Here is a 57,671-nt window from a genome sequence, read left to right on the forward strand (position 1 = left end):
GCGCAGTGTGGCTGAAGCGCAAAGCCGCTGGTTTACCGGGGCAGAGCAGAAAGAATATCGTTTTGAGCATGCTGCACTGCCTAAACTGTGGCAACAACAAGCTGAGCTAATTGCCAGCTGCGCCCAAAAAGCATTAAATGTACTGGAAAAAATTAGTAGCGCGATAGCTGAAGTGGCATTTACTAAGGCCAAGCGCAAAAGCCAAAGCAAACTACTGCAAGACCTTAGCCATCAAGCACAAAAACTAGAGCAACAACAGGCGTTATGGCAGCTTTTTGCTAAGCCTCAGGCAGAGCCTGCGTTTCAGGCACGCTGGCTGGTACGCGATGAACAACAGCAATTAACGGCCCATGCCTGCCCGTTAAGTGTCGCAAATACACTGGAGCATTTACTGTTTGCCCAAGCCTACGCCTGTATTTTATGCTCTGCCACGCTAACAGTATTAAATTCGTTTGAGCATATTAAATATGAGTTAGGGTTAACCGAGCATCCAGGGCTGCGAACACTGAGGGTAGACTCGCCTTTTGCCTATCAGCAAAATGGAGTGATTATTCTACCTAAAATGCAACATGAACCCACATCTAGTGGTTACACTGACGAGTTAATAAGCCTGTTGCCACGTTATTTACCCGAGCAACAAGGTAGCCTGGTGCTATTTGCCTCTTACTGGCAAATGCAGCAAGTGGCTGAGGCGTTAAGAAAAAAAGGCTTTTCTTTATTGGTGCAAGGTGAAGCCTCGCGCCAATCATTACTTAGCCTGCATCAGCAGCAGTGTCAGCACAACCGCACCAGTATTTTATTTGGCACCCAGAGCTTTTCTGAGGGCTTAGATTTACCGGGTAAGTTATTAACTAATCTGGTTATCACTAAACTGCCTTTTGCGGTGCCTACTTCGCCACTTGAGGCCGCGATGAGCGAGGCTATTACCAAAAAAGGTGGTAACCCGTTCGTGCAATTGGCCATACCAGCTACCGCGAAGAAACTGGTACAAGCTTGTGGTAGACTGCTGCGCCAAGAACAGGATCAGGGCAGAATTGTTATTCTGGATCGACGGCTGGTTACCAAGCCCTATGGCAAAGCCATGCTGGACACCCTGCCACCGTTTCGCCGCAAAATTGAATACTAACAGGATATAAAAACGTGTTTAATGAACTAATAGTGACGCACGAGTTGCTACTGGTACTGTGCGCCGTAGCCTTTATAGCCGGCTACATAGACGCTATTGCTGGCGGCGGCGGCTTATTAACGGTACCCGCCTTACTTACGGCTGGGCTGCCGCCACATGTGGTGTTAGGCACCAATAAGCTGGCAGCCACCTTTGGCTCGTTCACCGCATCGCTAACCTATTATCGAAAACATTTATTTAACCCCCGCTACTGGCAGCGCAGCTTAATATACACCGCCATTGGTGCATTACTGGGCACCTTGGTAGTAGACCAACTAAGTACCGCCTTGCTGGAAAAACTATTGCCGGTGCTAATATTAATGGCCGCCATTTACACACTGTTTAACCGCATACAACCCGATGACCGGCTGCAACTTCCCGAGCAAAATAGTCGGTTATATTGGCAGCAACGGCTACAGGGACTAACACTGGGTTTTTATGATGGCGTTGCCGGGCCAGGTGCTGGCGCATTTTGGATGGTGTCGAGCATGGCGCTATACAAAATCAACCTGCTGCTAACCAGCGGCGTAGCACGCACCATGAATTTTATCAGCAATGGCTTTTCATTAATCGCTTTTATGGCGTTAGGTCATGTTAACTATACCTTGGGTATTGCCATGGGCCTGTGCCTGATGTTAGGCGCGTTTCTTGGTGCCCATTCCGCCATTCGCTTTGGCAGCAAGTTTATCCGGCCGGTTTTTATTACTGTGGTTATTGCTATTGCCCTGCGCTTAGCGTGGCAAGCCTGGAGTGGCGCATGAATGCGCTGCAACTGCTGGCAAGCCAATTAACAGAGCTATATCAACGAGCCAGTGTTATTGACAGCCAACGCAAGCCCGGCAAACCACAAGATTGGTTTGAAAGCGGTTTATTTAGTTACCATTCGCCTGATTTAACCGATTATGTAGCCGATGCTCAGCGTAACCTGCAACGGCTTAGTGCCGTGCAATCTGGCTTGTCTGCGGCCAGTCGTCAACGTTTGGCCGAGCATCTGGCCGCGCAAGTTAATGCGCTAACTCAGGCCTTTAGTAATCAACATATTCGCAGCAAATTTCAACAAAGCACCAGAATACGCCGCGAGCAACCAGCGCCCGTTGCTGCCAGCCAGCCCAGTGCCGTTAGCCTTTACCAACAACTTACCGATTATCAGCAGTTCGAGCGTCGCTTGCTCGACATGATTGAACAAACAGAGCGTTATGGTGGCGCTGACAATGCTGGGCGGTTACTGGCATTACATGCCAGGCTGGGACGCTGCCGAAAAGCCATAAACGAGGTTGAACAAACCATTTTACAACGTGAACGGCAGGTTCCGTAATGGCGGCTTATTTTCCTGGTCTGGTTTATCATCCCTGCTACAGCGCGCTTAGCCTACCAGAGCGACATCGCTACCCCATTACTAAGTATCACGCCTTGTATCAAGCTTTACTGGCGCAAGGCCTGTGCAGCACGGCTTTTAGTACGCCCGACGCCATTAATGCCAGGGAGCTTAGCAACGTTCACCGCCCCGATTACATAGCCAGCATGTGCAGCGGCAGCATTAGCCCACAAGCCATGCGCCGCATTGGCTTTCCCTGGTCAGATACGCTGGTTAAACGCTCATTAGTGTCGGTGGCCGGCACCCGGCTGTGTGCAGAGCTGGCGCTTAGCCGCGGTATAGCCGTGCACTTAAGTGGAGGCTATCACCATGCGCGCGCGGCAGAAGGCGCGGGGTTTTGTGTGTTTAACGATTTAGCCTTTGCTGCCAAAAGCATGCTGCAACGCGGGCTTAGCAAGGTACTTATTTTTGATTTAGACGTACATCAGGGTGACGGTACGGCCGGTATTTTTAGCGATGAACCGGCCATTATTACCGCGTCAATTCACTGTGAAAAAAACTTCCCGGCGCGAAAAATTCGCTCTGACTGGGATATTGGCCTGGCTAAACACTGTGGTGATGCTGATTATTTAGAAGCCGTTCATCAAAGCCTGGAAACACTGCTGAACTGGCATCAGCCCGAGCTGGTGCTATTTGATGCTGGCGTGGATATTCATCAGCAAGATGAGCTCGGGCTGCTGAATATTAGCACCGCAGCGCTTTATCAACGCGATCTGATGGTACTGAACGCTTGCCGCAGCCGAAATATTCCGGTGGCAGCGGTTATTGGCGGCGGATATCAGCGCGATGTTGCCGCCTTAACTGAACTGCATATGCAGCTATTTAAGGCCGCTTTTGCGGTCAGCGGTTTAACGCTCGGGGCCGAAATAAAAACCTAACTTACGCTTAACCTGCGGCGGTAGTACCGGTAAATCAGATTTAGGCAGTAAAAACGTCGCCATATTAAATAAGTCGGTAAATATCCGGTTTTTCTCGGTGGTACGCTTTAAATAATCGTGGCCGGAAGAGCCACCAGTGCCAATTTTTGTGCCAAGCATCCGCTGCACCATCATGGCATGTTTGTAACGCCAAATCGTTAGGTTTTCATCTATCTCCGTTAAGCAGGTTAGCAATTGAAACGGTAAATTAAACACTGGTTCTTCCTGATATAAACTAATAAACAACGCCGCCAGCATCGCCTGCTGGCTAAGCCTGAATGTGCCGTCTTCCTGCAACGCCTGATACTTTTCTGTATCTAGCAAGGCTGCAAATTTGGCTCGGGTTTTCGCTATCTCAGCCAGTTGTAGTTGCCGCTCTGGCTCGGCTATCTGCACAATGGCCGTTACCGTAGTGGCGTCATGGTCTAGCATTTGTTTGGTAGCATTGTGGTACATTTGCCAGAAGCTAAAATCGTCTAATTGCAAAAACGGCATCCGCTCCAGCCATTTTTCAATGCGTTCAAACAAACTCGGCTCGGTTTCAAGTGCTTGCAAAAAGTCCCGGTCTTTTTCATTTAAACGGCTGTAAAACGAGTTTTTATCGAAATCAATCCGATATTCGCTTTTCAGACCAAGCCCAATTTCCAGCATTTTAAACTGCACACTCTGAAAGCCCGATGCCGGCACCAGATAATCACGAAACGACATAAAATCTTGCGGGGTCATGGTTTCAATTACCGCAATTTGCTGGTTAAGTAATTGCTGAATAGTGATCACGCGCTTCAATTTATGCACAATACCCGTAAGTTGCTGATCTTTTACTTCCGCCTCAGCAAACACCGCCATTACCGCTTTTAATTCGTGCAAAATTTGTTTAAACCATAACTCATACACCTGATGCACCACAATAAATAGGGTTTCATCATGTGCTTCATTAGCATATTTCGCACTTTCCGGAGCCTGCGCGGTCAGTATTTTATCCAGCTGCAGGTAGTCACCGTAGTAACATGGGGTGGTATTTTTTTGCATTGCCGTTATCCGCTAATCTTAACTAAGGCATTGTAGCAGCCAACGTGCTTAACTCAATCTTTGTCTAGCGTTTTGCCATTAAGCTGATTATGCTAAATGGCAGCTAACTATAACTTGATGAGGCAATAATGAAGCTGGATGATGATATTCATAACTATTACGAAAAATTACTGCTAGACCATATTGTTGAACTTGAACTCGACAGCAGTAGAAATAGCGAATACCTGGCAGACTTATGCTGTATTTCGTTAAATTTACTGCCACCACGTTACATTCGGTACGAGGTTGATATGTCGTTTTACTTACCACAAAGTGAACGTTTTGAAATGCAGATGAAAGTAAAAGAAGCGGTAAGCCGCGCCCAGCAGTTTCTGGATAGCAATAAGTGAGCACAGCAGCCACCGCTACTAGCGATGCGGCAACCGGGTTAGCGAAAGCTCCGGTACATGTTAAGCTGGCGGTGGAACTTATTATGTTACTAGAGCAACAACAACTAGCCGATACTGATATTATGGCCGCGCTGGAAATTGTGGTAACTGATTATCGGCGCAAATGTAATATGACGCAAAAATTGACATAATTTTGAACACTACGCGTAAATTTATTTTTTGATTAACTGCTATCAGCGAAAAGCAGCCGTTAAAGTCCGTCAATTTTTAAAAAAGCGAAGGTCTACTTTGCCTTATGAGTTCAATTGACTTTAGCTGCATTGATGCAAAAGCAAGTTTTAATTAACCATTGGATCTGCCCCCGAGATTAAATCCATCTTTTTCTGGTTTTGATAGTTATTAATTAATTGATTTTGTTTTTAATCGTAGTGCATTGGTAATTACAGAAACAGAGCTAAAGCTCATAGCAAGTGCTGCAATCATAGGCGATAATAATATGCCGAAAAATGGGTATAATAAACCTGCTGCTATAGGAATACCGAGTGCATTGTAAATTAAAGCAAAAAACAGATTCTGTTTAATGTTACGCATCACGGCGTGACTTAAATTCTTCGCTTTTACAATGCCGTTTAAATCTCCTTTAACCAGTGTAATCATTGCGCTCTCAATGGCTACGTCAGTTCCCGTTCCCATAGCAATACCAACATCACTTTTTGCTAGTGCTGGTGCGTCATTTATACCGTCACCAGCCATTGCGACAACTTTGCCTTGTTGCTGTAATTTTATGACTTCTTTGAGTTTGTCTTCTGGCAACATCCCCGCTTTAAAATCGGCAAGATTAAGCTCGCTGGCCACTGCTTGGGCGGTGTCGTGATTATCGCCGGTGAGCATTATCACAGCAATGCCTTTATCTTGTAGCGCCTTAATAGCCTTAGCACTGGTTGCTTTAACTTTATCACCAATAACGACATACCCAGCTACTTCACCATTTATGGCTAAATAAGAAACGGTTTTGCCTTGTTTTTGAAAAGATTGTGCTTCGGCTTCCATTTCTGCAGAAATAGTCGCGTTTGCATACTCCATCATTTTGGCATTTCCTAAATCGAGCTTTTTGCCATCAACGGTTCCTTCCACGCCTTTTCCGGTTACTGCACTAAAGTTTTCAGTTTTTGAAATGTCGATTCTCTGTTGCTTGCCATACTTTACAGTCGCTACGGCAAGTGGATGTTCGCTGGCACTATTGAGCGATGCAATAAAATGTAGTATTTGGCTGTCGCTGAAATTTGAAGCAAATACGCCTATTTTCTCAACGGTTGGTTTTCCTTCGGTAATAGTGCCTGTTTTATCGACAATAAGCGTGTCTACCTTGTCTAACTTTTCAAGCGCTTCGGCATTTTTAATCAACACGCCATTTTGAGCACCTTTACCAACACCAACCATTACCGACATAGGTGTTGCTAAGCCCAATGCGCAAGGACAGGCAATAATCAATACCGCTATAGCATTTACCAAGGCAAACACGTACGCGGGTTCTGGCCCCCAAATTGCCCAAACGGCAAACGTGATTAAAGAAATTATCACCACCACTGGCACGAAATATCCTGACACGGTATCGGCTAATTTTTGAATAGGCGCGCGGCTGCGACTAGCATCGTTTACCATCTGTATAATTTGCGAAAGTAAGGTCTCGCTGCCCACTTTTTCGGCTTTCATCAAAAAAGACTGATTACCATTTATAGTGCCACTGCTGACCTTATCGTCTTGCATTTTATCGACGGGAATAGGTTCGCCTGAAATCATAGATTCATCAACGGTGCTTTGGCCTTCGGTAATTACCCCGTCTACAGGAATTTTTTCACCTGGTTTAACCCGTAAAATATCGCCTTTTTCAATTTTATCAATGGCAACCTCTTCTTCAGTGCCATCTACCACACGCACGGCTTTGTTGGGTGCAATTTTCAGTAATTCTTTTACAGCGGAATTCGTTTTGCTGTGTGCTCTTGCTTCTAAAACCTGCCCCATTAACACTAACGTGAGAATTACCGTGGCCGCTTCAAAATAAACGTGTACGGCGCCAGAATCGGTTTTAAATTGGACAGGGAAGAAGTCTGGGAACAATATTCCGAAAACACTAAATAACCACGCCACGCTGGCGCCAATGCCAATGAGGGTAAACATGTTGAGGTTCCACGTTTTTATGCTTTTATAGGCGCGCTCAAAGAACATCCACGTGGCATAAAACACAACGGGAATTGACAGTGCAAACTGAACCCAATTCCACCACTTTTGTTCCATCACATCGTAAAGTGGATTATTAGGGATCATTTCGCTCATCGCGATAAAGAAAATCGGTAAAGTAAACCCTATTGCTATCCAAAATTTCTTTAAGAGTTTTTTGTAAGTATTCTCTTCAGAAGAAGCATCTGCCTGTAAAGGCACTAAATCCATACCGCATACGGGGCAATCGCTTGGTTTGTCATAGGTTTTATCGCCCTCACAGTGCATAGGACAATAAAATGTTCCCGTTCCAGTTCGTTTTCTTTTAGCTTTTTCCTTTTTGACTTCTGGTGTTTTAGGCTGTTCTCCAAGTTTATGAATACTATACGCGCCGCCGTCCTCTTCCATCGCTTTTTGAAAGGTTTCAATAGCAATGTGAGATGCCATCTCGATAGTTGCCTGTGCATTTTCTAAATCGACTGACGCATTGACCACACCTTGCACTTTAGAAAGTGTTTGCGCTACGTGATTACGACAACCCTTGCAGGTCATTCCGTGTACATGGTAGGTGTGTTTCATTTTTGTTCCTTTTTTAACAGGATATATGAGGTGGCTACTACTTTTTCTGCAGTAGTGCTCCCTCAAAAATTGCTATGGAGTATAGGAAAGATATTACACATACCTATTCTATTCAACAGGTGCCAATTTTACTGGTCTCAAGGCTTTCGAACTGTTTGGTGGTACAAGTTGGTAGTAAGTCAAAATGGATGATATATGAAGGGTAATTAAACCACTGATCGGTTAGATGAAAAGTAGTAATGAAGCTAATCTTATCTGAGGTAAATCTGATTTACCTAAAGCAGTGTGTTTTTTTTAGCGTATGAATGTCTGCGTTCGACGTTATTAATGTCGACATTACATTATAAAAAATGGTGGGTGGCAACTCCACCAGCCACATCCCGGCACCTGCATCATAAGCTGTGGCTGCTTCCTTCCGGACCTGACCAAGTTAACCTACTAGCATTGCGAGAGGACCAATGGAGTTACCATTGATTGCCAAGGCGGTTGACTACATTTACGGTCTAACCTTGGCAGGTGCGCATTATGCGCAATGCCCTGCCAGGTTTCAAGTAATTTAGCCGTGGCAAGGTGTTGTTGCGCAAAGTTTAAGCAGTGCTTAATCTGTGCTCTGCAGCGCCGCCTGATATTTCAGGGCAATCGCTCTTAAACGCTGATGGTTAGCCGGCCCCAATCTGATTATTTGTTTTTCCAGTGCACTGCGGCCCTCTACCGTTGGATCGGCATAGGTGTAGGCCACTGAACGACGTAACAGAGTAGTATCAACCGTTGGGCTCTCAATCGCCAAAAACTGATTAATAGCCTGTGCTAAACGTTGTTTAAAGCTCATTTCAGGATAGCCCAACTCGGCAAACGCCTGCTCAAACCACGGCTGATATTGCTGCAACAGCTGCACTAGTTGCTCAGGTTCAACACTTTCTAATAACTGCAAATAAGGCTGATAACGCTGATAACCGGCCGAGTCTATTTGATAGGTCTTGCCATCTTTTTGAATAAGAGCTTTAAAGGGTTCATCTAATGGCGCTACTACCGGATGTTTAGCAACCAGTTGCTGCTGCGCCAGATTGTCGATGGTTACCACCAGGTTACGGACCATTTGCTTGGTATTGATTAAGCCGGCCAGCCCAGGTTGCCAGTTTTGTTCTAACAGTTTGGCGGTTAGTAGTGGATCTGATTGCTCTAATTTAGGCAGCGGCTGTGGCGCTACCACCGGCTCTGACGGCGTAACCTCTGCCCCTACCTCTGTTTCAGCTGCAAATAGAGGGTCAGATCCAACTTTAGGTTCAATAATAAGCTCTGGCGAGGGTTGCAACAACTCAGGCTCAGTGCTCACTGGCGGTAACACACTAATCTCGGTACCGGATTCGGTAGCTGGCTTAAATAACAGCCACAATGCCAGCAAAATGACGATTATTACCGCGGCAATTCCTGCGTAATACAGTTGTTGTCCGCTACCCGATGGTTTCGCTGTCATGGCTAACTCCTTGTTAATTGTTTTGGTTAGATTTATTAGTAAGGTATTTTGTCTTTATAGCGAAAATTTCTGTTTATCGAAGCAAGGATATACTGCAATATAGCAACAAAGAGCACAGGCCAGCAGAAAAGTTCAATATCATTATGGTACGACAACGACCGTTAAACGGAAAAAAAACCGCATTATTACTGACCGGCGGTGGCGCCCGGGCGGCTTACCAGGTTGGCGTATTAAAAGCGATAGCCCAACATTATCCCAGAAGTAGTCCTGCACCCTTTGATATTATCAGTGGTACCTCTGCCGGCGCAATAAATGGTGCCGGAATTGCCTGTTATGCCTCTTGTTTTCATCTGGGGGTTAAAAAAATCGAATCAGTCTGGCGGCAGTTTCATACCGACCAAGTGTATTACTCTGACTACCCGCGGGTGATCCGACATTTAATCCAAAACGTGTTTGGCGCCTTTCAGGCTGATTATGCCAACAAAAAACCGGTTAGTGTGTTCGACAATAAACCGCTAAAACAATTGCTGGGGCGTATTCTTGATTTACAACGAATTGACCGGAATATCATGGGCGGTTATTTATCCAGTTTTTCGGTAACCGCCTCTTGTTACAGTAATGGTGATTCGATTACTTTTTTTCAGTCCGATCAGGCTGAAGAATGGCGCCGGGCTAAACGCTGTGGTCAACGCACCTTACTCGGTGTGCATCATTTGATGGCCTCGGCCGCTATTCCAATTGTGTTTCCCTCTGTCAGGATCCATCAGCAATACTTTGGTGATGGTTCAGTAAATCAATTGGCACCATTAAGTGCCCCTATTCATCTGGGTGCTGACAAAATTTTAATAATTGGGGTAGAAGATCCAAGAAAACAAGAGGTTAGCCAACGTAACCTGCATCATCCTGATCTGGCCACCGTAGCAGGCCATTTACTGGATACTATTTTTACTGATACGCTTAATTCTGATTTAGAACGCATGCAACGGGTTAATAAAACCGTGCAAACGCTGCACGATAATAATATTGATACTGAACTAAAACCGATACAAAGCTTGATCATTAACCCCAGCCAAAATTTTAATCAGCTGGCCAGTGAATACTATTTATGTCTACCGCTAGCGGTACGGACGTTGCTGCGTGGCATGGGTATTCGTCAACATTCTGAATCTAGTTTGGCCAGTTATTTATTATTTGAGAAAAAGTACACCAGCCGGTTAATTGAACTGGGGTTTGAAGACGGTTGTAAGCACATAGACAGCATTGTGCAGTTTCTTGCCGCAGACGGTGAATAACCTAGCGTCAAATACTTGACCTGACTTACCAGGCTATACCTAACTACTTGAAATAAAAATAGTTAATTTTATATTTATTTTTGGCCTACATTTTGCTTATACCAGTCAGAAACATTTTTATAAGGACTGGTGATGGACTATATGATGACTCGGGAGCTGGCACTCGATGTGGCTCCAAGCTATGCGGCATTAAACCGGTGCCAACAAACCGATAATTTGCCAGACTGCACTGAACAAACCCTTACCAGTCAGCTGCAAACCAGCCTTGATATTCAGCAGCAGTTGGACATTTTTTCTATGTACGTTGGCCGCTTAATCAGTATTAAAGGTATTCGCCTTAATACCGCTTTTGGCGAGCATAACGCTGCAGGCTCTGCTAATGCAGCGCATGATTATAAAAGCCTACTGGTGCTAAACCAACAATGTCTGGCCGAAGTGCATTACCACAGTGATCAGCCCTTTAGCCCGATGCAACAGCGCGAACTACTCCTACTAGAAAGTGAGTGGTTGTTTGCCTTACGAAACGCGCTGGTGGTAGCCAGATTACAACAAATGGCCTTAAAAGATCCGTTGACGGCGCTAGGTAACCGTCGTTTTTTTGACGATAGTTTTAGCAAAGCCATTCAGCTGTCACGTCGCCGGCAGCAGCCGTGCGCTTTGCTATTATTAGATTTGGATAATTTTAAGAAGCTAAATGATAACTATGGCCATGCTATGGGTGACGAACTGTTAATTGTTATTGCCGACTGTATGCGCGATGCTTTGCGGATAACCGACAGTTTGTTTCGGTTCGGTGGTGATGAATTTGCAGTAATTCTGACAGAGGACGACGCTGACAGTGCCGATTTAGTAGCGCGTCGCTTAATTAAAGCCATTAATCAACATCATAAATGTACACAATATGGCATTACAGCTAGTGCCGGTTTGGCCTATTTACAACCCTTACAAACCGTCCAGCAACTTTTTGCTGCAGCCGATTTAGCGCTATATGAGGCTAAAGCAGCTGGTAAAGCCAATTTACGCCAAGTTGGCAATGCTTTAACTAGCAAAGGCGCCGGCGTAGTTAATTTTGCCACCAGTCAAGCCAGCAGTCCGCCTGTATCGTGCTAATTGCCGAGGCATAACCGGCAACAGCTACCAACTTATTTCCCTGCAGCAGCAGTGGCACCCGGCCTCGCTGCCAGGGAGGTACTTGCCACAGCTTAAACCATTGCTTTAACGGCTTATGCTGGCTTTGCAATGCCGGTTTAAACGCCAGACTTAACTGCCCAAACAGCACCGTTGTTGTTGTTGTCGCTAGCAGCGGCAAACTGTTTTCCCCCGGTGAGGTCTGTATTTGCAACTGCCCTAACCCAACCGGTAACACTAAGGCACTTTGCATCAGCCATTCTATGCGGCAAGATATTGCCGGCAGTGCGGTTGGCCGCTCCAAGTACAAGGTATGGTTATAACGCCTAAGCTGGTAATCCGCTAATACCAGCAGTGGCATAGCATCATGCCGAGCCGCGATAACCTCGGTTTTCAGTGTCTGCAACCATTGGCTGGAAGGGTTAAGTTGAAACTGAGCCAGCCAGCGGCGCAACACTTCATCTTGCTGCAATGGCAATTGTTGTTGCAATGCTTGTAAATCCAGTTGTTGTCCTCTGGCACACTGCGTCAATGCTTGCTCGGTATAATGGTCTACTAGCTGTTGCTGCTGCGCCAGGTGCTGCATGCTGCGCCCGGTAGTGGCACTTAGCGCAGGCCAGCGGGCCGTTAAAAGCGGCGTAATACAATTTCGGATAAAGTTTCGGTCAAAGCGGTTATCCTGGTTACTTTCATCTTCAACCCAGTGCAGCTTGTGTTGCTGGGCAAAAGCCAGAATAGCTTGCCGGCTACAGTGTAGCAGCGGGCGTAATAAATGGCCGTTGGCAAAAGGTCGCTGGCGGGCCATACCACTTAATCCCGCTGCTCCGGCACCGCGTTTTAAGGCCAGCAACAAGGTTTCCAGCTGATCATCGGCATGATGGCCGGTTAACAACACACTACTGGCGCTATCAATAAACGGCGCCAGTGCCTGGTAACGAGCATCGCGGGCGGCAGCTTCAATGTTAGTCGTGTGTTCAAGTACAATGGTCAGGCTACTAAAGGCAATTTCGCGTTTAGCACACGCTTTGGCACAGTGTTCACCCCAGGCCTGTGCCTGCGGGCTTAAGCCATGATTAACATACACCGCTAACAGCTGAAAGGAATACTGTTGTTTCGCTTGAAATAACAACTCAAGTAACGCCATTGAATCGAGGCCGCCACTTAATGCCAGCACTACCTTAGTGGCACTAATGGCTTCAAGTTGCAATGCAAGTTCAGTATTCGTTATCATCGCCATGATGTTTACTCAGCCTGGCTTGGGGTTGATAAAAAAACCAGCGACAGGCGCTGGTTTTTCGACACTGATAACCAACTTAGCAATAACCAAATGACATAAGTCGTTTATACCGGTTTGCCAATAAGGTGTTGGTATCAAGCTGCTGTAATTTTTCTAAATCTTTTAACAACACTTTTTTCAAGGTTTGGGCCATTTGCTCTGGTGCACGATGCGCACCACCTAAAGGCTCAGGAATAACGCTGTCAATCAAATCCAGCTCTTTTAATCGTTCAGCAGTTATGCCCATCGCATCGGCTGCCAATGGCGCTTTTTCAGCACTTTTCCACAGGATAGAAGCACAACCCTCTGGAGAAATAACCGAATAAGTACTGAATTGCAGCATATTTACTCTGTCGCCAACGCCGATGGCTAAAGCACCACCAGAACCACCCTCACCAATAACGGTACATATTACCGGTACTTTTAAGCCGGCCATTACCTTCAGGTTACGAGCAATCGCTTCTGACTGGCCGCGCTCTTCTGCACCTATGCCAGGATAAGCACCCGGCGTATCGATAAAGGTAATGATCGGCATATTAAAGCGTTCGGCCGTTTCCATCAGGCGCAATGCTTTACGATAGCCTTCAGGGCGTGGCATGCCAAAGTTTCGACGAATTTTCTCACGGGTATCCCGGCCTTTTTGATGGCCAATAACCATTACCGCCTGATCGCCTAAGCGGGCAGTACCGGCAACAATAGCATGATCATCAGCGTAGGTACGGTCACCGGCCAGTTCATCAAAATCTGTAAAAATATGCTGTAAATAATCCAACGTATACGGCCGGCGAGGATGGCGAGCCATCTGAGCAACCTGCCAGGCACCTAGCTCAGAAAATATCTTCTTGGTTAAACCGAGACTTTTTTCTTTTAGTTTGTTGATCTCTTCTTCTAAACCAAGATCATAGTCGCCATTACGACTTACGTTACGCAATTCGTCTATTTTTGCTTCAAGTTCAGCAATGGGTTGCTCAAACTCTAAATAATTCAGCATCATCGACTATCACTACCTAATTAATTAAATTCCAGTTCTATTGTTGCTAATTGTTTTAATTGATGCAACAAAGCGTCAGCGGGCGTCACCCACCAGGCTGTCCCTAACTGCAGTGTTATCTGCCCTTCCTGTCGTTGATACCGTATAGTAACCGGTACCGTTCCTGCTTTAAATTCATCTAATATCTGTTGCAATCTTTGCAGGTAATTGTGGTCTATTTGCTGCGATTGTACAGTGATATTCAAAGATTTCAGCGATTTTTCCCGCACAGCGGTTATTTCACTGACATCACGGCCGGACATTGTAAGGCCACCATTAAAATCATCAAAGCTGACCTGTCCGCTTATTACCAAAATCCGGTCTTTTTGCAGCAGTTCCTCAAAGGTTTCCAGCTGTTCCGGGAAAAACCGCACATCTAAACGTGCAGATTTATCGTCCAGCGTGACAATAGCCCAGCGCCGCCCTTTTTTGTTAAGCATTACCCGTACCGATACCACTAGACCAGCAACCTGCACACTCTGATCTTTTTTAGTCGGTTGCAGTTCTACCAGGCGACATGACACATAATGACCAATTTCGTCGGCATAACGGTTAATCGGGTGTCCGGTTAAATACAAACCCAGCGTTTCCCGCTCGCCCTCTAACCAGATTTCATCCGGCCAACGTGGCACATTTTTAAAAGCCGTTGCCGCCTGCTCCGGTTCCGGGCTAAGCAAGCCAAACAAATCATCCTGACCAACAGCCTGCGCTTTAGCATGTTGCTCAGCCGCTTTCATCGCCTCTTCCAGACTGGCCATCAAGGCAGCTCGATGCGGCCCCAATTTATCCATTGCTCCGGCTAGGATCAGTTTTTCCATCACCCGCCGGTTTAAACGCTTTAAATCGACTTTGGCACAAAAATCAAATAAGTCACTAAAGCGTCCATGCTTAGTGCGCGCTTCAATAATGGCATCGATTGGGCTTGCGCCAACCCCTTTTATGGCGCCAATGCCATACACAATATGGCCTTGCTCGTTCACGGTAAATTTGTACTGGCCGGTATTAACATCAGGCGGAATTAAATTCAGTTTCATCCGCTCACATTCGTCAACCAAGGTGACGATTTTATCGGTGTTATCCATGTCCGCCGACATAACCGCCGCCATAAACTCGGCCGGAAAATGTGTTTTCATCCACAATGTTTGATACGACACCAGTGCATAAGCCGCAGAGTGCGACTTATTGAAGCCGTAACCGGCAAACTTCTCTACCAGATCAAAAATTTTAATCGCCAGCTCAGGATCAATGCCATTGTTAGCCGCACCTTCCTGAAAGGTGTCGCGTTGCTTGGCCATTTCTTCAGCATTTTTTTTACCCATCGCCCGACGCAGTAAATCTGCCCCACCCAAGGAATAGCCCGATAATACCTGGGCAATCTGCATTACCTGTTCCTGATATAGAATAATACCGTAGGTAGGTTCTAATATAGGTTTAAGCGAGTCATGCTGCCAGGTAGCATCGGGGTAAGATATGGCTTCGCGCCCGCGTTTTCGGTCAATAAAATTATCAACCATGCCAGACTGTAATGGTCCGGGCCGGAATAGCGCTACCAGGGCAATCATATCTTCAAAACAATCGGGTTGTAGCCGGCGGATTAAGTCTTTCATGCCGCGCGACTCTAACTGAAATACCGCCGTAGTATCGGCACGCTGTAGCAAGTCAAAACTGCGTTTATCGACCAAAGGTATGCTATTAATATCAACCGGTTTACGCCCTTCTTTTTGCAACCGGCTGTTGGCCATATTCACCGCCCACTGCAAAATGGTCAGGGTGCGCAATCCTAGGAAGTCAAACTTTACCAGCCCGGCATATTCCACATCATTTTTGTCGAACTGAGTAACCGGATTTTTGCCTTCATCATCACAATACAGCGGTGAAAAATCGGTAATTTTAGTTGGCGCAATCACCACCCCACCAGCATGCTTACCGGCATTGCGGGTCACACCTTCCAGTTGACGCGCCATATCAATTAAGTCTTTTACTTCTTGATCTTGCGCATAAAGCTCAGGCAAACGCGGTTCTTCTTTAAAGGCTTGCTCCAGTGTCATACCGGGTGTTAGTGGGATCAGTTTTGAAATACGGTCAACAAAACCATAAGGGTGTCCCAATACCCGGCCAACGTCACGAATAACGGCTTTGGCCGCCATAGTACCAAAGGTAATAATTTGCGATACCGCTTCGCGACCATACATTTCGGCTACGTGATCAATTACTTCATCACGCCGATCCATACAAAAATCGACATCAAAATCGGGCATGGATACCCGCTCCGGATTCAAAAAACGTTCAAACAACAGGTCAAATTGCAACGGATCCAGATCAGTAATTTTTAAGGCGTACGCCACCAAAGAACCCGCACCTGACCCCCGACCCGGCCCAACCGGGATATCGTTATCTTTACTCCACTGAATAAATTCCATAACCACCAGGAAGTAGCCCGGGAACCCCATCTGATTAATCACGTCCAGCTCTATCTGCAAGCGTTCATCATAGGGAACACGTTTCGCAGCACGTGCAGCGTCATCAGGGAATAACTGCAATAAGCGCTGCTCCAGTCCCTGCTGTGACTTAACCACCAGAAAATCGCCATCGCTCATGCCACCGGTAGGAAATGCCGGTAAGAAGTATTCACCCAGGCGAATGGTGACATTGCAGCGGCGTGCAATTTCGACACTGTTTTGCAAGGCTTCGGGAATATCAGCAAATAATTGCAGCATTTCAGCTTCTGTTCGCAAATATTGTTGTTCGGAATAATGCTTGGGCCGGCGTTTGTCATCCAGCGTAAAACCATCCTGAATGGCCACCCTGATCTCATGCGCGGGGAAATCACTGGCGTGTAAAAACACCACTTCGTTGGTGGCCACAACCGGCAACTGATACTGTTCAGCCAGCGGTATTGCTTTTTGAATATAACGTTCTTCATCGGGCCGGTTAGTACGGATAAGCTCTATATAAAAACGATCGGGGAAATACTGCTGATAAAAACTGATTAATTCGGTAACTGACTGCAGATTCTCTTTTAATAATGCCTTACCCAGTGGTCCATCCTTACCACCTGACACGATAATTAACCCACTGTTGTATTCAGCCAACCACTGATGGTCAAGCTGCGGCCTGCCCACCACATGACCGCGTAAATAGGCTTTAGAAATGAGCAATGTTAGGTTCTGATAACCGATATTATCAGTCGCTAATAGCAATAAACGCGCACTTTCAGTGCCCAATAAAGGATGCTGAACCCAACAATCTACGCCAACTAAAGGTTTAATACCGGCGTCGTGAGCCGCGCTGTAAAACTTAACTAACCCACAAAAGTTCATCTGATCAGTCAGAGCCAGGGCAGGCATACGTGCCGCTGCAGCGGCTTTGACGATGGGTTTAACTTTAGCCACGCCATCAATTAATGAAAAGTCGCTATGCACCCTTAGATGAATAAAACCGGGTGTATTCATTCGCTCATTTGCTCAGCAATAACCCGCACCGGTTTAAAACTGCGGCGATGCTCGGCTAAAATGCCATACTGAGCAATAGCCGCCAGATGTTGAGCGGTGGGGTAGCCTTTATGAGCAGCAAAACCAAACTGCGGGTAGCGCGCGTCTAATGCCGTCATCTCGGCGTCACGGGCCACTTTGGCCAGAATAGAGGCCGCACTGATTTCCGCTACCAGGCTGTCACCTTTTACCACGGCAGTCGAGGGCATTGGCAGCTCGGGGCAGCGATTCCCATCAATCATTACCCACTGTGGTTGAATAGATAATGCCGCCACCGCCCGCTGCATGGCCAGCATAGTCGCATGTAAGATATTAAATTGATCTATTTCCGCTGGCTCTGCCCGGCCAAGTGCCCAGCATAATGCCTGCGCTTTAATTTGCTCCGCCAGTACTTCACGGCGCGCCGCACTGAGTTTTTTTGAATCGGTCAGGCCAATAATGGGTCGCGTGGCATCAAGAATAACGGCAGCGGTCACCACGGCACCCACTAACGGGCCCCGGCCTACTTCGTCAACACCACATAATAATTCTACATCGGGTCTATGCCATTGCATCTTGTTGTACTACCTCCAAAATTGCCTCAGCAGCACGGGCGCTGGCGTTACATTTAATCTGTTGATGAATAGCACAGTATTCAGCCAGCAAACTACTATTGTCCGCTTGCAGTAATGGCGCCATAGCCGCCACTAATGCCTCGGGCGTAACCTGATGTTGCAGCAACTCCGGCACCATAGCCCGCCCGGCCAGTAAGTTAGGTAAACTAAAATGCGCCAGTGTTACCATTCGCCTGCCAATCTGGTAGGTTAACCAGTTTGCCCGATACGCCACCACCATTAAACACTTTGCCAGCATCGCCTCAAGGGTAGCGGTACCCGAAGTAATAAAAGTGGCATCGGCGGCCAGTAATATCTGCCTTGCCTGGCCTATAAACACTGTCACCGGTAAATCTGGGGCAACCTGCTGCTTAATCACCGCAAATTGCGCCGCTTTTTGCTTGGTTACCATATTAGTAATCAGCTGCAAATACGGTTGTTGTTGCTGCAACTTTGCCGCTGCCAGCAAGAAATCAGGTGCTAACAAGGTAATTTCATTGTTGCGACTACCTGGCATAATGGCCAGTACCGGCTTAGCTGAGTCAAGCCCGAGCGCTTGCTTATGCGGCGCTTTATCAACGCTTAGTGGCATAGTATCGGCCATGGTATGACCCACAAAAGTACAGGGTACTTGGTAGTTATCATAAAATGCTTTTTCAAACGGCAGCAAGGATAGTACCAAATCAGTGGCCTTAGCAATTTTAAAAATCCGTTTATGCCGCCAGGCCCAAACCGAAGGGCTGACATAATGAACTGTTTTAATCCCGGCCTGCTTTAACGCAAGCTCTACCGGCAGGTTAAAGTCGGGGGCGTCAATACCAATAAACACGTCAGGCTTGTCTTTTAGTACTGCTGCAATAATGTCACGCTTTACTTTGAGCAGGCGCGGTAAACGGCCAAGTACTTCAATAATGCCCATTACTGCCAGCTCTTCCATATCAAACAGGGCCGTAAACCCCAACGCTTGCATACGGGGGCCTCCAATACCATAAAAGCGCGCATTAGGGTGGCGTTGACGCAGGGCTTCGATTAAATCGGCACCGAGAATATCGCCAGAGTGTTCGCCAGCAATAATGGCTATCGTAAGTTCTGTGGTCGAAGTATTCATTAGGTCGCTATGGCTTACTTATTATTGGTTGATTCTATCACAGCAGATATCGCTTAATTAAACCCTTTGCACTGTTCACATTGCTATGCGGGCTAATCGCTCTAACGTTCTGAAAAATTCATAAAAAAGGAGCCATGTGGCTCCGTTTTATAGGGTTAGTAAAACATGATCAACGAACAATGCCACGGCTGGCGCCGGCAATAAAATCAGTAAATACTTTTAATTCAGCATACTCGGCCGCTTTGGCTTCCAGCGCTGCTAAGGCTTCAGCCACAGTCTGGCCTTTACGGTACACTTCTTTGTAAGCTCGGCGTATTTCCAGTAAGGCATCACTGCTGTAACCACGACGTTTTAAACCTTCAACATTAATACCGGCCGGTACACAAGGCGCACCATGCACCATAACGTAGGGCGGCACATCTTTTAATACAATAGAGCCACCACCACAAAAACTATGCGCGCCAATATGCACAAATTGATGCACACCTGTCATGCCACCTAAAATAGCCCAATCACCAACCTGAACATGGCCTGCCGCCTGTGCACCACTGGCAAAAATAATATGATTACCAATAACACAATCGTGTGCAATGTGGGTGGTGTTCATAAACAGGTTGTGGTTGCCAATAATGGTTTTACCCTGATCCTGTACCGTACCACGATGTACCGAACAGCCTTCACGAAACACATTAAAGTCGCCAATAATCAGTTCGGTTGCTTCGCCCTGATATTTTTTATCCTGACAGGCTTCACCAATACTGGAGAACTGAAAGAAATGATTACCTTTGCCGATAGTGGCCGGGCCTTTAAGGACAACATGCGACTCAACGACGCAATCATCACCTAACACCACATTACTACCAATATAACTAAAAGGCCCTACGCTGACATTCTGGCCAAGTTTAGCGCCGTTTTCTATTACTGCTGAGGGATGGATCACGTTATAACTCTCTTCTGGCACACATTAATTCAGCTGAGCACACAATAACGCCATCCACCTTGGCTTCACCGTAAAATTTCCAGATATTACGGCGCTCTTTTAAAAACTTAACCTCTAATAACATGGTATCACCAGGTACTACCGGCTTTTTAAAACGGGCTTCATCGATACCAGCAAACAGATAAATCTCGTTTGCTGCTCGCTCCGTTACTGTTTTAAACCCTAAAATACCCGTGGCTTGCGCCAACGCTTCTAAAATAAGTACCCCAGGAAAAATAGGCATACCCGGAAAATGGCCGGTAAAAATAGGCTCATTAATCGTGACATTTTTTAGTGCGGTTAACGATTCACCGGCGGTATAGTCCAGCACCTTATCTATTAATAAAAATGGATAGCGATGTGGTAGTAACGCCATAATTTCCTGCACTTGCAGGCTATTAAGTTGATTAGCCAAAAATTAATCCTCTGTTGACGAGCTCTGTCCATTATCTTTTAACTGCGACAATTGTTGCTCCAGCTGTTTTACCCGCTGAAATAATGTTTCTATTTGCCGTAACCGCGCAGTATTTCGCCGCCATTCTGTATTTGTTGTTGCCGGAATACCAGATGAATAGACCCCTTTCTCTGTTATTGAGCGGGTTACCATCGACATACCGGTCATTTGTACACCATCGGCAATTTCGATATGGCCATTTACACCAACTCCGCCACCTAAAACACAGTACCGGCCTATCTTTGTGCTACCAGCAATACTGGCAGCACCGGCAATGGCAGTATGGTCACCAATTTGTACGTTGTGGGCAATTTGACACAAGTTATCAATAATAACGTTGTTACCAATAATGGTGTCGGCAATCGCGCCGCGATCAATAGTAGTATTGGCGCCAATTTCACAATCGTCACCAATAATAACCGAGCCTGTTTGTGGTATTTTCAGCCAGGTACCAGCTCTGTTAGCAAAACCAAAACCGTCTGAACCAATCACGGCACCGCTGTGGATCACACAACATTTGCCAATAACCACATTGTGGTAGACCGTTACATTAGCCCACAACTTACTGCTTTCGCCAATACGTGCTCCCCTGCCAATAACAGTTCCAGCAGCAAGCTGAACATGATCAGCCAACACGGCATCTGCACTAACAACCGCGTTAGCCCCAATAGCACAGCCGTTGCCAATAACGGCAGTAGCGTCAATTATAGCAGACGGATGAATGCCAGTGGCAAGCGGCGGCGAATTGTCCAGAAGTTGGGCGACAAGCGCGAAAGCCACATAGGGATCAGTAACCACTAGGGCATTAACACCCGGTGCCAAAAACGGCAGATCATCCGCTTTAATTAATACGGCACTGGCGTTGGTCTGACTTAAAAACTTACGATATTTGCTATTCGCCAAAAAACTAATGGCACCATCAGCTGCATGTTCCAGCGTAGCAACAGAAGAAACGCCGCAAGCGGCGTCTCCAATAACCTGAGCATTAAGGTGCTCGGCTAATTCAGATAATAATTTCACCCGATTATTTCGCTTTGCCAACCTGTGCCGCGACGGCGTCAGAGATATCGAACTCTGGCTTGGCATAAACGGCAGCGCCGGCGTTTAATACCACATCAAATTTTTCACGATCAGCAACCACATCAATAGCCGTTTTAATCATAGCTAAAATTTTATTGCGCTCTTCGTTCTGACGGGCACGAATTTGCTCATCAAGTGGCCTGGCGGTTGCTTCGTATTGCTCACGTTGCTGCTGCACCTTATCAGTCAACTCTTGTTTCTGCTTTTCGCTCATGGTCGGGCCATCGCGACGCAGTTTTTCAATATTAAAACCAATATCTTTTTCTAACTGGCCAATTTCAGCAATTTTAGCGGCAAATTCAGTACGAATATTTTCCTGAATAGTGGCCGACTGCGGAATTTGTGCCGCCACTGCCTGCACATCAACAAAGGCAATTTTCATTTCTTTTGCAGCCACATTGCCAGCCATAAACAAAGCGGCTACTAATACTAACGCGGTTTTCTTTACTGTATTGTTAAACATCATTTTCCCTATACCTTTATTAAAAAGTTGTTCCAATATTAAAACTAAAGTTTTCCTGCCTGTCACCCTCTTGTTTCTTGATGATCTTGGCAAGGCTGAACGTTAGTGGGCCCATTGGTGAAATCCATTGTAACGATACACCAGCTGACGCCCGAATTAAACTGGGGTCTGCATAATCAATTAAAAAGGGTTGAGAATTTTGCCCCCCAAAATTAGCTGTCCTGTTTTGTAGCAAAGTAGCATAGCGATTTATATCAAATTCAGTATCCCAAACATTACCGGCGTCAACAAAGAAACTGGTGCGAACTGAATTACGATAATCTTCACCTAAAAATGGTGTCGGCGTAATCAACTCAAGCGTTAATACGCCCATGGCATTGCCACCAATAGAACGGGGCGACACACTATAACTATCACTGCTTGGATCAGCTGGAAAGTTCTGCGAACCATTTATCGGATCTGGTAATCCAGGCACTACCGATGCCTGCCGGAAGATAGCGTGTGGCCCAATAATGCGGTTTTCAAAGCCGCGTAAATTAGAGCCTCCCGCATAAAAGTTTTCTGTAAACGGTAAGGTATAATCATAGCCATCTTTGTCGCCATAACCATTACCAAAACCTAACTCTAATTTGCTGCGAAACGACCAACTGTGATCGTTACTCAGCGGAATGTAGTTTTGCGCTTCTAACTGAACTTTATAATACTGCAAATCAGAGTTAGGCGTGGTGGCTTTAAATACCAGATTTAGCATCCGGCCCGCCGTTGGAAATAAACCCCGGTTCAGTGTGCTGTGAGTCCAACCCGTGCTTAATTCATAGCTAGTAAAATCGAAACCGCCATCCGGGTTCTCAGCATCTAGCAAAACGGCCCTAAAATGCCGTAATTGATCATAATTATCACGTATGTTAATTTTATTAACAATGTAGTTTGCGCCAAAATTTAAGCGGTTAAATTCGTTTACCGGATAACCAACATTAGCACCAAAGCCATAACGCTGCTGCTTGTATGCTTCAAGGTTAGATGACGCACTACTGTAATCGATATCAGAATAAAATACCTGACCACCCAAACTGACACCATCAAGGGTAAAATACGGGTCGGTATAACTAACATTAATGCTTTTCTGATACTTATTGGTACTTAAACTGATACCCGCACTGTTACCCGTACCAAAGAAGTTAGCTTGCTGTACGCCTACTTCAAATGACAAGCCCTGGTAGCTACCATAGGAAATACCGGCGTTAAAGCTGCCTGATGGCTGCTCTTTTATGTCAAAGAGCACATCGACTAAGTCATCACTGCCAACAACCGGGCTGGTTTCAAAAGTAATTTTTTCAATATAAGGTAGGCGCTGCACCCGGTTTTTCGACAATTCCAGGTAGTCATTTGATAACCAGGCACCTTCCATCTGCCGCAATTCACGTCGGATAACTTCGTCACGGGTATTACTGTTACCCTTAACCTCAATTCGCCGCACGTAAACCCGTTTGCCCGGATCAACACTGATGGTTAAATCCACTTCTTTGGTTTCTTCATCAATTTTCGGAATAGTGCGAATTTTAGAGTTTGCATAACCAAAGCGCGCCAATAATTTAGCAATACTTTCTTCGGTAAAAGTAACCAGTGCACCATTGTACAACTGGCCACCCTTTAACGGTAAAATAGCCTGAATAACGGCATCCTGACCAATCAAATCACCGACAAAATCGACATTGCGAATATTGTATTGCTCGCCTTCGGTTACATTAAGCGTTACATAAACTGCTGTTTTATCAGGGCTAACCGACACTTGTGACGAATCAATAGTAAAGCGCAGATAACCGCGATCCAAGTAATAGCTGTTGATGGTTTCAAAATCACCTTGCAGCGTTTGCTTTTGATAACGGTCAGACGACAAAAAACGCCACCAAGGTAAATCTTGTTTAGACTCTATTTGCTTTAATAACTCGTCGTTAGTAAAAACGGTATTACCAACAATATTAATTTGACGCACTGAGGCGGCATCGCCCTCGTCAAATTCCAGTTTTAAATTAACCCGGTTACGCGGCAAATACGTGACTATGGCTTCAACCTTAGCCTGATACTTACCGACACCATGATAAAACTCGGTTAAACCGCTTTCGATACTTTTCAAAATTGTTTTATCTAACGGTTCACCAACCTGCACCCGATTGCCTTCAAGGCTCTCGTTCAGTTGCTCTTCTTTTATATCTTTATTACCGTCAAACTCAATTTTGCTTATTGTTGGCCGTTCTTTTAGACGATAAATAACCGTGTTACCGTCACGAAACACTTTAATATCGTCAAAATGGCCAGCACTGTATAAGGTTTTAATACTGCGCGATAAACTGTATTCAGTAACAGCATCACCAATAGTAAATGGCAGGTTATTCAAGGCAGCGCCAAGCGCCACGCGCTGCAGGCCTTCAACCTGAATGTCCTGAACGGTAAATGATTCTTCAGCGAGCACCGAGCTACTGCCTGAGGCTAGTAACATCGCAGCTACTAATCGTTTAATTGTCATTATTTGAACTACTTATGATTAGTTTATTACAAACGAGAAATATCGTTGAGCAGCGCAATTCCCATTAACATCAGCAGGACTAAAGCTCCAAAGCGAAAACCTATTTCCTGCGCCTTTTCAGAGACAGGTTTACCGCGGATTAGTTCCACCACAAGATACATTAAATGGCCACCATCCAGAATAGGCAGTGGCAATAAATTAATTACCGCCAGATTGACACTGATCAACGCTAAAAACGCCAAAAAGGCAATCAACCCCATGCTGGCGGTATCACCCGCTCCCTGGGCAATGGAGATAGGCCCACTTAAATGCTTTACCGACACATCACCCGTCAGCAGTTTTCCCACCATCGCAAAGCTCAAGCGCGTTAACTGCCATGTTTGGCTAACACCTTCACCAACCGCACCTATAACACCAAAACGCTGAGTATATCTTACTCCCTCAGGCCAAGGGGTTACCACCGGTTGTATGCCCAGCATTCCCTGGCTGAAACCATCGTCACGTGTGAATAACGTTGGCGTAGCAGTTAACTGCATGCGCTGACCTGCCCGCTCTATTTCTAACAGCAGGCTTTGCTCAGCATGTTGCTGAATAAGCCGCTCCAGGGTTGGCCAGTCGTTAATAAGCTCATCATCAATTCGGATAATACTATCCCCTGGCTGCAAGCCAGCACGCGCCGCAGCAGACTCTGGCACCACTAAGGCCAATGTAGTCGTGGCTTTAGGCAACAACAGTTCTATGCCCAGACTGGCAAATACCGATTGCTGCTCTGGGTCAAACTGCCAGTTTTCCAGGTTAAGTTGTACTTCCCGCTTTTGGCCAGAATCAAGCGACTGTAAGCCCAGCGTGACCTGGCTTCGCCCTAACTGTTCAACCAACAATAAATTAGTTGTGCGTAAATCTCTGGCAGTATGCTTATTAACACTAATAATTTGCTCATTACCTTGGATACCGGCCTTGGCAACTATAGACTGTGGTTGCACTGCTGCAATAACCGGCTTAACTTCCTGCACACCAATTAAATACATTAACCACAAAATAAAAATGGCAAAAATAAAATTAGCAGCCGGACCAGCAGCAATAATAGCCATGCGCTGCCATACTGTTTTGTGGTTGAACGCCTGATCGGCATACTGCGGCAGCACCGGGTCAATGCGCTCATCCAGCATCCGCACATAGCCACCAAGCGGTATAGCCGCAATAACATATTCAGTGCCCTGGCGGTCACGCCAGCTAAACAGGGCCTTGCCAAAACCAATAGAAAACCGTTTTACCATTACCCCGTTTTTACGTGCTACCCAGAAATGACCAAATTCATGTACGGTAACCAATAAACCCAAGGCAATAATAAAAGCAAAGGCATTCCAAAAAAATACCGACATTATTTTAAGGTCCTTACCAACTGCTGCGCATAAGCGCGGGCTTCCAAATCGAGCGCTACTATATCATCCAGCGAGCGGGCAGCATAGTTATGGAAATGCTCCAGACACGTTTCATTAAGACGACGAATGTCGGTAAAACGGATTTGTTCACTGATAAAAGCCGCTACAGCCACTTCGTTAGCCGCATTTAGCGCTGTAGTAGCCCCTTGACCAGCGGAGCACGCCGCCATCGCCAGATACAAATTGGGATAGCGTGCAGGCTCGGGTTCAGCAAAACTGAAATTGGTTAACTGGCTAAATTTAAGCGGTGCAACCGGGCTGCTAATGCGTTTTGGAAAAGCCAGTGCATGGGCAATGGGTGTCCGCATGTCGGGCTGACCTAACTGGGCCAGCACCGAACCGTCGGTATATTGCACCATAGAGTGAATAATACTTTGCGGATGTATCACCACCTCAATATCAGCAGGAGCGCAATTAAACAGCCAGCGCGCTTCAATAAATTCTAAGCCTTTATTCATCATGGTCGCACTGTCAACCGAGATTTTCTGGCCCATGGTCCAGTTCGGGTGGGCGATAGCTTCGGCAACGGTTACGGTGGCTAAACTGGCAATAGGTCGATTAAGAAAAGGCCCGCCACTGCCGGTTAGCAACAGTTTAGCAATACCCATTTCTGCCAGAGCAGGCTGTTGGCCCTGAGCCTGTTGAAATGCCGAGGGCAGGCATTGGAATATAGCGTTGTGCTCACTGTCAACTGGCAACAACGTAGTACCGTGGTGTTGCACTTTAGCCATAAAAAGCTCGCCTGACATGACTAACGCTTCTTTATTTGCCAGTAATACGGTTTTACCTTGTTCAACCGCAGCCAAGGTAGGCAACAGCCCGGCTGCACCGACAATAGCGGCCATAACAATATCAGCCTCGGGATGACCTGCCAGCGCGATCAGCGCCTCTGGTCCTGCCAGCACCTCGGTTTTACTGCCTTGCAGCTGCAGCTCTGTTTTTAGCGTTACCGCAGCCAATGGACACAACATGGCAGCAAAGCGCGGTTTAAATGCCAGGCACTGTGCTAATAATTTACTGGTTTGAGTAGAGGCCGTTAGTGCCAGCACCTGAAATTGCTCTGGATGCATAGCCAAAACCGACAAGGTGCTGCAACCAATCGACCCCGTTGCGCCAAGGATAACCACCTGACGCATCAGTTAAAACCACCGAATAGTGCCAGTAGCAATGCATAAAGCGGCGCGGTAGCGGTCAGGCTATCAATCCTATCTAAAATACCACCATGGCCAGGTAAAAAAGCACCACTGTCTTTCTTACCGGCAGCGCGCTTAAACATACTCTCGGTTAAATCACCAAACACTGATAAACCGCTTAATACTATTGCGGCTAGATACCAAAAAGCGATGTCTGCCGGCCAACTTAAGCCATAACCAACAACACTAACCAGCAGCAGCACCAATAACAACCCACCCAACATGCCTTCCAGTGTTTTCCCCGGGCTCACTTGTGGCAGCAACTTTCGTTTACCAAAAGGTTTACCAACAATATAGCCACCAATGTCAGCGGCCCACACCAGGCCAAGTAAGCCAAAGAGTAGCCAGGCACCGGTAAACTCTGCTTCGGGGTAGTCTAAGCCTCGTACAAAAACAATGGCGCTCCAGGCGGGCAGTAGTGTTAACCAGCCCATTAATGCTTTAAGCCAATCACGGCCAACCCAAAAGTACTGGCTCTGCGGGTAAGTAAGTACCAACACCACCGCAACTAGCCACCATATTACCCCGGCCAGCACCATAGCTAGCGTTAAGGTGTCAGCAAAAAGATATTGCAAAGCAATAGGTTGTAAGAAGTACAACATAAGCAGCAATAGCCCGGTTAATAAGGTATAGACCGCGCGGCTACGCCGGTTAGCCAAGCCACAGAAGCCACTCCACTCCCAGGCACCTAGCAAAAAAACCACTGACACAAACAACGCAAAACTGCTAAGCGGCAAATAAAACACCGCCAGCAAAGCCAGAGGTGCCAAAAATAAAGCGGTAAGTAGTCGTTGTTTAAACAATCTTGTTATCCTTTGTTATGCAGCAGCGCCTGAATTTGTTCGCCGGTACAGCCAAAGCGACGCTCCCGGTTGACAAAAGCAGCAATAGCATCAGCGAAGACACTCTTATCAAAGTCAGGCCACAGGGTTTCGGTAAACCACAGCTCAGCGTACGCTGCCTGCCATAATAAAAAGTTGCTGATGCGCAAATCACCACCCGTGCGAATAAGCAAATCCAGATCTGGTTGCCCGTGTAACTGCATGCATTCACTCAGCAGTTGCTCAGATATCGCCTCAGGCACCAATTCACCAACCTGAACTTTAGCGGCCAGCTGGCGCATAGCATTAACTATGTCCCAGCGACCACCATAATTTGCTGCAATATTTAATGTCATAGCGGTATTGTCAGCCGTTAACGTCTCGGCCGCAGTAATACTGGCCCTTAGTTTTTGATCAAAGGCAGACAAATCGCCAACTATTTGTAACTTTACATTATGCTTGTGCAAGCTTTTAACTTCTTTTTTTAGCACCAGCATAAAAAGCTGCATTAATGTATCAACTTCTGTTTGAGGACGACGCCAGTTTTCACTACTAAAGGCAAATAACGTTAGCGACGGTATGCCTAATTGTCGGCAAAAACTGACGGCACGGCGCACCGCTTCAGCCCCTTTTTTGTGTCCCCACACTCTAGGTTTTCCCTGGCGTTGTGCCCAACGCCCATTGCCATCCATAATAATAGCGACATGGCGCGGTAACGTCTGCTGCCCGATCTGCGACTCTGCAGTCATAGAATAAGACCTGTCCTTTTGTAATGCATAACTACTGCGTTATAGTGCCCGCACCGATAGGCAGCTTGCACCATAATAAAAAGCGCCGCAGAGCTTAGCCACCACGGCGCTATTCTGGTTAAAGGGATGACGGCGTTACACCTCCATCAGTTCCTTTTCTTTGTCAGCCAATACTTCGTCAATTTTCTTAACATAAATATCAGTAATTTTCTGTACTTCATCAGCGGCGCGACGTTCATCATCTTCGCTGATGTTTTTGTCTTTTAACAGCGCTTTTAATTCGGCGTTTGCATCACGACGAATATTACGCACGGCGACCCGGCCGCCTTCGGCTTCGGCCCGCACGACTTTAACTAGGTCACGCCGACGTTCTTCTGTCAGTGAGGGTAAGGGTACGCGAATACTAGTTCCGGCAGACATAGGGTTTAAGCCTAAGTCAGAGGCCATAATGGCTTTTTCTACTGCTTGTACCAGGCTTTTATCAAAGACACTTATACTAAGGGTGCGGGCATCATCAATAGAGACGTTAGCCACCTGACGCAATGGTGTATCGGTGCCGTAGTATGAAACCTGAATACCATCCAGCAAGCTCGGATGAGCACGGCCGGTGCGCACTTTGTTAAGTTGCGATTTAAGCGCATCTACGCTTTTTTCCATTCTTACTTTACTGTCTTTAATCATGTCGTTTATCACGATCGTTATCCTTATATGTCATATAGCCGCAGCCAAGATGGCAGCTAGTTTACTGTAAATTTTCCGCATGGTCGATGATTGTGCCTTCCTGCTCACCCATAACCACTCGCTTTAATGCACCCGGCTTATTCATATTAAATACCCGGATCTGTAAATTGTGGTCCCGCGCCAGCGTAAAAGCAGCTAAATCCATCACTTTTAATTCTTTGTCCAGTACTTCAGCATAGGTTAATTGAGCATAAAGCGTGGCCTCAGGATCTATCATTGGATCTGCTGAATACACCCCTTCAACTTTAGTGGCCTTTAACACGGCGTCGGCTTCAATTTCAATACCGCGTAAGCAGGCCGCAGAATCGGTAGTAAAAAAGGGGTTACCGGTACCGGCAGAGAATATAACCACTCGCCCTGACTTTAAGTAACTAATGGCTTCGGCCCAGCTGTAATTATCGCAAACACCATTTAACGGAATAGCACTCATCATCCGGGCATTAACATAGGCACGGTGCAGCGCATCGCGCATGGCTAAACCATTCATTACCGTGGCCAACATGCCCATATGGTCACCCACTACTCGGTTCATACCGGCTTTTGCCAGGCCTTCACCACGAAAGATATTGCCGCCACCAATCACGATACCTACCTGCACGCCTAACTCTACCAGCTCTTTAATTTCCTGCGCCATCCGATCTAATACTTTCGGATCGATGCCAAAGCCTTCATCTCCCATCAGTGCTTCGCCACTCAATTTTAACAAGATGCGTCGGTAGGTTGGTTTTGGATTGATACTCATGAGTGCCCCTAGTGCTGAAAACGTGCTGGATAAAAGACAAAAAAAAACCGCGACCTGTGGTCGCGGTTATTCTAGCGGGTTTTCGCTATTTGCTAAAGCGCAAATTACTTTTTCGCCGCAGCGATTTGTGCTGCTACTTCTGCAGCAAAATCTTCTTCTTTCTTTTCAATACCTTCACCCACTTCTAAACGGATAAACGATACTGCTTTGGCACCACTTTGCTTTAAGAATTCGCCAGTAGTGATTGACGGATCTTTAACAAAAGGCTGACCGGTTAAGCTTACTTCACCCGTAAACTTGGTCATGCGGCCGGCAACCATTTTCTCAGCGATTTCTTTTGGCTTACCGCTATTAATCGCAATATCGATCTGAATTAGCCGCTCACGCTCTACTTCTTCAGCAGAAACGTCTTCTGGATTAACATAGCTTGGGTTGTTTGCTGCAACATGCATAGCCACGTCTTTTGCTACGTCATCGTTACCGCCTTCCAGCACGACTAACACGCCAATCCGACCTGAGTGCACGTACTGACCAATTACCGCACCTTCCACTACTGCTGCGCGGCGTACATTGATGTTTTCACCAATTTTAGCCACCAGCGTAGCGCGAACATCTTCTACCGACGCTCCATTTAAATCAGCGGCTAAAATAGCGTCAGCAGTGAAAAGCTTGTTAGCATGCGCTAAGTCAGCAACGCTGTTAGCAAACGCCAGAAAGTTGGCATCGCGGGCAACAAAATCTGTTTCGCAGTTAAATTCAACAGCTAAACCGTAGCCGTCAGCAACACGGGTTATAATTACACCTTCCGCTGCAATACGGCCGGCTTTTTTAGCTGCTTTAGCCAAACCACTTTTACGCATTGCGTCGATGGCCGCTTCAATATCGCCACCCGTTTCTTCCAATGTTTTTTTACAATCCATCATGCCAGCGCCAGTGCGCTCGCGAAGTTCTTTTACTAAAGCCGCAGTTACAGCCATGGGAGCTTCCTCGTCATAATTCCGGTTAGACAAACAGGGGCAAAAGTGCCCCTGTTGCAAAGGTTTTCTGCAATAAGCCTGACAGGCTTAAATGACAGAAAAATTATTCTGCTTCAACAAAGCTTTCAGCTTCCGCTTGAACTTCGATGTTTTTGTCACGACCTTCCTGGATAGCCTGACCTACCGCCGCCAGATACAACTGGATGGCACGGATAGCGTCGTCGTTACCTGGGATCACATAATCAACACCTTTAGGATCAGAGTTAGTATCAACAATTGATACTACTGGAATACCCAGGTTGTTAGCTTCTTTGATCGCGATGTGTTCATGGTCAGCGTCGATCACGAACAGTACGTCTGGTAAACCGCCCATGTCCTTGATACCGCCTAAGCTTTTTTCAAGCTTGTCCATTTCACGGGTACGATCTAAAGCTTCTTTTTTGGTCAGCTTGTCGAAAGTACCGTCCTGGCTTTGCGATTCCAGGTCTTTTAAGCGTTTGATTGACTGACGAACCGTTTTCCAGTTAGTCAGCATGCCACCTAACCAGCGGTGGTTAACGTAGAATTGGTCAACTTTCGCTGCCGCATCTTTGATGGCTTCAGACGCGGCACGCTTGGTACCAACGAATAAAATTTTACCTTTCTTGGCTGAAACCTGCTGAATAAACGCTAAAGCGTCATTCATCATCGGTACGGTTTGCTCAAGGTTAATGATATGAACTTTATTGCGGGCACCAAAAATGAACGGCTTCATTTTTGGATTCCAATAACGAGTTTGGTGACCGAAGTGCACGCCCGCTTGGAGCATGTCGCGCATAGAAACTTTTGCCATGATAATATTTCCTGTTTGGGGGTTAGGCCTCCATGCATCCCATATCCCGACCATCGCTTTCGCTTAGGCACCCCGGTACATGTGTCGATGCATGTGTGTTATTTAAAATGTAAGTTTAGTTATCGCAAACGCCCGACACCGACTTTTTTATAACAAAGAACCAGAAGTTATTAAAAATAAGCTTCGGCATCCGTAAAAGAAAAGTACAATGCAATTTGCTAATTTGCGGCGCGCTTTATACCATAGTAAGCTGCCAAACACAATATAACGTGTATTTTTGCAGCAGTCATATTGTCTGTAACTGCAGTAACCGAGAGAGTATCAATGACAGCGAAAATTAAAACCGCCGCCGAGATTGAAAAAATGCGTGTAGCCGGCCAATTGGCCGCAGAAGTGCTGCAAATGATTGAACCTCATGTTAAAGCCGGCGTGACCACTGACGAGCTTAACACGCTGTGCCACGATTACATTGTTAACGTGCAACAGGCCATACCCGCGCCATTAAATTACCATGGTTTTCCTAAATCAATTTGTACCTCCGTTAATCAGGTGATCTGCCACGGCATTCCTAATGATAAAGCCCTAAAAGACGGCGATTGTATCAATATTGATATTACCGTGATTAAAGAAGGCTATCATGGCGATACCTCAAAAATGTTTGTGGTAGGAAAGCCAACCATTATGGCTGAGCGACTGATTCGAGTAACGCAGGAATGCTTGTATCTGGCGATAAAACTGGTTAAAAACGGCATCCGGCTCGGTGATATTGGCCATGCCATTCAGCAGCATGCTGAAAAACACAGTTACTCGGTGGTGCGTGAATATTGTGGCCATGGTATTGGTGCGGTGTTTCATGAAGATCCACAAGTTCTACATTATGGCAAACCCGGCACCGGCGACGTATTAAAAACCGGCATGTGTTTAACCATAGAGCCGATGATTAACGCTGGTGGCCGACATAGCAAAATGTTAAAAGATGGCTGGACAGTGGTAACCAAAGACCGCAGCTTATCTGCCCAGTTTGAACATACCTTACTGGTGACCGACAGCGGCTGTGAAGTGCTGACATTACGCCGCGATGAGACGCTGGAACGTTATTTAACGGCAGAATAATTGCTTAGCAAGGAGCCGCATGACGAACGCATTGCACTTTAACCGGTCATTACCGGCTAATTATTCGCTGGATAACTATAAAACGCACTTTAGTGAATTTCATGACTGGCTGGTGCGCAGTTTTGAACATCAGCCCATCAATAGCCTGGTAAAAGCACGCGCCCGTTTTATCGATAGCGTGCTAAGCCAACTTTGGCAACATGTTGAGCTGGCAAAGGATAAAAGTGTTAGCTTAATTGCCGTTGGCGGCTATGGCCGTGGCGAGCTGCACCCGTTCTCTGACATCGACTTGCTTATTTTGTCTGAGCGACAACTCACTACTGCACAACAACAAGCCATTGCCAGCTTTATTGCCACACTGTGGGACTTACGCCTCGAAGTCGGCCACAGTGTCCGCACACTTAAAGAAACCATTAAACTCGGTAAAGACGATATTACTATTGCCACCAACTTATTGGAAATGCGCCTACTTACCGGTAATAAAGTATTGTTTGAACAATTACAACAGGCTACCAGCGGTGACAATTTTTGGAGTAGCCAAAGTTTTTTCCAGGCAAAACGGCATGAGCAGCAGCAACGCCATGCTCAGTACCATGGTACGGCGTATAATCTTGAACCTAATTTGAAAGCCAACCCGGGTGGCCTGCGCGATATTCAAACTATTGGCTGGGTGGCAAAAAAACATTTTAATACCCGCACCATGCGCGAACTGGTAGCTTATCAATACCTGACTGAAGATGAGTATCAGGAGCTGATGGAATGCGAAGCCTACCTATGGCAAATGCGCTTTGCCCTGCATATTGAAGCGGGCCGTAATGAAAACCGGATTTTATTTGACTATCAACCGGCGGCAGCAGAGCGCCTTGGTTTTGGTGCTGATGGTAAAGCTTCGGTAGAGCGAATGATGAAACGGTTTTTCCGCACCGTACAACGGGTAAGCGAGCTAAACGAAATGCTGCTGCAGCATTTCGAGGGCAGCATATTAAACCAGGGTAACAGCGTTAAAGTACAACAGCTTGATGATTACTTTGAGCTCAGTGGCCATTTAATTAAAGCGCGCGACAACGCAATTTTTGCCCGGCGTGACAATTTACTGCGGCTGTTTTGGCATATTGCTAATAATTCTAATATTACAGGCATTCATTCCACCACCTTGCGCTTACTGCGCCAGGTACGCCGCCGGTTAATGGGTGATTTACAAGATTATGAAGCCTGCCGCCAGCTGTTTTTAGCATTACTGCGCCATCCAAGGGGTATGGATAAAGCCATTACCCTAATGCATCGCTATGGCATATTAGCGGCATATTTGCCGCAGTGGCGCAATATTGTCGGCCAGATGCAATTCGATTTATTTCATGCTTACACCGTTGATGAACACACCCACCGTTTACTGAAAAACCTTTACAAATACACTCAGCCAGAGCATGAAAGTGAATTTCCACTGTGTACTAATATTATGAAACGCATGGAAAAGCCTGAACTGTTATATCTGGCGGGTATTTTTCACGATATTGCCAAAGGCCGCGGCGGTGATCACTCCGAGCTGGGTGCTATGGATGTCAGGGAATTTGCTAAGTTGCACAAACTAAGCGAGTTTGACAGTAAGTTGGTTGCCTGGCTGGTAGAAAGCCATTTGCTTATGTCGGTTACAGCTCAGCGTCGCGATATTCATGACCCGGCGGTTGTGGCCGAGTTTGCGGAAAAAGTACGGGACGAAACCCGGCTTAATTACCTGTATTGTTTAACGCTGGCGGATATTCGCGCTACCAATGACAACCTGTGGAATGATTGGAAAGGCTCGTTATTACGTGAGTTATTTTTGGCGACCCAAAAAGCCTTTCGGCGTGGCTTGGAAAAGCCGATGGATTTACGTGATCTTATTCGTGAAAACCAAAGCGAAGCCATGCCGCTGCTACTAAAACAAACCTTTATTGAAAGCGATATTTTGCAGTTATGGAGCCGCATTAAAGCCGACTATTTTGCCCGTTACAGCCCCAAACAAATTGCCTGGCATTGTGAGCATATTCTCAGGCACAAAGATCGGCATGAACCACTGGTATTAATTAGCAAAACGCCGATCCGGGGTGGCACCCAGGTTTTCATTTACACGCCGGATCAAGCCGGGTTGTTCGCCCGTTTAGTGGCCGCGCTCGACAGTAAGAAAGTGAATATTTTTGATGCCCAAATCATGACCAACAAAGATGGTTATGCCATGGATACCTTTGTTATTCTAGAACAAAACGGCGAGCCAGTAAGCTCACCCTCGCGCATTACCAGCATTAAACGGGCGCTGGAGTTGTATATTGCCGGCAAGCCTGACTTGTCGCGGCAAAAACCCCGGTTATCACGGCAAATGCGCCAGTTTAACGTGCCGCCCAAGGTGGTATTTTTACCCGGCAATACCAAGCAGCGTACTATGGTTGAAATTGCTGCACTGGATACCCCTGGCTTGCTGGCCGATATTGGCGAGGTATTTCAGCGCTGCGGGGTGAATATTCATGCGGCCAAAATAACCACCATAGGTGAGCGGGCCGAAGACTTTTTTATGCTATCCAATGCCGACGACCAGGCATTAAGCAGTGACGAACAAAGTCAGCTTAAACGGGTACTGATTTCACAACTTTCTCAAGAAACAGAAGGCTAAACCATCACCATGTCTGATTTAAAAAGTATTATTGAACATGCATTTGAACTGCGTGCTGACATTACTCCTAGTACTGTCGCCCCGGATGTAAAGCAAGCCGTGCAACAAGCCATCGCTCTGTTAGACAGCGGCCGGGCAAGAGTTGCCGAGAAAATAGCGGGCGAATGGGTGGTACATCAGTGGTTAAAAAAAGCGGTACTACTGTCGTTTCGTATTAATGACAACGCGGTTATGGACGGCGCTGAAAACCGTTTTTTTGACAAAGTACCGATGAAATATGCCAATTATACCGATGCGCAATTTCGTGCTGATGGCGTAAGGGTAGTACCACCGGCTGCCGTGCGTCAGGGCAGCTACATTGGTAAAAATGTGGTGTTAATGCCTAGCTATGTCAATATTGGCGCCTATGTCGGTGACGGCACCATGGTAGATACCTGGGCTACCGTTGGCAGCTGCGCGCAAATTGGTAAGAACGTGCATTTATCTGGTGGTGTTGGTATTGGTGGAGTATTAGAACCTTTACAAGCCAACCCCACCATTATTGAAGACAATTGCTTTATTGGTGCCCGCTCTGAGGTGGTAGAAGGCGTTATCGTAGAAGAAGGCGCAGTATTGTCAATGGGCGTCTATATCAGCCAAAGCACCCGTATTTACGATAGGGAAACCGGTGAAATTAGTTATGGCCGCATTCCGGCCGGTGCCGTGGTTGTGCCAGGCACCCTGCCCTCTAAAGATGGCAGCCATAACCTGTATGCAGCGATTATTGTTAAAAGAGTCGATGCCAAAACGCGCGCTAAAGTGGGTATTAATGCCCTACTGCGCAGTGTGGAATAGACTAGAGCCACCTTTAAAGCTTAGCCCCAAAATTAACAATTAGATCTGCCCCCCAAATAATTTATAGCGCTGGCAACCATCGAAAACGGCAGCTTAAGCTGCCGTTTTTTGTCTGCTAATACCTAAGCGAAAATTGTTAGCACCGCATAACCTAAAATGCCGGCAACGGCAAACATGCTATATTCCAGGCGCATTTCAAAGCGTTTTTCCGGGCCAACTGCTGCCGGTACCATTAACGCTGAAATCAGACAGGTTAAGCCGGTCAATAAAAATAGTGTCGTTAAGCCAAATAGTAGAGCCGAGCCAAACATCGCCATATACCACCTTTACTTTATTGCATTACCAAAATAAGCCGCTGCACGGCAAAAACAGCGGGCATTCTAACAAAAAGCTCAGCGGTTAAGCCAGCACTCTGCCGACAATGTTATACTCTGTAAATAAAAACCTGCACACCATCCACAAAGTTGGCAAGTTACGCCTTATACTGCTGCCATATTTGTCGACCTATTGTTAAGCGAGCCTGTAATGCATTACTTTTCCCGTGGTTTAGGTTTAATACATACCAAAGGTTTGAAGCGTTTTGTCTTGGTGCCGCTGAGCATTAATGTCGTGCTATTTTCGTTAGCATTTTATTTTTTACTGCAACAAGTCAGTGCCATGGTCGCTGCCGTGCAGCATTACCTGCCGGCCTGGCTACATTGGCTGGAATATTTGTTAATTCCGCTGGGTATAATGACCTTAATTATTGGCCTGGCCTATAGCTTTACTATGGTCGCTAACTTTATTGCGGCGCCTTTTAATGGCTTGCTTAGCGAAAAGGTTGAAGCACATTTACGCGGTAAACCACTACCCGACACCGGATTAACTGATTTCATTAAAGACGCTCCACGCATGCTGGGCCGGGAATGGCAAAAATTACGTTATGCCCTGCCACGGGCGGTTGTTATATTTGTGTTGTGTTTGTTTTTGCCGATTATTGGCCCTGTCATATGGTTTCTATTTACCAGCTGGTTATTAGCTATTCAGTATCTTGATTACCCATTTGATAATCATAAAATTGATTTTCACGCTATGCGGGCCCAATTACGCAGCCAACCGGCCAAAAGCTTTAGTTTTGGCATCACCGTTAACCTTGCCAGTATGCTGCCACTGGTGAATTTACTGGTTATGCCCATTGCCGTGTGTGGCGCTACGGCAATGTGGGTTGATACGCTGGCAGAGGCTCACGATCCCGCTCTGCAACAAGCCGGTGCGGTGCCTTATCGTAAACTCGACAAATACTGTTAAGAGTAACTGACAATATGAATGCCTTTGATTTTGATTTGGTTCAGAAGTTTTTAATTGCCTTACTGCTTAGTGCATTGGTCCTGCAATCACCCTTGCTGTTTATTATGGTGGTAATCATTGTTGCGCTAGTGGCAACAGTCGCTTTTATTATGGAAAACCGGCGTTTAAACAACCACTGCATAGCTTAGTAAATAAGATTGGCAATGATGATCTGTATGCCATTCTAAAATTACTTATCGCCAGCTTTATAATTCTGCCATTACTACCAAACGAGCCGATTGACCCTTGGCAAGCACTATGACAATCCCGAGCAAAGTGAAGTGACGGTAAAAAACCCCTTTAGCCTGATAGCCGCCATTAAATTTGGGGTATTATTTGCCATCGTATTGCTACTGGTTAAATTGGTACAATTATTTGCACCGGCTGAAACCATGTATTTGTTGGCGGCCCTAGCCGGATTAACAGATGTTGATGCCATTACGCTGTCGATGGCTGATTATGCCCGATCCACAACAGGCGGGCTTACTCTGGCAGCAGGGGCTATTACCGTGGCAGCCTTAAGTAATACCTTGGTAAAATGTGGCATGGTAATGTTGTTAGGTAGCAAACCCTTAGCAAAAAAACTAAGCATTGCCACCCTATTTATCTGCGTTAGCGGTGGCATTAGTATTACCGTGCTCAGCGTGTTTTAAACTGCTCCGTCAACCAGGGCAGTGCAATGGTTTCTGGCTCTAGTGTTTCGCTGGCATCAATGCGTAACATAGGGGCCAGTTCCAGCCCCTGAATGTCAAGTAACAGCTCACGAAACTGTTCACCTGCGCTACAAAAGGTTTCGTAACTACTGTCGCCCAGGGCAATTACCGCAAAACGTTTGCCCGTTAGCAATGGAAAGCGGTTTTTCACCTCACTGAAAAACGGAAATACATTATCCGGAATATCACCCTGTCCAGTGGTTGAGCTTATTACCAGCCAAATATCAGGTTCAAAACCGAGCACGGTATCCAAATTGGCTTCTTCATACAACGCCACTTCATAACCTAAACTGGCTAACAACGGCTCTGCCTGCTCGGCCACATATTGTGCTCCGCCGTAGACTGAACCCACAATCAAGGCAATTTTTGTCATTTTTCCTCCGGGAAATGTGCAGCAAATTGCTGCTGATAATACGTTTCATCAATTGGCCATCCAAATTGAATAAACAACTTCTCAAGTTCGCTCAAACCGGCGCTTAATAATACAGTTTCGCCGCTAACCGGATGCGGCAATTGTAATTGCTTCGCCACCAGCAGTAAACGCCGACAATTAAAGTGTTGTTTAAACAAAGCATTATGCTTGCCGTCACCATGGCTGGTATCACCAACAATCGGATAGCGTAAATGGGCTAAATGCCGGCGTAGTTGATGCTTACGGCCCGTTAGCGGTTGCAGTGCAACTAATGAATAACGCGCCGCTGGATATTTACTTACCGCAATGGCCAACTCAACTTGCTGTAACGGCTTAAAACGGGTAACAGCTTGCTGTGGATCTTTGTCAGTTTGGCTGAATTTGTCCGCTATTTTATCTAGCTGCTCTTTTAGCGGGTAATCTACTTCACCGCCCTCTGGTAAATAACCACGCACTATTGCCAGATAATGTTTACGCCATAACCGTTGTTCTTGTTGCTGACTTAGCAACCTGGCCACGTCACTGGATAACGCAAACAACAATACGCCAGAGGTGGGCCGGTCTAACCGGTGTACCGGAAAGACATGCTGGCCAAGCTGATCCCGTAATGTTTGCATTACAAACACTGTTTCATGCTTATCTAAAAACGAACGATGAACCAACATGCCACTGGGTTTATCCACCGCGACCAAGTACTGATCCCTGAAAATGATGTTAAGCGGCTGTTGAAGTAAAAAAGGCTCGGCAAAGCTCATACGTCACCTGAAAATGTTTGGTCAAGCCGGTGAATAATCTGCAGCAATGGGGTCATACGTTGCCCATACGTTTTAAAGGCTTCTTCTGCCATAGGCAATATACTAACGTTAGTCGGCAATGGCCGCTGTGCCGCAAGTAGCGCCTGAATTTTTGGCAGAAAAATAAATTGCAGCCATTGCTCAAGACGCAGCGTATCACAGCAAAAAGGCATTTCACTGGCCATTGCCACATCGCTGGCAGGCACAGAACTCCACAATTGCCGCTGCTGTAATTCGGTTTCAAGTTGAATAAGTAAATACTTTACTGCATCTGACATAACGACCTCGTTGTAAGCTGCGCAGTTTACCACAAGCTAAAGCGTCAACCAGCCCTTGTAAACCAACTCATAAGCCAGCATTATCAGGTTATATCTTTAGGAGTGAAGTATGGGTTCAGTATTACTACTGCTGTTAATCAGCACTATTTGTTATCTATTTTGGTTACAGCGAAAACAAGATGAACGCGCGTTATTATTGGCCAAGCAACTTTGTCAGCAGCAACAATTGCAAATGCTCGATTGCGGTCGAACGGGTCATAGTTTTCGGAAGATCAGTGCAAGATTACGTTTTATAACCTTATATCAGGTTGATTTTAGCAGTGATGGCGAAAGCCGCTATCAAGCCGAATTGCTATTAAGCGGTATGCGTTTGGCCGCATTTAATTTACCGGCTTATCGCATTTAACAAGGTGGCATTTTGTGTTTTAGCTGACCCGTTATAAAATCTTTTAGCATTACCCAGTCAGCAGCCAGACTGTAAAATGGATACTGAAACGTTGCGGGCTTATTGTGCTCAAATATAAAATGGCCAAGCCAGGCAAAGCCATAACCAATGACCGGTAGCGCCCACAACCACAACCATTGTTGGCTTATAAGCGCAAACAACACTACCGCTATGACCAAGCTACTACCAAGGTAATGCAACGCCCGGCATACTGGATGGCGATGCTCACTCAGATAATAAGGATAAAACTGCTTAAAGCTGGCAAATTGCGGCATGGCGGCGCTCTGTTTTTAAGTTTATTTCGCTTTAATTATTATTTTATCAAACTATTCTTCTGCTTAATTACCGGTCACATTATTTTGCCGGTGTCGAAACATCAAACTGCCACTTACCGAGCCAAACGCTAAATCGGTGATTTTTTGATACTGATCATCGGCGAAAAATGGCTGATATTTGGCTAGCGTAACAAATACGCCGATACCACTTGAGCTGCTGTCTTCATCGACAATGCTGTCAACCGCATGAATGAGATAGTGCCCTAAACCCAAATGTTGATATTTAGGAGACACTGCAATAAAGGCTAACATATGATAACGCTCAAACGGCATGGCACCATGGATCCGCTGCTCTTTATCAAGCATTTGCCGGGTTGACACAAAGCCTGCCGTTAATAACATTTTTAACCGCCAGTGCCACAGCCGGTTGCCACCAATACCTGAATCGGGACCTGCCACACAGGCTACCCCCAACAATTGTTCGCCATGAAACAACCCCACTATCGGTTGTTGTGCCTGCCAAAGGGTATTGAGCTCCTCGCGAATAGCCGAACGCAGCCGTTGCTCATAGTCGGCGTCATCGCCCCGAAAAATAGTTAAAAACAGCGGATCATCATAATATGACTGATAAAGTAATGACGCCGCCAGTTTTAATTCTTCACCATTTAATAAGGCTGCCTTTAATTGTTCCGGATTAAACGTATTCAGTATCGCCGTCATTCGTTATCTCTTATTGTTATTTTCAAACCACAATAACAGCAGCCACTATGCTTGCCAAGTTGCTTTTACGCAGTGATTGGCCAGAATTTTAATAATTGGCATGAACGGCGGTAACCTTATTTCAGCGTTAACATATGGCAAAAAAATGTATAACAGCAGCTAACGCCGGGGGTGAATTACTCCACCCCAGAATTACAGCTGCTGGTAAGCCTTGTCACCCCAGCTATGCAACTGACCATTAATAAACACCAATGGCGTACATTCATCTTTGGTGGTCCGGCTATCGCTACGTTTATGCTCGGTTCGATAAAATAGTACCTGAACTTGCTGCTGGTCTTTAACCAGGAATTCGGTAAAGTCAGGAGTGCCCATTAAGCCAATAACATCATTAAAGGCAATACCTGGTTGAAACTGATTAATGTGGGTCAGGTTTGCTTGCTGATTTTTACGCCAATCTTTATCGGTATTAGCTGAACTTTCATAATCTTTATCACCAATTGCTACCACACAACCGGATAACAGCGCGGCTACGGCCAGCAGACCAAGGGTTTTAACTATCATTTTAAGACTCCGTTATTTATTATTTTATTTTTACTCTGCACTCATTGCAGTTGCCAGTACCATTCTGTCTTGGTATGTATACCAAGCAATTTTAGGAAGCAAATTTAATACCAATATTATATTCAATATAAATCATAAGCTTAACAAAAACCCTCTGGCTATCTGCTTTGGCAGATGCTAAATTTCACTAAATAGTAGTCAAAAAGAAGTTGCATTATGAGTACCGCACTGGAAATGTTGCATCAAGCCGCCGCCCGACTGCAACAAGAAGGCAAAAAACCCAGTCTGGCATTGTTTAAAGCCCGCTTAAGTGGCCAACTCAGTGCCCCGGCGTTATTTGCGGCTTATCAACAGTGGCGCCAACAACCGGTAAGCTCAGATACCAGGCAACTGGCTACAGTTGAAAGTCAGCTGGTTGCTCACGTAACCGTCAACCCTGCTGATCTGCAGCGGCTGGAAGCAAAGTTGGATAAAATTCTGGCCTTGCTGGAACAACAACATGTACCTCGCTGAGCTAACCTATAAAGTTATTGCAGATACTGATATTAGCCTTGCTGAAGCGGCCATTAGAGTGTTTACCGAAGCCCTTATTTTTAACGGTAATGTGTTGGGCCGCGAGTTTCCTACCGCCTGGCAACAAGATCGCTTTTGTAGCCGCGTAGTTTTGCCGGCACCCGACGCTTTGCAGCCAGCTAATCTTAGTGCCCGTGCCCGCTCGGCAGAGCAACAACTGATGGCGGCAGGACTGGCTTATCCACAACTACAATTACTTGGCATAGACATCGTCTCACAGCACAGCAATAACAACGTGCCCGCCGCTTTACTGTTGTTCACTACCTATAGTGATAACTGTTCGCCGCTGCGAAACTTGGCCAATCTGGCGCCGGTACCGTTGTATCAATTACAGCCGGCCAAGGACATTGACCATGAAGCACTGATCCGTTGGCAAATTCAGTTTCAGGCGCTGGATGAAGTGCAGCAACAGCAGCTGCGGGTGTTAAAGAAAACTGCCGAGAACAGCCTGCAACATTATCATAGTGTGCTTAACCGGCAAGGCCGCCAACTTGCCCGCCGAATAAGCCAGCGTAATGTGCTACCGGTTTATTATGCACTTTACAGTGGCAGTAGCACTAACTGCGCCGCAGAGCCAACAAAACCATGCCCCGGATGCGGTAGTAACTGGCGTTTACGTTCACCTCTGCTGCAGCTATTTGATTTTAAATGCGATAACTGCCGTTTGGTCAGTAACGTCGCCTGGGAGTGTCAAACCCCCTGATAAGCGGCCGGGCTTAACTGTGTCAGAAATTCTGGCAATGAGTCAGCCAGCTTTTCAGTAACATTTTTACCCACTGTTTCCAGATACACTGCACCACTGCTATTTAATACTGACAGCACAATACTGTCATCGTCAGTCAAAGCAAAAAACACCGTTTCTGGCTGCTTCAGCCGTCGTTTCATTAAAATATGGCCAATGATGTTTTCCTGCAATCTGGCTAAATCGGCCTGATCCCAAACCATCAGCAGCTGTAATGGCCCGCGACTATGGGTGGCACCTAAACCAGCACCATAATACAAACTGTAAAATTGTTTAATATCCGGGTGCAATTCAAGTTCCAGCGCTTGTTCTACATTCGTAAAATCGGATGCCGGTTGTTGTAAAAGGGGTTGCCAGCTAACCTCGTTGTCAGCCAATATTGCCAGTTGGCATGGCGCCGAATTGGCAGGATCTGCGGCCCAAGCCCGCATAGTTAGGTCATGCTGCTGATGCCAGTGCAGCGTTTGGGCGATAAAACTCTGATAAACTTCTGCTAATGACACCACGGACACCCTCTCTACTCTGACATGAAGTTATGTTAAGATCAGGCGTATTCTAACCGGAATAGCAACCAGATGACAAAAAGCCACTCAGAAATTATGGCCGGGTTAAGCCTCGGTAAAATTACCGCCTATGCCGAACAATACGATGCCAGCCTGCTGCAACCGGTGCCACGCTCGTTGGGACGTGACAGTTTAGGCATTGATCCTACCCATTTGCCCTTTATCGGTGAAGATATTTGGCATGGTTACGAGTTATCCTGGCTTAATGCCAAAGGCAAACCAATGGTGGCATTAGCGACCTTTGTGGTACCCATCAACTCTGCCAATTTGGTTGAATCTAAATCCTTTAAGCTTTACCTGAATAGCTTTAACCAGAGCCGGTTTTCTGACTTGCGCCAGGTGTATCAAGCACTACAACGTGATCTGTCGGCCTGTGCTGGCAGCACGGTTCAGGTGACCTTACACAACGTTAATGAAATTATGGTGTTTCAGCCAACCTGGATCCCGGGACATTGTATTGATGATCTGGATATTAGTATCGACAGCTATCAATACGATCCCAGCCTGCTGCAATTGGCAGAACCTGCGGCGGCGGTCGATGAAAAAGTACATTCGCATTTGCTAAAGTCAAACTGCCTTATTACCTCTCAACCCGACTGGGCCAGCGTGTATATTCATTACCGTGGGCAGGCCATTGATCATGCAGCGTTACTTCGCTACCTGATCAGCTTTCGCAGCCATAATGAATTTCATGAACAGTGTATTGAACGAATTTTCCTCGATATTTGGCAACGGTGCCAGCCGGAATATTTACTGGTTTATGCCCGCTATACCCGTCGTGGCGGTTTGGATATTAATCCGGTACGGGCCAGTGCCAGCTATAAACTGCCTAATTTGCGGCTAAGTCGACAATAAAAGTACGGTGTATTTTTATTGGTAACCAAATCTGCTAAACAGTGATCGCATTTCTTTTGTTTACGGATATACTTAAATCTAAACAGCTTTTTTAACATTTAACTGTTTAAGGTGATGCCATTGCAAGATGATCTAAAGCAACAGCTAACAAATGCGATTAAAGCTCGTAAAACGTTGGAAGATGCCTATGAAAGTCAGTTTAAAATTTTGGCTCAGTTTGTTTCAAGGTTATCGCTAGTTTGTAAGGGCGTAGACATTGAGCTGGATAACCGCTTAGCTAAGTTGCGTAATGTGCTGGCGAAAGGCACTGATCTGGAAAAACTGATCCCCTTTATTAATGACACCAGCCAAAGCTTGCAGCTACTAGATGCTAAACAACAACGCGACATTAAGCAGGTGCAGCATGAGCTGAACCAAGCCGGTAAATTGTTACAACAACAAAAAGGCTTACCTGATCAACTGCGTCGTGACTTAAGAGCGTTACTAAGTAAGGTGGCTGAACCGCCCGCTACCGTGCAAGCTTTTTTACCTCATTTATCCAGCTTAACCAATTTATATCAAACCGCCTTGCAAGCTCAACAGCAATTGGCAAATAGCAGTAATGATGATGTTCGCTATGGCCACATTTGCCGCCAAATTAGTGTTGAACTGACCAACTTACTCAGCGAACTGGCCTTTGCAGACAAAAGTGCCGCACAAATTGCCATCATTCGAAAGAGCCTGCTCGATAGCTTGCCAATCGAGGCTTTACTTGATGCTTGTTTACAAACAATTACCATTATTGTTGCCAGTATCAATAAAGAGCGGCTATCAGCGGAACATTTTTTACTACAACTAAATGATGCATTGTCGTCGGTACAACAAGCGGTAAGTTTGTCATTAAAAAGTTCTGATAAACTACAACAAAAATTAAGTGTGCTTAATCAGCAAATTGAACAACAAATTATTCAACTTAGCAGCAGCACAAAAAGTGCAACCTCGCTGGAACAATTAAAAGAACTGGTCAGCCAACGGCTTGACAGTATTAGCAGTGCGCTTAATTCTAAAGAACAACTGGAGACAGAGCAACGCCATCTTATGCTGCAAACCTTAACAGGCATGGAGCTAAGGCTAAACGAACTGGAAAGTGAAGCACTGACTTTCAGAAGCAAACTGGCCGAACAAAACTTTCGCAGTTTACAGGATTCATTAACCGAAATTCCCAACCGGGCTGCTTTTGACGAGCGCTTAGAACTGGAAATTAAACGCTGGGAACGCTACCAAACCCCGTTATGTATCGCGTTGGCCGATGTTGATCTTTTTAAAAAAATTAACGACAATTTTGGCCACAGTGCGGGCGACAAAACACTAAAAGTTATTGCTAAGGCACTGCAGCAAGGGCTGCGTGAAACCGATTTTATTGCCCGCTACGGTGGCGAAGAATTTGTTATTCTGTTCCCGGAAACACCGTTGGATGAGCTGACAGCACCTTTAAATAAGTTAAGAGAAAAAATTAAAAATATTGTGTTTACTTTCAAAGGGCAAAAAGTGCCTATTACTATCTCGTTTGGTGCAAGCCAATTAACCGCTAAAGATAGCAGCCGTCAGGTTTTTGACCGGGCAGACGAAGCCTTGTACGAAGCTAAAAAAGCCGGCCGCGATCGCGTTGTGCTTAAACGCTAAGCCTTAAACCTATAATCAGTATTGGAGTTTGCGAATGCAGGTGCATTTAAACCCGTTAGGCGCCATGGATTTATTATCTCAACTTGAAGTTGAACAATTAAAATACAGTCCAGAGTCAGCCGCTTTTGCGCTATTCCGAAACTGTTGTCTGGCCGTGCTTAACGTTGGCAGCCATACTGACAGTTCAGCAGAAATTTATGAGCAGTATCAAGATTTCAGTGTAAATTTACTGGCCCGCGAACGTGGTATTAAAATTGAGCTGACCAACCCGCCAAGCAATGCTTTTGTAGATGGCAAGATTATTAAAGGGATCCACGAACACTTATTTGCGGTACTTCGCGATATTTTATTTTACCACACCAGACGTACGGCCGAGACCAGAGCATTGGAGCTAAGTGATCCACGCCAGCTCACTCACTCGGTATTTGATATTCTGCGTAACGCCAGAGCCATCGATGCGACCTCTGTACCAAATATGATCGTGTGCTGGGGTGGTCATTCTATTAATGAAATAGAATACGATTATACTAAAGAAGTTGGCTATCAATTAGGTTTGCGCGGTATGGATATTTGCACCGGTTGTGGTCCCGGCGCCATGAAAGGTCCAATGAAAGGCGCCACTATTGGCCATAATAAACAACGGATCCGCACTGGCCGCTATCTTGGTTTAACCGAGCCAAGTATTATTGCCGCCGAACCACCCAACCCTATTGTTAATGAGCTGGTGATTCTGCCCGATATTGAAAAACGCCTAGAAGCGTTCGTGCGGGTAGCACATGGTATTATTGTATTCCCAGGTGGTGCCGGCACTGCAGAGGAACTACTTTACTTGCTGGGCATAATGCTGAAAAAAAGTAACGCCGAGCAAAAACTACCGATTATTTTAACCGGACCACGCCAGTCAGCAGCGTATTTTGATGAAATTGCTAGTTTTATTGAAAATACGCTGGGTAGTGAGGCCTTGCAGCTGGTTGAAATTATTATTGATGATCCGGCAGGCGTCGCCTTCAAACTAAAACAAGGTTGTGCACAAGTACGACAGTATAGGAAATCGGTTGGTGATGCCTATCACTTTAACTGGACGCTGGATATCGCGCCGCAGTTTCAACAACCCTTTGTCCCGAATCATCAGAATATGGCCGCACTAGACTTGCACCTGGAACAAGACAAAGCCAAGCTAGCTGCAAATTTAAGACGGGCGTTTTCTGGCATTGTTGCAGGTAATGTTAAAGATGAAGGGATCCGGGCAATCCGCCAGCATGGGCCCTTTCAATTAAGCGGCGAGCCGGTACTGATGAAAATGATGGATACCTTGTTACAAGCATTTGTTGACCAGGGCAGAATGAAATTACCGGGGTCACAATACCAACCGTGTTACCGGATAATTCGTTAACATGATGCACTTGCTGCTGATAGATGCATTAAACGTTATCCGTCGCCTGTATGCTGTGCAAGAGCGGCCATATCTGCCTTTGCCTGAACAGCTAACCGATGGCACGCAACAGCAAATTATCAACAATACCGAAACCATGTTATTGCAAGCGTTACAACGCTTACGCCAGGAGTTATTACCCAGCCATGCTTTGTTGGTATTTGATGGCCGTGACAGCCAATGGCGGCAACAACGTTGTCCTGAGTACAAAGCAAACCGTAAACCCATGCCAGTTATTTTAGCGCAGGCCCTACCGGCTTTAAAACAGCGTTTACAACAGCATGGTTTTCAGTGTTTTACGGATGAAAAAATTGAAGCAGATGATGTTATTGCCAGTATTGCCACTAAAATTAGCCAGCATCAGCAGCAAGCCACTATTGTTTCCACTGACAAAGGTTTTTTACCACTGCTAAATCAGGGGGTCGCCATTTACGATCCTTTCGCCCGCCAGCAACTAACTAATGAATATGTGCAAAACAAATTTGGCGTGGTACCTGAGCAATTGGTGCGGCTGTGGAGCCTAACGGGCGACAGCACTAACAATATTGCCGGCGTAGCGGGTGTTGGGCCGAAAACAGCCCTGGAACTGATGGCATTAGGTGACACGCTGACCGATGCCTTAGCGCATGCTGATTGCCCAAAGAAATTACGCGATAAAATTCTGAGCCAAAAAGAAGCGATCATGAATTATATGCAGGTACTTAGTTTGCAAACCAACTTAGAATTGGGCCTTAATTTGCAGGAACTTCGGCTGGCAGATGTTAGGGGAGAGCCGCAATGAAATTGAAATCGGTAGGGTTATTTATTGCTGGTTTTGTAGTTTATCTGCTCACAACCTTGGCCGTGTTATTGTTTTATAAAGACGATCCGGCACAAATGAGTTGGCAACACCGGGAAAATTTTAACGCTAAAGTTATCGGCCGTTACAACCTTAATATTACCCATTTTCAAGATGATATTATAAGCCGGTTAGGCGGGCCAGATATTACTGAAGCTATTGAAGTAAATGGTGAAGTTTATCAACTACTCTACTACCGTACTCATCGAAAGTTACCTGATGGCATTACCACTGAAGATGAATGCACTGCGCTATTGTTTGCACAAAGGCAACTGATTGCAATAGGTGATGATGCCGTAACGCAATACCTGCAGCACACCACTCATGGCAGCAGCTAACAACCACTGGCTGCAGTTCTATCAAGCACTGCAGCAATTTTGTCAACCGCTGGCAACCCCTGCAACCACCAAGACGTTGCTGCAGCAAAGCAGCAACCTGGTTGCCCAACTGCTAAGCCTAATGGCAGAAAACCCGCTGACAATAGTAGCGCAATGTAATCTGACACCACGCCAGTTCACCACACCCCCTACGCTGCTGTTAAAAGCGCTGACTGTTGCTGTTATTTTGAGTCGCAGCATGTCGTGGCTGGCTGGGCGGGAACAGCTTTTCTTGCACGCTATTATATTGCAAGGCGCCTTCAGCAAGGATGGCGATAATGCACAACAGCGCCTGTTGCGCACCACTAAGGCGGTGCAACAACTCGATAAACAACATGCCCTTTTGCCACTGCTAATTGGCGGTTGTTATGCAAACCGCCAACCCGCCTGGCAATTACACCCCGATGGGCCATTACTGGCCTTGACCAACCAGTTGGCCAAGATGTTAGTTGGTATAAGTGGTAAACCATGCAGCCTGCAGCAGGTACTGGAACAATACCGAACGCAACAACCAGACGCGATTACGTCGAACTGGTATCAGCTGTTACAGCAACTGGCTGATCAGCATGCACTGGTTGGCCGGTTTGCAAAAGACTATAGCCAACATTATTGGTTTATCTGTGGCATGGTAGCCAGTGGTGCTTTGCATAAACAAGGACAACCACTGCAGGTTTACGGGCGACAGTTTGATCCCGCCAGCAAACTCATTGCCCATGATATTGTGCCTTTACTATTGACCGATCTTAAGTTACTACCGCCTCAATATTTTCGTCAACCTGAGTGGCTAAACTTACTGGAAACCGTTGCTGAACTGTTTTCAGGCCCCTCTGAAAGTACCTTGCAAGATTTTTTTGGACATTCGCAGCAGCATCAATTGGCCGCATTAAATTTAAGCAAGCAAGTACAATTACTGGAAAACCAGCCAGTACTGCGCGATTTTTTACAACATGCTGCGACGACTATCAGCCGCGAGCAACGGCCGGTTAATCGGTTACGTCATGCCATCAGTATGTTGGGCCAAAATGCACTTAGCCACTGGGTTGCGCAGGCGGAGCTGCACCACTATTGTACTCAGCTGGCCAATCCGCATCAGCAATGGCTGGAACAATTGCAGCTCTGCTTGCAGCACGCATTGAGGCTTTTATGCGATGCAGCTGGCCATACAATAGCGTTAGCTGAAGCCGGCGTAATAAGCCGCTGTGCAACGCTTAGCCTCTGGCAACATCCGACATTAGCCCACACCCCACTTGCTCGTCAGGTGCAGGGGCAAGGGGTTATTGCCTTATTGATCCAGCAGCATATTTGGCAGGACGAATTGTACCAAAAAAATCTACATCTGCTGTTACAACATTGTCAGCAGCCTGCTTTGGCTTTGGCAGTAACGCATTGGCACAGCAATGGGCAAAACCCCTCGCTGTCGCTTAAGCAACCTGAAAAACTGGCCCTGTTATTGCGCTTAAGCTGGCAGCTCACGCTAAGCGTATTTTGTGCCAGTGAGCCGCAATTACCACGACTGAATAAGCTGTTATTGCAAGCTCAAACCAACCTGACATTACCAGTACAATCGGCCGAGGATTGGCAACAGCAATTGCTAGCCAATAGTCAATGTTATTACCCGTTGCCGGTTATGTAGGGTTATTGCATCATTCAGTAGCGTGATAGTGGCTATAACCACTATTTCTATAGTAAACAAACTGCCAACTGGCAAAACAGGGCCAAAAATGCTATATTTTATCCCGTTTAAGACGGTTCCCGTCTGCCCTTATTTCCTCTTTCAAACCGTTAAGGATCCACATGAGTAAGCAAACCATTACTGTCATTAAAGGTGACGGCATTGGCCCGAGCATTGTCGAGGCTGCCATTGAAGTGTTAATTAAAGCCGGTTGTGATTTTGACTATGAATATGTTGATGCTGGCTTGACTGCCCTAGAGCAATGCGGCGAGTTGCTGCCACAAGCAACCCTGGACGCCATTGCCCGTAACAAAATCACCTTAAAGGGTCCGCTTACCACACCGGTAGGGGACGGTTTTACTTCGATTAATGTTACCTTGCGTAAACAATTCAACCTGTATGCTAATGTGCGCCCAGTCATTTCTTTTAAAGGGACTAAAGCCCGTTACGACAATATTGATATTATTACCATCCGCGAAAACACCGAAGGCATGTACTCTGGCCATCGCCAACAGGTTTCAGCAGACGGTCTTATTGCCGAAGCCAGCAGCATTATTACCCGCGAGGGTGCCGAGCGTATTGCGGTTTTTGCTTTTGAAACAGCCCGGCGTGAAAACCGTAAAAAAGTCACTATTGTTCACAAAGCGAATATTTTAAAATCAACATCAGGTTTATTTTTAAAAACTGCCCGGGACGTCGCCGCCCGCTACCCGGATATAGAAACGCAGGAAATGATTGTTGATAACACCTGCATGCAGTTGGTTATGAACCCACAACAGTTTGATGTCATTGTTACTACCAACCTGTTTGGCGATATTCTATCAGACTTATGTGCCGGTTTAGTTGGTGGGTTAGGTATGGCGCCGGGTGCCAACATTGGTATTGATTGCGCTATTTTTGAAGCAGTACACGGCAGTGCACCGGATATTGCCGGTAAAAACCTGGCTAACCCCAGTTCGGTCATTCTGGCCTCTATTCAAATGCTGGAATATCTGCAAATGCAGGACAAGGCCGAGAAAATTCGTGCTGCCCTTGCCGATGTCATTGCCACAGGTGACAGAACTACCCGCGATTTAGGCGGCAGTTTTGGCACAACCGATTTTACGGCAGCGGTGTTAGAAAGGTTATAATTGAGTTTTCAGAATAAATAGCCGCCTTTTGGTGGCTATTTTTTTAGCTGTCAGAGCGCAGGAGTAAATATGAGCGAACAACAAAAAAACCCGTTGCATGGTATTAAGCTGGAGCAAGTTGTAACCGCACTGGTTGATCATTACGGCTGGCCGGAGCTGGCAAATCGGATTGATATTAACTGCTTTAAAACAGACCCATCGGTAAAAAGCAGCCTGAAATTTTTACGCCGCACGCCGTGGGCCCGCGAAAAAACAGAAGCGCTGTTTATCGCCACTAAGTTACATAGTGAACCACAATAAAAATAGCTTAACAACGTAGTTCGTCTACTGGCACCTTGTTTTGTGCCTATAGACTTGCCAATTAATCTATATCTATCTATATACCGTAATCTTTTATTAGGCTAGCTAGTCTAGCCAAGTCGTCTCTGTTTTTTAAACATAAAGGCATGCATGTTATCAATAAAAAACCTGTGTAAAAGCTATCAAGATGTTAAAGAGACACGGCTTATCCTCAAAGAGCTCAGTGTCGAGGTAGCTCAGGGCACCAGCATTTCTATACAAGGTGAATCTGGCTCAGGCAAGTCAACCCTGTTGCATCTGCTTGCTACTTTGGATAAACCCGATAGTGGCGACATCATGTTGCATTCAGCCACACAGATTTTAGATCTGGTTAAATTTAGCGAATCTCAGGCCGATGAATACCGTAAACGTCAACTGGGTATTATTTTTCAAAAATATAATCTAATTGATTGCATTACCGTGATGGAGAACCTGCTACTGCCGGCGCAACTCAGCAAAACCCTAGACCAGGCCTATTTAGATAAACTGTTAACTACTTTGGGTATGGAGCGCCATAAAAACAAACTGCCCAATCAATTATCCGGCGGTGAACAACAGCGTATTGCCATTGCCCGCGCTTTGGCGCACAAACCGCAGTTAGTCTTAGCTGATGAACCCACCGGGAATTTAGACAGTAAAAATTCAGCCGTAGTCAGCCAATTATTAGTGGATACCTGTAAACACTTAAACACCACCTTAATCTTGGTTACCCATAGTCAAAAAGTAGCAAATTTAACGCAAAGCCAATATGTATTGCTAGACGGTAGGCTGCAAATGATCAGTAGCACACTGTAAACATGGTTATCAACGCCAGCTATTTTTACTTTGCGCGCATGTTGTTGCAAAGCTATCGGCACACTAAGTTTAGCCTGGTGATGCTGCTAAGCGCCCTACTTATTGCCACCAGTGGTTTGTCTGCGGTGCTTGTGATTAATCACAGCGCCAAACAAAGCTATGAGCAAGAAGCTACTTATTTATTACCCAATGTCAGCCATCAAATTGTGGCTAAAAACCAACACCAAGCGCTGAGCAAAGATGATTATGCGGCGCTAAAAAGGCTCGGCTTTAGTGAACTCGTTGCCTATGCCACCAGCAAGCACCAACTTTATCAAGGCGACAAGTTAGTCAATAAACGTCGAATTTCACTCACTGGCATAGACCTTGTCAGTGCCATCGCCCTACCGACTTTTCAGCAAAAAATGCGCAATGATCAAAGGGCGCAAGCAGACAATAACTTACTAGGGCTAGCCTTTTCGGCCAATGTAGCTTTTAGTCATCCTAGCTTAATTAAACGTTTAACTCAGGCAGCTAGTTCTACTGATAGCACAGTAAATACCAAGCTCAGTTTAGATAGCCCTGCGGGCCAGTTGTTACCCGAGCTGCAAGCAATAGATGACGCCAGTTTAGGCAATGATATTGTGCTTGATATTAAGAGCTATTTTAGACTGGTACCTAATGGTGAAATAAGTGGTTTGCTGTGGCTTGGCCAATCCGGTAATAACAATAATGCCAGACTACAATCTCTGGCAGCGCAACTTCCGGCGCATTTAACACTTATTGCCATGACATCAGGCGAGCAGCAAGGGGAGTTAACCAAAAGCTTTCACCTAAATTTATTGGCGATGGCCTTGCTGATGTTTGTGGTGTGTTTATTTATTGTACTCAATGCGGTTAATCTTTTACTCAACGCCAGAATGCCCTGGCTTAAGATTAGCCGTCAACTGGGTATTAGTCGGGGGGCCATATTCTTTATTCAAGCGGTTGAATTACTGCTGTTTAATCTTTTAGCTTGTGGTGTAGGTATTGTGCTTGGCATGTATTTAGCCAACTTAGTGTCGCCCACAGTGCAGGCCACGCTTGAGAGCCTATACAATGTAACTGTAGGATTTGGCAACGTGTCGTTTTTATCGTTGTTCATGCAAGTGTTTAGTATTAGCTTGGTCGGCTCGGCATTAGCCCTTATGCTGCCTTTTAGGCAGGTGAATTTAGCCTTGAACCAGACTAAAACTCTGCCGCCTAATCACCATCAACATAGGCGCTGGCAGACGTTGCTTTTAAGCATTGCCAGCAGTTTAGCGTTGTTTACCCTACTGATAGTTAATTTTGCCAGTCAGCTATGGTTGTTATTAATAGCCGTGGCATGCCTAATTTTAGGTGGTTGCGCCCTACTCTTGCTGAGTTACTCAAGTGTACTGGCCTTAATTTGTCGCGTAATACCCGAACGCTTACTATTATTCAGGGTTAGTGTAAAACAAAGCATTGCGCTGTCATCAAAATCTAAAATTGCCTGTTGTGCTTTTTTTATTGCCGCTACGAGCAATATTGGTATGAACCTCATGGTCGATAGCTTTCGTGGTGCCACCTTAAGTTGGCTAGATACCCGCTTAGCCGCCGATTATTATTTGTATTATAAAGGCGAGCAGGACTTAACAGACATTGCCAAGCAAGAAGGCATTATTCTGAGCAAACTATTAGAAAACGACATTGACTACCAAGGCTTAACGATTCAGCAATATAGCTACCCAAGCACTGAAACCTTTAAAAATGCCATGGTGTACTATCAAGTAGAGGATAAAGAACAAGCCTGGCAGGCATTTACTGCAAACCAAGGCATTTTTGTGAATCAACAGTTTGCCTTTCATTTTAATGCAGCATTAGGCGATAGCATTAATCTGCCGGAACCCAGCACCGAGGTAATAACAGCCTATAACATAGTTGGCATTGTTTACGATTTTGGCAACCCCAGCAAACAAGTACTGTTTCCAGTACAAACGTTTAGTTCAGCACGTTCAGCGTCGTCAATTTATGCCCTTGAGGGCAGCGAGCAGCAGGTACAAGCCTTTAAAAACCAACTGGTCAAACTTAATATTGACATCGACAATAGCCTCATTAAAACGGCTGATTTATTAGCCATGTCGATGCAAACCTTCGATCGCACCTTTTTGATCACCGATGGCTTAAATGTGGTTACCTTATTAGTGGCTGCTTTGTCGTTGGCCTGCGCCATTATTGTATTAAGTAAGGACATGAAACCGCAGAATATGTTGCTAAGAAGTTTAGGCGTATCAAGACTGACCAGCCAAATACTGGCCTTATTTCAGTATTTGTTGTTATGTATTGTGGCCCTGATTTTTGCCAGCCCTTTCGGCATTATGCTCAGCTGGATTTTGATTAACGCTATCAATTATCACGCCTTTCAGTGGACCTATCCGCTGCAGATCAATGTATTCACCCTACTGCAAATTTATGCTGTCAGCTTGAGTGTGGTATTGCTGATTATTTTTATCCCTACTCTTAGGGCCAGCCGTAAACCCCTAATCGAGGACATTCGATGGCTAAATTAAATAAGGTTACTTGGCTGGTCGTTATGTTGTTGTTGGTGCTAAGTAGTTTTTTAGCCATTAAAACTGACTTTTTTGACAACGTTAAGGCGCAAGTGCAAACCAGCGGTATGGCAAATAGACTGGGGGCAGGTGCAAGCAATCAAGACACTATTGGCCAACAGGTTGTGGCTAATTACCCCATTCGTTTCCCCGCTGACCATGGCGAACACCCGGCGTTTGATATTGAGTGGTGGTACCTGACAGCCAATTTAGAGGATGAGCAAGGTAATATCTATGGCTTACAATGGACGTTGTTTCGCTTTAGAACCCCCACTCAACTGGCTGACAAGACACGTTGGTCGAATGATCAACTCTATATGGGTCACGCGTCTGTTAATAGCCTCGATTCACATTGGTTTGCCGAAAAATTTGCGCGTGGTGAAGTGGGTAATGCTGGGGTAAAATTAAACCCATTGCAACTGTACATAGACGATTGGAACTGGGCCAATTCAGCTAGCGTCTCGGCGAGTGATGCCACTGAAACACAGGCATTGTTACCGGCCAATTTGGTTTTTCAAATTCCACTTATTAATGCCCCAAAAGAGCAAAAACACAGCGTGTTACAGGTATCGGTAGCACTGCAACAACAGGGGCCCTTTATATTGCAAGGTGACAAGGGCTATAGCATTAAGTCGGCAGATGGGGCTTATGCTTCCTACTATTATTCAAATCCAAGCATAGACATTGCAGGTCAGTTTACTTTTGTACAAGATAAAGCCGACCAGCAATCTTCATCTATAGCCGTTAAAGGTAAAGCGTGGTTTGATCATGAGTGGACATCACAATTAGTTGATAGGCAAACTCTTGGTTGGGATTGGTTATCACTGCATTTAGATGACGGCAGTAAATTAATGGCTTTTAGAATGCGTATTAAAGGCCAAGCAGACTATATAACGGGCACCTTAGTACAAGCCGATGGCACGCAGACTCTACTCACTAAGGAAAACTTATCACTTAAACCCAGCGCTTGGATTGAAGTAAACCAGCGCAAATTGCCACTGAGTTGGCAGGTCAACATTCCTCAGTTCAATATAAATATTGCGGTTAAAACCCTAAAAAATGAGCAATGGAACCCGGCCCTTATCGCGTATTACGAAGGCATGGTCGGCGTGTCGGGAAGTCATAGCGGTAAAGGATTTTTAGAGCTTACCGGTTATTAAAACAACACCGTTATACTGTAGACAGGTAAAAGCAGCACTAAGCTTAACTGGCAAATCAGAATACTTATAACTTCCGTTTGCCCGTCAGCATGGGTTTTAGCAACGCTATTTTCCCCCACCATTGCATCACAAAAACCGCGGTTACATGAATGCAGGCCAGCACAAAAAGACTGTCCGCCAATGTGCCGTGGATCAGTTCAAGCAAATCACTACCGAAAAAATAGTCTACCTCTTCCAATAACAACCCTGTTACTGCCAAGACCGTGAAAAATATTATGACAAGATACAACAATAGATAACCAAACGGGTTATGCCCTGTCGTTGGATCAATCTGGCGCTTTTTCACATGGTAAAAATGGCTAACCCAGTGTTGCTTTGATAGCGCCTTGATAGAAAAACGTGCGTTAGCGGGGCCATAAAAACCCCAGAAAAACCGGCAAAACACCGCAGTCAGTGCCAACAATCCCAGTGCCCGGTGCCAAAACTCACCAGTCTCAAGCACCCAGTAATTTAAAACAAAACAGACAAAAAAGATCCAGTGTAGCAAACGCAGCAGCGGGTCCCACACTTTTATCCTGTGGCCTGAAGACACGGTTATTTTTTCTCTTGTTTTACCACAGTGCTGTCAACCGGATTAAAGTATATTTCCACTTTATTCTGCTGGGCATCAGTGCCGTAAATTTCATAGCAGTTACCTGATGTCACCTTAAATTCGTTAATGGTGTAACCTTTGGCAATAAGGTCATCTTTAAAATTTTGTTCACTTTGCC

The 57,671-nt window shown here is 45.9% G+C and carries 59 protein-coding genes and 1 other RNA gene (2 of these 60 running past the window's edge); 28 read left to right on the plus strand and 32 right to left on the minus strand.

Going from position 1 to position 57,671, the window contains the following annotated elements; translation table 11 throughout:
* The 4 genes in view from dinG to VT06_RS03665 are tightly spaced (at most 14 nt apart) and all read left to right on the plus strand, a layout consistent with a single transcriptional unit that may run on beyond the window.
* Positions 1 to 1,126, plus strand: partial view of an ATP-dependent DNA helicase DinG gene (gene dinG / locus VT06_RS03650; protein WP_235357352.1) — the 3' portion only. The gene continues 944 nt to the left of window position 1, outside the view; the window shows 1,126 of its 2,070 coding nt (coding positions 945–2,070); its start codon lies beyond the left edge, outside the window; it ends in the stop codon at positions 1,124 to 1,126.
* A 14-nt stretch (positions 1,127 to 1,140) separates the two neighbouring features.
* Positions 1,141 to 1,926, plus strand: a complete 786-nt coding sequence (locus VT06_RS03655) for a TSUP family transporter (RefSeq protein ID WP_046552908.1) — start codon at positions 1,141 to 1,143, stop codon at positions 1,924 to 1,926.
* The gene (gene priC, locus VT06_RS03660; RefSeq protein WP_046552909.1) at positions 1,923 to 2,480 is read left to right on the plus strand and encodes a primosomal replication protein PriC; all 558 of its coding nucleotides are present in this window, start codon (positions 1,923 to 1,925) and stop codon (positions 2,478 to 2,480) included. The genes VT06_RS03655 and priC overlap by 4 nt, the downstream gene beginning before the upstream one ends.
* Complete coding sequence (locus VT06_RS03665) at positions 2,480 to 3,418, plus strand: histone deacetylase (protein ID WP_046552910.1); 939 nt, start codon at positions 2,480 to 2,482, stop codon at positions 3,416 to 3,418. The genes priC and VT06_RS03665 overlap by 1 nt, the downstream gene beginning before the upstream one ends.
* Here VT06_RS03665 and VT06_RS03670 read toward each other — a convergent pair.
* On the minus strand, positions 3,389 to 4,486 hold the full coding sequence (locus VT06_RS03670) for a tryptophan 2,3-dioxygenase family protein (protein ID WP_046552911.1): 1,098 nt from the start codon (positions 4,484 to 4,486) through the stop codon (positions 3,389 to 3,391). The two genes, VT06_RS03665 and VT06_RS03670, sit on opposite strands and share 30 nt — an antisense overlap.
* 128 nt (positions 4,487 to 4,614) lie before the next feature.
* Between VT06_RS03670 and VT06_RS03675 the strand changes: the two genes are divergently transcribed.
* Together VT06_RS03675 and VT06_RS18565 are read left to right on the plus strand one after the other, a co-directional pair.
* Positions 4,615 to 4,875 (plus strand): late competence development ComFB family protein, encoded by a 261-nt coding sequence (locus tag VT06_RS03675; RefSeq protein WP_046552912.1) that lies wholly within the window; start codon positions 4,615 to 4,617, stop codon positions 4,873 to 4,875.
* Positions 4,872 to 5,066, plus strand: a complete 195-nt coding sequence (locus tag VT06_RS18565; RefSeq protein ID WP_046552913.1) for a DUF2496 domain-containing protein — start codon at positions 4,872 to 4,874, stop codon at positions 5,064 to 5,066. The genes VT06_RS03675 and VT06_RS18565 overlap by 4 nt, the downstream gene beginning before the upstream one ends.
* A gap of 208 nt (positions 5,067 to 5,274) precedes the next feature.
* Here the strand turns inward: VT06_RS18565 and VT06_RS03685 are convergent, their stop codons facing one another.
* The 3 genes from VT06_RS03685 to VT06_RS03690 all read right to left on the minus strand — a co-directional run bounded on the left by VT06_RS03685 (position 5,275) and on the right by VT06_RS03690 (position 9,145).
* Positions 5,275 to 7,671 carry a heavy metal translocating P-type ATPase gene (locus VT06_RS03685; protein WP_046552914.1) on the minus strand — a complete coding sequence of 799 codons (2,397 nt, stop codon included), beginning with the start codon at positions 7,669 to 7,671 and terminating at the stop codon, positions 5,275 to 5,277.
* Positions 7,672 to 8,035: 364 nt separating this feature from the next.
* Positions 8,036 to 8,132, minus strand: an RNA gene (gene ffs / locus VT06_RS17745) — signal recognition particle sRNA small type.
* A gap of 137 nt (positions 8,133 to 8,269) precedes the next feature.
* Entirely contained in the window at positions 8,270 to 9,145 is an 876-nt protein-coding gene (locus tag VT06_RS03690; protein WP_046552915.1) for a DUF3014 domain-containing protein, read from the minus strand.
* 143 nt (positions 9,146 to 9,288) lie between these two features.
* Between VT06_RS03690 and VT06_RS03695 the strand changes: the two genes are divergently transcribed.
* Entirely contained in the window at positions 9,289 to 10,437 is a 1,149-nt protein-coding gene (locus tag VT06_RS03695) for a patatin-like phospholipase family protein (RefSeq protein WP_082122431.1), read from the plus strand.
* A 141-nt stretch (positions 10,438 to 10,578) separates the two neighbouring features.
* Complete coding sequence (locus VT06_RS03700) at positions 10,579 to 11,547, plus strand: GGDEF domain-containing protein (protein WP_235357353.1); 969 nt, start codon at positions 10,579 to 10,581, stop codon at positions 11,545 to 11,547.
* Here VT06_RS03700 and tilS read toward each other — a convergent pair.
* From tilS to rpsB, 18 genes are all read right to left on the minus strand, one after another.
* Entirely contained in the window at positions 11,501 to 12,802 is a 1,302-nt protein-coding gene (gene tilS, locus VT06_RS03705) for a tRNA lysidine(34) synthetase TilS (protein ID WP_052750158.1), read from the minus strand. The two genes, VT06_RS03700 and tilS, sit on opposite strands and share 47 nt — an antisense overlap.
* 76 nt (positions 12,803 to 12,878) lie before the next feature.
* Entirely contained in the window at positions 12,879 to 13,835 is a 957-nt protein-coding gene (gene accA, locus VT06_RS03710) for an acetyl-CoA carboxylase carboxyl transferase subunit alpha (RefSeq protein WP_046552917.1), read from the minus strand.
* A gap of 17 nt (positions 13,836 to 13,852) precedes the next feature.
* Positions 13,853 to 17,323, minus strand: a complete 3,471-nt coding sequence (gene dnaE / locus VT06_RS03715) for a DNA polymerase III subunit alpha (RefSeq protein ID WP_046552918.1) — start codon at positions 17,321 to 17,323, stop codon at positions 13,853 to 13,855.
* Positions 17,320 to 17,916, minus strand: a complete 597-nt coding sequence (gene rnhB / locus VT06_RS03720) for a ribonuclease HII (protein WP_046552919.1) — start codon at positions 17,914 to 17,916, stop codon at positions 17,320 to 17,322. Before rnhB ends, dnaE begins: the two co-directional genes overlap by 4 nt.
* On the minus strand, positions 17,903 to 19,063 hold the full coding sequence (lpxB, locus tag VT06_RS03725; protein ID WP_046552920.1) for a lipid-A-disaccharide synthase: 1,161 nt from the start codon (positions 19,061 to 19,063) through the stop codon (positions 17,903 to 17,905). Before lpxB ends, rnhB begins: the two co-directional genes overlap by 14 nt.
* 169 nt (positions 19,064 to 19,232) lie before the next feature.
* Positions 19,233 to 20,003, minus strand: coding sequence for an acyl-ACP--UDP-N-acetylglucosamine O-acyltransferase (lpxA, locus tag VT06_RS03730; protein WP_046552921.1), 771 nt, complete (start codon positions 20,001 to 20,003; stop codon positions 19,233 to 19,235).
* A 1-nt stretch (position 20,004) separates the two neighbouring features.
* Positions 20,005 to 20,457 carry a 3-hydroxyacyl-ACP dehydratase FabZ gene (gene fabZ, locus VT06_RS03735; RefSeq protein ID WP_046552922.1) on the minus strand — a complete coding sequence of 151 codons (453 nt, stop codon included), beginning with the start codon at positions 20,455 to 20,457 and terminating at the stop codon, positions 20,005 to 20,007.
* 3 nt (positions 20,458 to 20,460) lie between these two features.
* Complete coding sequence (lpxD, locus tag VT06_RS03740; RefSeq protein ID WP_046552923.1) at positions 20,461 to 21,516, minus strand: UDP-3-O-(3-hydroxymyristoyl)glucosamine N-acyltransferase; 1,056 nt, start codon at positions 21,514 to 21,516, stop codon at positions 20,461 to 20,463.
* A gap of 4 nt (positions 21,517 to 21,520) precedes the next feature.
* Positions 21,521 to 22,042: an OmpH family outer membrane protein gene (locus tag VT06_RS03745; RefSeq protein ID WP_082122432.1), complete on the minus strand. Its 522-nt coding sequence runs from the start codon at positions 22,040 to 22,042 to the stop codon at positions 21,521 to 21,523.
* A gap of 16 nt (positions 22,043 to 22,058) precedes the next feature.
* The gene (gene bamA / locus VT06_RS03750; protein ID WP_046552924.1) at positions 22,059 to 24,563 is read right to left on the minus strand and encodes an outer membrane protein assembly factor BamA; all 2,505 of its coding nucleotides are present in this window, start codon (positions 24,561 to 24,563) and stop codon (positions 22,059 to 22,061) included.
* Positions 24,564 to 24,589: 26 nt separating this feature from the next.
* Positions 24,590 to 25,945, minus strand: coding sequence for a sigma E protease regulator RseP (gene rseP, locus VT06_RS03755; RefSeq protein WP_046552925.1), 1,356 nt, complete (start codon positions 25,943 to 25,945; stop codon positions 24,590 to 24,592).
* The gene (gene ispC, locus VT06_RS03760) at positions 25,945 to 27,141 is read right to left on the minus strand and encodes a 1-deoxy-D-xylulose-5-phosphate reductoisomerase (protein WP_046552926.1); all 1,197 of its coding nucleotides are present in this window, start codon (positions 27,139 to 27,141) and stop codon (positions 25,945 to 25,947) included. The genes rseP and ispC overlap by 1 nt, the downstream gene beginning before the upstream one ends.
* The gene (locus tag VT06_RS03765; RefSeq protein WP_046552927.1) at positions 27,141 to 28,001 is read right to left on the minus strand and encodes a phosphatidate cytidylyltransferase; all 861 of its coding nucleotides are present in this window, start codon (positions 27,999 to 28,001) and stop codon (positions 27,141 to 27,143) included. Before VT06_RS03765 ends, ispC begins: the two co-directional genes overlap by 1 nt.
* A 5-nt stretch (positions 28,002 to 28,006) precedes the next feature.
* Complete coding sequence (gene uppS, locus VT06_RS03770; RefSeq protein WP_046552928.1) at positions 28,007 to 28,768, minus strand: polyprenyl diphosphate synthase; 762 nt, start codon at positions 28,766 to 28,768, stop codon at positions 28,007 to 28,009.
* 135 nt (positions 28,769 to 28,903) lie between these two features.
* Positions 28,904 to 29,461: a ribosome recycling factor gene (gene frr, locus VT06_RS03775; protein ID WP_046552929.1), complete on the minus strand. Its 558-nt coding sequence runs from the start codon at positions 29,459 to 29,461 to the stop codon at positions 28,904 to 28,906.
* 49 nt (positions 29,462 to 29,510) lie between these two features.
* On the minus strand, positions 29,511 to 30,251 hold the full coding sequence (gene pyrH, locus VT06_RS03780) for a UMP kinase (protein WP_046552930.1): 741 nt from the start codon (positions 30,249 to 30,251) through the stop codon (positions 29,511 to 29,513).
* A 104-nt stretch (positions 30,252 to 30,355) separates the two neighbouring features.
* Positions 30,356 to 31,228: a translation elongation factor Ts gene (gene tsf / locus VT06_RS03785; RefSeq protein WP_046552931.1), complete on the minus strand. Its 873-nt coding sequence runs from the start codon at positions 31,226 to 31,228 to the stop codon at positions 30,356 to 30,358.
* 103 nt (positions 31,229 to 31,331) lie between these two features.
* Entirely contained in the window at positions 31,332 to 32,060 is a 729-nt protein-coding gene (gene rpsB / locus VT06_RS03790; protein WP_046552932.1) for a 30S ribosomal protein S2, read from the minus strand.
* 324 nt (positions 32,061 to 32,384) lie between these two features.
* Here rpsB and map point away from each other — a divergent pair, with 324 nt between their 5' ends.
* The 3 genes from map to dapD are packed head-to-tail and all read left to right on the plus strand — an operon-like array spanning position 32,385 to position 36,651.
* Positions 32,385 to 33,173, plus strand: a complete 789-nt coding sequence (gene map, locus VT06_RS03795) for a type I methionyl aminopeptidase (protein WP_046552933.1) — start codon at positions 32,385 to 32,387, stop codon at positions 33,171 to 33,173.
* 19 nt (positions 33,174 to 33,192) lie between these two features.
* Positions 33,193 to 35,817 (plus strand): bifunctional uridylyltransferase/uridylyl-removing protein GlnD, encoded by a 2,625-nt coding sequence (glnD, locus tag VT06_RS03800; protein WP_046552934.1) that lies wholly within the window; start codon positions 33,193 to 33,195, stop codon positions 35,815 to 35,817.
* A 9-nt stretch (positions 35,818 to 35,826) separates the two neighbouring features.
* Complete coding sequence (gene dapD, locus VT06_RS03805) at positions 35,827 to 36,651, plus strand: 2,3,4,5-tetrahydropyridine-2,6-dicarboxylate N-succinyltransferase (protein ID WP_046552935.1); 825 nt, start codon at positions 35,827 to 35,829, stop codon at positions 36,649 to 36,651.
* A gap of 122 nt (positions 36,652 to 36,773) precedes the next feature.
* On the opposite strand, the gene VT06_RS03810 is transcribed toward dapD, so the two are convergent.
* On the minus strand, positions 36,774 to 36,968 hold the full coding sequence (locus tag VT06_RS03810; protein WP_046552936.1) for a hypothetical protein: 195 nt from the start codon (positions 36,966 to 36,968) through the stop codon (positions 36,774 to 36,776).
* Positions 36,969 to 37,176: 208 nt separating this feature from the next.
* On the opposite strand from VT06_RS03810, the gene cysZ reads away from it, so the two are divergent.
* The 3 genes from cysZ (at position 37,177) to VT06_RS18575 (ending at position 38,630) form a co-directional block, all read left to right on the plus strand.
* Entirely contained in the window at positions 37,177 to 37,938 is a 762-nt protein-coding gene (gene cysZ / locus VT06_RS03815) for a sulfate transporter CysZ (protein ID WP_046552937.1), read from the plus strand.
* A 14-nt stretch (positions 37,939 to 37,952) separates the two neighbouring features.
* Positions 37,953 to 38,126: a hypothetical protein gene (locus VT06_RS18570; RefSeq protein WP_235357354.1), complete on the plus strand. Its 174-nt coding sequence runs from the start codon at positions 37,953 to 37,955 to the stop codon at positions 38,124 to 38,126.
* Positions 38,127 to 38,216: 90 nt separating this feature from the next.
* Entirely contained in the window at positions 38,217 to 38,630 is a 414-nt protein-coding gene (locus VT06_RS18575) for a DUF4010 domain-containing protein (RefSeq protein WP_235357355.1), read from the plus strand.
* Here the strand turns inward: VT06_RS18575 and VT06_RS03825 are convergent.
* Genes VT06_RS03825 through VT06_RS03835 form a run of 3 tightly spaced genes read right to left on the minus strand, consistent with a single transcriptional unit; the run spans position 38,617 to position 40,174 of the window.
* Positions 38,617 to 39,063: a flavodoxin gene (locus tag VT06_RS03825; protein WP_046552939.1), complete on the minus strand. Its 447-nt coding sequence runs from the start codon at positions 39,061 to 39,063 to the stop codon at positions 38,617 to 38,619. The two genes, VT06_RS18575 and VT06_RS03825, sit on opposite strands and share 14 nt — an antisense overlap.
* Positions 39,060 to 39,857 carry a tRNA pseudouridine(65) synthase TruC gene (gene truC, locus VT06_RS03830; protein ID WP_046552940.1) on the minus strand — a complete coding sequence of 266 codons (798 nt, stop codon included), beginning with the start codon at positions 39,855 to 39,857 and terminating at the stop codon, positions 39,060 to 39,062. Before truC ends, VT06_RS03825 begins: the two co-directional genes overlap by 4 nt.
* Positions 39,854 to 40,174, minus strand: a complete 321-nt coding sequence (locus VT06_RS03835; protein WP_046552941.1) for a YqcC family protein — start codon at positions 40,172 to 40,174, stop codon at positions 39,854 to 39,856. The genes truC and VT06_RS03835 overlap by 4 nt, the downstream gene beginning before the upstream one ends.
* Positions 40,175 to 40,283: 109 nt before the next feature.
* Between VT06_RS03835 and VT06_RS03840 the strand changes: the two genes are divergently transcribed.
* On the plus strand, positions 40,284 to 40,580 hold the full coding sequence (locus VT06_RS03840; protein ID WP_046552942.1) for a DUF3301 domain-containing protein: 297 nt from the start codon (positions 40,284 to 40,286) through the stop codon (positions 40,578 to 40,580).
* On the opposite strand, the gene VT06_RS03845 is transcribed toward VT06_RS03840, so the two are convergent.
* The 3 genes from VT06_RS03845 to VT06_RS03855 form a co-directional block, all read right to left on the minus strand.
* Positions 40,577 to 40,894 carry a DUF962 domain-containing protein gene (locus VT06_RS03845; protein ID WP_046552943.1) on the minus strand — a complete coding sequence of 106 codons (318 nt, stop codon included), beginning with the start codon at positions 40,892 to 40,894 and terminating at the stop codon, positions 40,577 to 40,579. The genes VT06_RS03840 and VT06_RS03845 overlap by 4 nt on opposite strands.
* Positions 40,895 to 40,957: 63 nt before the next feature.
* Complete coding sequence (locus VT06_RS03850) at positions 40,958 to 41,614, minus strand: GNAT family N-acetyltransferase (RefSeq protein ID WP_046552944.1); 657 nt, start codon at positions 41,612 to 41,614, stop codon at positions 40,958 to 40,960.
* Positions 41,615 to 41,806: 192 nt separating this feature from the next.
* Positions 41,807 to 42,175 (minus strand): DUF3192 domain-containing protein, encoded by a 369-nt coding sequence (locus VT06_RS03855; protein WP_046552945.1) that lies wholly within the window; start codon positions 42,173 to 42,175, stop codon positions 41,807 to 41,809.
* Positions 42,176 to 42,391: 216 nt separating this feature from the next.
* On the opposite strand from VT06_RS03855, the gene VT06_RS03860 reads away from it, so the two are divergent.
* Together VT06_RS03860 and VT06_RS03865 are read left to right on the plus strand one after the other, a co-directional pair.
* Positions 42,392 to 42,688, plus strand: a complete 297-nt coding sequence (locus VT06_RS03860) for a hypothetical protein (RefSeq protein ID WP_046552946.1) — start codon at positions 42,392 to 42,394, stop codon at positions 42,686 to 42,688.
* Entirely contained in the window at positions 42,675 to 43,451 is a 777-nt protein-coding gene (locus tag VT06_RS03865) for a DUF2310 family Zn-ribbon-containing protein (RefSeq protein WP_046552947.1), read from the plus strand. The genes VT06_RS03860 and VT06_RS03865 overlap by 14 nt, the downstream gene beginning before the upstream one ends.
* Here VT06_RS03865 and syd read toward each other — a convergent pair.
* Positions 43,439 to 43,993, minus strand: coding sequence for a SecY-interacting protein (syd, locus tag VT06_RS03870; RefSeq protein ID WP_046552948.1), 555 nt, complete (start codon positions 43,991 to 43,993; stop codon positions 43,439 to 43,441). The genes VT06_RS03865 and syd overlap by 13 nt on opposite strands.
* Before the next feature lie 72 nt (positions 43,994 to 44,065).
* Between syd and queF the strand changes: the two genes are divergently transcribed.
* The 11 genes from queF (at position 44,066) to VT06_RS03925 (ending at position 56,901) form a co-directional block, all read left to right on the plus strand.
* On the plus strand, positions 44,066 to 44,908 hold the full coding sequence (queF, locus tag VT06_RS03875; protein ID WP_046552949.1) for an NADPH-dependent 7-cyano-7-deazaguanine reductase QueF: 843 nt from the start codon (positions 44,066 to 44,068) through the stop codon (positions 44,906 to 44,908).
* Positions 44,909 to 45,022: 114 nt separating this feature from the next.
* Complete coding sequence (locus VT06_RS03880; RefSeq protein ID WP_046552950.1) at positions 45,023 to 46,570, plus strand: GGDEF domain-containing protein; 1,548 nt, start codon at positions 45,023 to 45,025, stop codon at positions 46,568 to 46,570.
* A 34-nt stretch (positions 46,571 to 46,604) separates the two neighbouring features.
* Entirely contained in the window at positions 46,605 to 47,963 is a 1,359-nt protein-coding gene (ppnN, locus tag VT06_RS03885; RefSeq protein WP_046552951.1) for a nucleotide 5'-monophosphate nucleosidase PpnN, read from the plus strand.
* 1 nt (position 47,964) lies between these two features.
* Complete coding sequence (gene xni / locus VT06_RS03890; RefSeq protein WP_046552952.1) at positions 47,965 to 48,783, plus strand: flap endonuclease Xni; 819 nt, start codon at positions 47,965 to 47,967, stop codon at positions 48,781 to 48,783.
* Positions 48,780 to 49,178, plus strand: a complete 399-nt coding sequence (locus VT06_RS03895; protein ID WP_046552953.1) for a DUF3192 domain-containing protein — start codon at positions 48,780 to 48,782, stop codon at positions 49,176 to 49,178. The genes xni and VT06_RS03895 overlap by 4 nt, the downstream gene beginning before the upstream one ends.
* Positions 49,165 to 50,850, plus strand: a complete 1,686-nt coding sequence (locus tag VT06_RS03900; protein ID WP_046552954.1) for a hypothetical protein — start codon at positions 49,165 to 49,167, stop codon at positions 50,848 to 50,850. Before VT06_RS03895 ends, VT06_RS03900 begins: the two co-directional genes overlap by 14 nt.
* Positions 50,851 to 51,011: 161 nt before the next feature.
* The gene (locus VT06_RS03905) at positions 51,012 to 52,019 is read left to right on the plus strand and encodes an isocitrate dehydrogenase (protein WP_046552955.1); all 1,008 of its coding nucleotides are present in this window, start codon (positions 51,012 to 51,014) and stop codon (positions 52,017 to 52,019) included.
* A gap of 69 nt (positions 52,020 to 52,088) precedes the next feature.
* The gene (locus tag VT06_RS03910) at positions 52,089 to 52,319 is read left to right on the plus strand and encodes a VF530 family DNA-binding protein (protein WP_046552956.1); all 231 of its coding nucleotides are present in this window, start codon (positions 52,089 to 52,091) and stop codon (positions 52,317 to 52,319) included.
* A 150-nt stretch (positions 52,320 to 52,469) separates the two neighbouring features.
* Positions 52,470 to 53,153: an ABC transporter ATP-binding protein gene (locus VT06_RS03915; RefSeq protein WP_052750159.1), complete on the plus strand. Its 684-nt coding sequence runs from the start codon at positions 52,470 to 52,472 to the stop codon at positions 53,151 to 53,153.
* Between the two features lie 2 nt (positions 53,154 to 53,155).
* Positions 53,156 to 55,702, plus strand: coding sequence for an ABC transporter permease (locus VT06_RS03920; protein WP_200897900.1), 2,547 nt, complete (start codon positions 53,156 to 53,158; stop codon positions 55,700 to 55,702).
* Positions 55,690 to 56,901: a lipocalin-like domain-containing protein gene (locus VT06_RS03925; protein ID WP_046552957.1), complete on the plus strand. Its 1,212-nt coding sequence runs from the start codon at positions 55,690 to 55,692 to the stop codon at positions 56,899 to 56,901. Before VT06_RS03920 ends, VT06_RS03925 begins: the two co-directional genes overlap by 13 nt.
* A 64-nt stretch (positions 56,902 to 56,965) precedes the next feature.
* On the opposite strand, the gene VT06_RS03930 is transcribed toward VT06_RS03925, so the two are convergent.
* Both VT06_RS03930 and VT06_RS03935 read right to left on the minus strand, forming a co-directional pair.
* Positions 56,966 to 57,469 (minus strand): cytochrome b/b6 domain-containing protein, encoded by a 504-nt coding sequence (locus VT06_RS03930; protein ID WP_052750160.1) that lies wholly within the window; start codon positions 57,467 to 57,469, stop codon positions 56,966 to 56,968.
* Between the two features lie 26 nt (positions 57,470 to 57,495).
* A protein-coding gene (locus tag VT06_RS03935) for a PepSY domain-containing protein (protein WP_046552958.1) crosses the window boundary here: on the minus strand, positions 57,496 to 57,671 show its 3' portion. The gene runs 100 nt beyond the window's last position; the window shows 176 of its 276 coding nt (coding positions 101–276); its start codon lies beyond the right edge, outside the window; it ends in the stop codon at positions 57,496 to 57,498.

The sequence above is a fragment of the Arsukibacterium sp. MJ3 genome (assembly GCF_000987765.1).
Classification (GTDB): domain Bacteria; phylum Pseudomonadota; class Gammaproteobacteria; order Enterobacterales; family Alteromonadaceae; genus Alishewanella.

Bases quoted from the DNA above. Each gene is read 5' to 3' on its own strand.
- priC (WP_046552909.1), top strand. From the start codon at position 1,923: ATGAATGCGCTGCAACTGCTGGCAAGCCAATTAACAGAGCTATATCAA.
- VT06_RS03665 (WP_046552910.1), top strand. From the start codon at position 2,480: ATGGCGGCTTATTTTCCTGGTCTGGTTTATCATCCCTGCTACAGCGCG.
- VT06_RS03670 (WP_046552911.1), bottom strand. From the start codon at position 4,486: ATGCAAAAAAATACCACCCCATGTTACTACGGTGACTACCTGCAGCTG.
- VT06_RS03675 (WP_046552912.1), top strand. From the start codon at position 4,615: ATGAAGCTGGATGATGATATTCATAACTATTACGAAAAATTACTGCTA.
- VT06_RS03685 (WP_046552914.1), bottom strand. From the start codon at position 7,671: ATGAAACACACCTACCATGTACACGGAATGACCTGCAAGGGTTGTCGT.
- VT06_RS03690 (WP_046552915.1), bottom strand. From the start codon at position 9,145: ATGACAGCGAAACCATCGGGTAGCGGACAACAACTGTATTACGCAGGA.
- VT06_RS03695 (WP_082122431.1), top strand. From the start codon at position 9,289: ATGGTACGACAACGACCGTTAAACGGAAAAAAAACCGCATTATTACTG.
- VT06_RS03700 (WP_235357353.1), top strand. From the start codon at position 10,579: ATGATGACTCGGGAGCTGGCACTCGATGTGGCTCCAAGCTATGCGGCA.
- tilS (WP_052750158.1), bottom strand. From the start codon at position 12,802: ATGGCGATGATAACGAATACTGAACTTGCATTGCAACTTGAAGCCATT.
- accA (WP_046552917.1), bottom strand. From the start codon at position 13,835: ATGATGCTGAATTATTTAGAGTTTGAGCAACCCATTGCTGAACTTGAA.
- dnaE (WP_046552918.1), bottom strand. From the start codon at position 17,323: ATGAATACACCCGGTTTTATTCATCTAAGGGTGCATAGCGACTTTTCA.
- rnhB (WP_046552919.1), bottom strand. From the start codon at position 17,916: ATGCAATGGCATAGACCCGATGTAGAATTATTATGTGGTGTTGACGAA.
- lpxB (WP_046552920.1), bottom strand. From the start codon at position 19,063: ATGAATACTTCGACCACAGAACTTACGATAGCCATTATTGCTGGCGAA.
- VT06_RS03745 (WP_082122432.1), bottom strand. From the start codon at position 22,042: ATGATGTTTAACAATACAGTAAAGAAAACCGCGTTAGTATTAGTAGCC.
- bamA (WP_046552924.1), bottom strand. From the start codon at position 24,563: ATGACAATTAAACGATTAGTAGCTGCGATGTTACTAGCCTCAGGCAGT.
- rseP (WP_046552925.1), bottom strand. From the start codon at position 25,945: ATGTCGGTATTTTTTTGGAATGCCTTTGCTTTTATTATTGCCTTGGGT.
- ispC (WP_046552926.1), bottom strand. From the start codon at position 27,141: ATGCGTCAGGTGGTTATCCTTGGCGCAACGGGGTCGATTGGTTGCAGC.
- uppS (WP_046552928.1), bottom strand. From the start codon at position 28,768: ATGACTGCAGAGTCGCAGATCGGGCAGCAGACGTTACCGCGCCATGTC.
- pyrH (WP_046552930.1), bottom strand. From the start codon at position 30,251: ATGAGTATCAATCCAAAACCAACCTACCGACGCATCTTGTTAAAATTG.
- tsf (WP_046552931.1), bottom strand. From the start codon at position 31,228: ATGGCTGTAACTGCGGCTTTAGTAAAAGAACTTCGCGAGCGCACTGGC.
- rpsB (WP_046552932.1), bottom strand. From the start codon at position 32,060: ATGGCAAAAGTTTCTATGCGCGACATGCTCCAAGCGGGCGTGCACTTC.
- map (WP_046552933.1), top strand. From the start codon at position 32,385: ATGACAGCGAAAATTAAAACCGCCGCCGAGATTGAAAAAATGCGTGTA.
- glnD (WP_046552934.1), top strand. From the start codon at position 33,193: ATGACGAACGCATTGCACTTTAACCGGTCATTACCGGCTAATTATTCG.
- dapD (WP_046552935.1), top strand. From the start codon at position 35,827: ATGTCTGATTTAAAAAGTATTATTGAACATGCATTTGAACTGCGTGCT.
- VT06_RS03810 (WP_046552936.1), bottom strand. From the start codon at position 36,968: ATGGCGATGTTTGGCTCGGCTCTACTATTTGGCTTAACGACACTATTT.
- cysZ (WP_046552937.1), top strand. From the start codon at position 37,177: ATGCATTACTTTTCCCGTGGTTTAGGTTTAATACATACCAAAGGTTTG.
- VT06_RS18570 (WP_235357354.1), top strand. From the start codon at position 37,953: ATGAATGCCTTTGATTTTGATTTGGTTCAGAAGTTTTTAATTGCCTTA.
- VT06_RS03825 (WP_046552939.1), bottom strand. From the start codon at position 39,063: ATGACAAAAATTGCCTTGATTGTGGGTTCAGTCTACGGCGGAGCACAA.
- truC (WP_046552940.1), bottom strand. From the start codon at position 39,857: ATGAGCTTTGCCGAGCCTTTTTTACTTCAACAGCCGCTTAACATCATT.
- VT06_RS03835 (WP_046552941.1), bottom strand. From the start codon at position 40,174: ATGTCAGATGCAGTAAAGTATTTACTTATTCAACTTGAAACCGAATTA.
- VT06_RS03840 (WP_046552942.1), top strand. From the start codon at position 40,284: ATGGGTTCAGTATTACTACTGCTGTTAATCAGCACTATTTGTTATCTA.
- VT06_RS03845 (WP_046552943.1), bottom strand. From the start codon at position 40,894: ATGCCGCAATTTGCCAGCTTTAAGCAGTTTTATCCTTATTATCTGAGT.
- VT06_RS03850 (WP_046552944.1), bottom strand. From the start codon at position 41,614: ATGACGGCGATACTGAATACGTTTAATCCGGAACAATTAAAGGCAGCC.
- VT06_RS03855 (WP_046552945.1), bottom strand. From the start codon at position 42,175: ATGATAGTTAAAACCCTTGGTCTGCTGGCCGTAGCCGCGCTGTTATCC.
- VT06_RS03860 (WP_046552946.1), top strand. From the start codon at position 42,392: ATGAGTACCGCACTGGAAATGTTGCATCAAGCCGCCGCCCGACTGCAA.
- VT06_RS03865 (WP_046552947.1), top strand. From the start codon at position 42,675: ATGTACCTCGCTGAGCTAACCTATAAAGTTATTGCAGATACTGATATT.
- queF (WP_046552949.1), top strand. From the start codon at position 44,066: ATGACAAAAAGCCACTCAGAAATTATGGCCGGGTTAAGCCTCGGTAAA.
- VT06_RS03880 (WP_046552950.1), top strand. From the start codon at position 45,023: ATGCCATTGCAAGATGATCTAAAGCAACAGCTAACAAATGCGATTAAA.
- ppnN (WP_046552951.1), top strand. From the start codon at position 46,605: ATGCAGGTGCATTTAAACCCGTTAGGCGCCATGGATTTATTATCTCAA.
- xni (WP_046552952.1), top strand. From the start codon at position 47,965: ATGATGCACTTGCTGCTGATAGATGCATTAAACGTTATCCGTCGCCTG.
- VT06_RS03895 (WP_046552953.1), top strand. From the start codon at position 48,780: ATGAAATTGAAATCGGTAGGGTTATTTATTGCTGGTTTTGTAGTTTAT.
- VT06_RS03900 (WP_046552954.1), top strand. From the start codon at position 49,165: ATGGCAGCAGCTAACAACCACTGGCTGCAGTTCTATCAAGCACTGCAG.
- VT06_RS03905 (WP_046552955.1), top strand. From the start codon at position 51,012: ATGAGTAAGCAAACCATTACTGTCATTAAAGGTGACGGCATTGGCCCG.
- VT06_RS03910 (WP_046552956.1), top strand. From the start codon at position 52,089: ATGAGCGAACAACAAAAAAACCCGTTGCATGGTATTAAGCTGGAGCAA.
- VT06_RS03915 (WP_052750159.1), top strand. From the start codon at position 52,470: ATGTTATCAATAAAAAACCTGTGTAAAAGCTATCAAGATGTTAAAGAG.
- VT06_RS03920 (WP_200897900.1), top strand. From the start codon at position 53,156: ATGGTTATCAACGCCAGCTATTTTTACTTTGCGCGCATGTTGTTGCAA.
- VT06_RS03925 (WP_046552957.1), top strand. From the start codon at position 55,690: ATGGCTAAATTAAATAAGGTTACTTGGCTGGTCGTTATGTTGTTGTTG.